Consider the following 52,888-nt stretch of genomic DNA (forward strand, 5'->3'; position numbering starts at 1 on the left):
TGTCTGTAACGAATATCCGTATCTTTCAGTCCATGGAACTTTTCAGGAAGAATTTGGAGGCTTTTGGATAAAAGAACAACTTCTGTAGCTTTTACAGATACTTCGCCTGTATGAGTCCTAAACACCTGACCTTTAACGCCTACAATGTCACCTACATCGAACTTTTTAAAGTCAGCGTAAACCTCATCCCCTACTTCATCTCTTTTTACATAAATCTGAATTCTGCCTTTTTTATCCTGAACATTACAAAAAGAAGCTTTTCCCATTACTCTTTTTGACATAAGACGTCCGGCAATGGATACTTCCTTGCCTTCCAATGTTTCAAACTGTTCTGCAATTTTTGCAGAATGATGGGTTACATCATATTTCATAATCTGAAACGGGTCTTTTCCATTCTCTTTTAAATCAGCTAGCTTTTCTCTTCTAACTTTTAAAAGCTCATTCAAATCCTGTCCATCTTGTTGCATTTTTTCTTCCGCCACAATATCCTTCCTTTCTGTCCATTACCAAGTAACTCTTCCTTGAAACAACGCTGTCTTATGTAGACAGCAAACATTTTTACTTATATTCACATATAACAAGTTACATTTCAAAGAATTAATTGGATCTTTGAATTTCTAAAATCTTGTATTGTATCGTACCTGAATGTGTCTCAACATTAACAATATCGCCAATTCTTGCACCGAGAAGTGCCTGACCAACTGGCGATTCATTAGAAATTTTACCTTTTAAACTGTTTGCCTCTGTGGAACCAACGATCTTGTATTCCATCTCTTCGTTGTATTCCAAATCCAAAATTTTAACTTTACATCCTATATTAATAACGTCTACATCGACTTCGTCTTCTACAACTACTTCTGCATTCTTTAGAATTCTTTCTATTTCTTCAATTCTTGCTTCAATATCCCTTTGTTCATCTTTTGCTGCATCGTATTCAGCATTCTCCGATAAATCTCCCTGTTCTCTAGCTTCTTTGATTTTCTCAGCTACTGCTTTTCTTCTGTTCACCTTCAAATCCTGAAGCTCTTCCTCTAATTGTCTTAAACCCTCATAGGTCAATATGTTCTTTTTGTCTACCATATTATAAACACCCTTCCTCCGTTTAATCAGTATTACGATACATTCAAAGTATTATAACTTATGAAATGTTCCTTGTCAACAACTTAACTAAGATTTCCTATTATAAGCAATACCGCTTATAATTTATATTTAATGCAGTTTAATTATATAAAATATAGAATTATAATGTTATATGTTATATGCTAAATAAAATATAACGTTACATATTTTAAAGGTAGAAAAGAAGGCAAGATTTTACCTTTGTTTTCGTAGCAAAAATTATAAACTTCTTTTTATGAACCTCCTTTAAACTATTGTATATAATATCATGCATTAGACAAAAATATACCATAAAAATAGTATAAATAATTACTAATTTCTTTATAAACTCAAAATTTTAATCAAATTCTAATACTTTTTTTACTTTTAATTTCTAAGAAAGACTTTACACAACACCGCTTTAGTGGTACTCTATAAATGGATATTTTATTAAATATTTTAACTGTGATTGAGGCGCAAAAGGTGACTCTTTTCTTTTGTTGTCTTTTTACTTTGTAACTCAATTACTTATTTTTACAAGGAGGATAATATAACATGGCTAGAAAAATGAAAACCATGGATGGAAATAACGCTGCTGCTCACGTGTCTTACGCATTTACTGATGTTGCAGCAATCTATCCAATCACACCTTCTTCCGTTATGGCTGAGGTAACAGATGCTTGGGCTGTTCAAGGAAGAAAAAACATCTTCGGTCACGAAGTTCATGTAACTGAAATGCAATCAGAGGCCGGTGCTGCTGGTGCTGTACACGGTTCTTTATCTGCGGGTGCATTAACCACAACATTTACTGCTTCCCAAGGTTTATTATTAATGATTCCTAATATGTACAAAATGGCTGGTGAATTATTACCATGTGTTATTGACGTTTCTGCACGTACTGTTGCAAGTCACGCATTATCAATTTTTGGTGATCATTCCGATATTTATGCTTGTCGTCAAACCGGTTTCGCTTTCCTTTGCTCCGGCAATGTTCAGGAAGTTATGGACTTAGGCGCAGTAGCTCATCTTGCTACAATCAAAGGACGTGTTCCATTTGTACATTTCTTTGATGGTTTTAGAACTTCTCATGAAATTCAAAAAGTCGAAACTTGGGATTATGAAGATTTAAAAGAATTAGCAGATCTGGATGCTGTAAATGCTTTCCGTCGTAATGCTAATAATCCAGAACATCCAGTAACTCGTGGTACTGCTCAAAACGCTGACGTTTTCTTCCAGGCAAGAGAAGCAAGCAACAAATACTATGATGCAGTTCCTGGCTTAGTGGAAGACTATATGAATAAAGTAAATGCCAAAATTGGCACTGACTATAAATTATTTAACTATTACGGTGCAGCAGATGCTGAACATGTAATCGTTGCAATGGGTTCAGTATGTGATACCATTGAAGAAACCATTGATTACTTATTAGCTGCTGGTAAAAAAGTTGGTCTTGTAAAAGTTAGATTGTACAGACCATTCAGTGCAAAACATTTAATTGATGCGATTCCTGAATCTGCAAAACAAATCAGTGTATTAGACAGAACAAAAGAACCAGGTGCACTTGGTGAACCTCTATATCTTGATGTTGTTGCAGCATTAAGAGATTCTAAGTTCCATAATACACCTATATTCACAGGACGTTATGGTTTAGCTTCCAAAGATACCACTCCTGCACAAATCATTGCAGTATACAAGAATACCGAGAAGAAACAATTTACAGTTGGTATTGTTGATGATGTAACAAATCTTTCTCTTGATATTACAGAGAATCCTAATACAACTCCGGAACACACAATTAGCTGTAAATTCTGGGGACTTGGTGCTGACGGTACTGTTGGTGCTAACAAGAACTCTATCAAAATCATCGGTGATCATACAGATATGTATGCACAAGCTTATTTCTCATATGATTCAAAGAAATCCGGCGGTGTAACTATCTCTCACTTACGTTTTGGTAAAGATCCAATTAAAGCAACTTATTTAATTAACAAAGCTAACTTTGTTGCTTGCCATAATCCTTCTTACATAAGAAAATACAACATGGTTCAAGACTTAAAGGATAATGGTACTTTCTTACTTAACTGCAGTTGGAATATGGATGAAATCGAAGAACATCTTCCAGGACAGGTAAAACGCTACATAGCAAAACATAATATTAAGTTCTATACTATTGATGGTATTCAGATAGGTAAAGATGTAGGTCTTGGAACTCGTATTAACACAGTACTTCAAGCTGCATTCTTTAAATTAGCTAATATTATTCCTGTTGATGATGCTGTTAAATATATGAAAGACGCTGCAACTGCTACTTATGGCAGAAAAGGTGAAGCAATTGTTAAAATGAATCACGATGCTATTGATCGTGGTATTGCTGGCTTAGTAGAAATTAAAGTTCCTGCTTCCTGGGCAGATGGCTCAGATGAAAGCTTAACTGTAACTGCAACAGGTTCCAGAAAAGGACTTGTAGATTATGTAAATAATGTTCAGAATGCTATTAATGCACAAGACGGTGACAACCTTCCTGTATCCGCATTCGTAGATTATGTAGATGGTACTGCTCCTGCAGGCTCCTCCGCATATGAAAAACGTGGTGTAGCAGTTGATGTATCTACTTGGAATCCAGATAACTGTATCCAATGTAACTTCTGTTCTTACGTTTGTCCTCACGCAGTTATTCGTCCGATTGCTGCAACAGAAGAACAAGCTGCAAACGCTCCTGAAGGTTCAAGATTCCTTGACTTAACAGGTATGCCTGGTTATAAATTTGCAATATCCATATCCACACTTGACTGTACTGGTTGCGGTTCTTGCGTAAATGTATGCCCTGGTAAGAAGGGTGAAAAAGCATTATCCATGCAGCTATTAGAAGAACAGTTAGAAGCTCAGAAACTATTCGATTATGGTGTAGAAATTGGAAATCCTGATGAGGTTGTTGAGAAATTTAAACCTACAACTGTAAAGGGAAGTCAGTTCAAGAAACCATTACTTGAATTCTCCGGTGCTTGTGCTGGATGTGGTGAAACTCCATATGCTAAACTTGCAACACAATTATTCGGTGATAGAATGTACATTGCTAATGCTACAGGATGCTCTTCTATCTGGGGTGGTTCATCACCATCTACACCATATACAGTAGACAAAAACGGACGTGGTCCAGCTTGGTCTAACTCCTTATTCGAGGATAACGCTGAGTATGGCTATGGTATGTCACTTGCTCAAGGAGCTTTAAGAGGACGTTTACTATCTTCCGTTGAAGCACTTTCCAAAGTTGTTGATAATGCAGATGTAAAAGCAGCTTGTGAAAAATACCTTGAAACAAAAGATTCCAGCACATTAAATGCTCCAGCTTCCAGAGAATTAATCTCTGCATTAGAAGCATGTAATTGTGATAATGATTTAAGAGCTGACATCTTAACTAACAAAGATTTCTTATCCAAGAAATCCCAATGGATCTTTGGTGGTGACGGATGGGCTTACGATATCGGATTTGGTGGTTTAGACCATGTAATTGCAAGTGGTCAGGACGTTAACATCCTTGTATTCGATACAGAAATTTACTCCAATACAGGTGGTCAATCTTCTAAATCAACTCCTACCGGTGCTATTGCTCAATTCGCTGCTGGTGGTAAAGAAGTTAAGAAGAAAGACTTAGCAGCAATTGCTATGAGCTATGGTTATGTATACGTTGCTCAAATCGCACAAGGTGCTGACTACAATCAATGCGTAAAAGCATTTGTTGAAGCTGAAAGTTATCCAGGACCATCCATTATCATCGCTTATGCTCCATGTATCAGCCATGGTATCAAAGGTGGTATGAAGGGTGCACAGACTGAAGAAAAACGTGCAGTTCAAGCTGGATACTGGCATTTATTCAGATTCGATCCACGCCTTGCAGAAGAAGGAAAGAATCCATTCCAGTTAGACTCAAAAGCTCCAACTGCTGATTACCAGGAATTCTTACAAAATGAAGTTCGTTATAGTTCACTTGCTCGTTCTAATCCTGAAAAAGCAGCTGAGTTATTTGCTAAGGCTGAACGTGATGCAAAAGCTAAGTACGATAAATTAGTTAAATTAGCAGAATAATATACATTAAAATTAAAGTTTAATACACATATGAATTTGTCATTCTGAGCCTAAAAGGCGAAAAATCTCATTTAGAAAGTGAGTTTCTTCGAGCATAGAATTCAGCTATCCTGAATTTGCTCTCAGAATGACAAAATTCATTTACAAGCTAAATCTATTACAATATAATATTGACTCTTATCAAAATCCTTTTTTTAAAGTTCTAAATAGAAAATAGTGTGAAAAACTTTACACTAACCAATTAAAGAGGAGGAATAATAAATGAAATATGATAATACTATGCTGATTGTTGTAGCAATTGGATTATTCGTTCAGATATTTGCTTCACTACGGAAAAGCTGGTTTTGGGGGCTAATACTTATAGCATTGTCAATTACTCAAGTTATCTATTGGCTAGGCAATCCAATACCAGAAGGTCTTCCTCCAACTATGACTGCACTTAATTCTTTTCCTTGGATGTTAGTTACTATAGTATATTTGGTAATTTATTTTATTTGCCGACATATAAAAAGTAACCGATAATTAGCATTTGGAGTTAATACGCAAGAGGGTAGACCAAATATACGGCCCTCTTGTTAAATGTAGCCTTGCTTTATTTTTGGTTACACTTGTAAATAGTTAATATATAAACCAGTATATCTATAAAGAATTAATCTTATATATGAGGGAGGTATTACCAATGAAAAAATTAAGTAGAGTTATAAGTTTTTTATTATTACTTGTTTTATTATTTCCAATGAGCGTGAAAGTATTTGCAGAATATGACAATGATTCCGCTTATCCTGAGACCAAGCTACAGGGTAAATCCACGTTGACGGAACCTGTAATGGATACGATAACGCTTGTAAAATTAACCGATGGTATGACTCTGCTTGGTAGCAAACTTACTTTTGATGTAATTGCCAGAGACTCGACCGGCGCAAAAATTTGGAGTACCGTAACCATAAATGGCCGGCCGGTAAGAGTTGGGGAGATAGGGTCAAAGACAGTTATACTCTAAACTTTTCAGAGACTGGCGCATATACGGTCGTGGTTACGGCAGGCTCTGCCACGGAGACCTGCACGGTAAATTACGTGAAATCCAATGACGGAGATGTAATTGGTCACGCAGTGGTCTGTGTGGAGATGTTCACAGTAGGCAGTGGGTATCTTATAGAGCCTGTTTTTGTTGAAATCAAAGAAGGAGAAAATGCCGCTAAGGTGCTTGACCGTTTGCTTACAAGTAACAACTTTGATTATGGTAAAACAGGAACGCTTGACTCAAATTTTTATCTTGAAAATATAAGGGGAGATTCGATTTCGTCGATACCAACAGATACTTCATCGATACCCGAAGTATTATTAGAACACATTCCTGAGTTTTACGAACGGAGTACACCAGATTCTCTCGGCGAGTTTGACTACACGTCCGGATCCGGATGGATGTATTGCGTAAATTCTGTTTTTCCTAATGTTGGTTTTGCGGATTATTATCTTGCCGACGGAGACGTGATGCGCGTGCAGTTCACGCTATCGTACGGAATGGATATCGGAGGCAGTAGTTCCATGGGCGGTGGATTTGATGATTTTTACAAGACGCCCGATAAGGATGATATAACAGTATTTCTAGCTAAGTTTAAGCAAGAATACGGATATATCCCAAGCGAATATCTTGACGTCGTAAGTAGACTTAACATACAGGAAATCGAATTTGACGGTGATTATTTTACAGAAGACGAAATATTTAAGCTTGCCAATTATTATATACAGATGTATGAGGATGGTAACTATACAATCCTAGACGAACGAGTTCCATTGTTCGACGCCGCCAATAAATTGTTTGCGTACGCTGTTCCATTTGTAAACAGTTCTAATAAACATGCAGGCCATATTAACATTGGCGCGCTTAAAAATGGCTTGCCATTCTACTTGATAGACTCCGTGGAGTTAAATTATGGTAATATTAAGAACTGTGACAGCAATGGCAATCGTGTCAAATACGCAGTTCCATTTACATATTATTATGAACCTAACAATACCGGAGCATCTGTTGCACAGAATTATTCCCTTAACAATGATAAAAACGCTCTACAAACGGAGTTGACGTCTGAAGAAGAAACTTTTACCAAACAGGAAGAGTTTTTCAATCAGGAAAACGTCATAAAAAATGAAATATTGCTTAAAGAAATAAATCAGCAGGAGGCGGGCATAAACTCCATGATGGCCGCCCCCCATACCCTCGCGGGTCTTTCCAGCGATATTGCGTCCAAAGAGTATGTTAGAATTAAAGAGGGAAATACAATTTATTACGGAGGAGATCAGTCTTGGTGGAATGACAAGAATAACTCTTTCACAAGTCGCTCCGGCAAATCGGGGGCGTGGCTTGAATACCGCGGCTGCGGCGCAGTAGCCTTTGCCGACAATATTCTCTACCATATTCAAAAGGATTACAAGACATACTATAAGCTATTAAAGCATAATGATCATCAAAAATATAATTATGACTTCTGGGTAGGTCAGGTGCCGAACCCAGATTACAAAAATTTTGACGACTGGTTTGCCTATAGCAATGACGCTATAGAAAAAACAGAATATTTGGACTTCCTTGATTTTTACGCGCACCTGGGGAATATACCTCAAATCTATGGCACCTTATCCATTGATATGGAAGCAGCATATTACTGGCTGGCGCAATATACCGACTATACATATATACTCCATAAACCGAAAAGCCAAAAAATAAATGATGTAGAAATGTTTTTGGTCGAGCAACTTAGAAACGATACCCCGGTTTATCTCCAGAATCTGCTCGAAAGAGGGGTGGAAACTCGGTATTTACTAAACGATCCGGTCCAGTCTTCAGCGTTAGGAATTTCAGAAGACGCAAATTTTTGGCTCCACTGGATGACCGTTACGAAGTATTTTAAAAATGGTACCACCGGTAACACTCATGTCGCTTTTTCATCGTGGGGCAGTAGGTTTTCCATTAATGCTGATTTACTGAAGAAAAAAGGAAAATATTATTCAGACTTTTATGCTTACGAAATTTTACAAAAACAATAGAAGACTTGTTAAACGAGCAGATGCGATTAGAAGAACTATTGGAAATACATCATAAGAAATAAAGACGGAAGTAATAGTCTAGCATGGACATAGCTCCAAGTTAGGCTATTATTTTATTTGTTAGGGCACTACTTATGCCAATCTTCAGTATTTTTTTATATTTTTGGCTAATTCAAGTACTTTCTACTCCGATAGTTTCAAGGCTTTTAGGTTCCGATACCTTCTTTTGACCTTCTTCCATTGTTTCCAGCAAATTGCTCGAATTTTATTCGCAATCATTCATATGGCTTTGTGGTGTGACTGCTGTTCTAGATACATAAATTATTCCCACTTCCATCTGGAAGGTGCTTTTAGCCATCTTTTAATGCAAAGAAGCAATCACTTCTATCCCGTGTGATTCCCGACCATTTCCATAAGAGGAATATATCTACTTTAATCCACAACGATTCAATTTCGCTTATAAGTCAAAAATTGCCTTAATAAATCCATGGCTGAAACCAATTATATAACTTAACTTACCAGTAAATATACTTCCACATAAAATAATTGTGCCAATACTAATAAGACTAAGACTTAATCTTCTACTATTTTCTTTTTTGAAGAACATTTTAGCACCAATTATTATTATTGCAATACTAATTATCAAAACAACAGAACCTATTATAAAAGTTAATAAACCCATATCAATTCCCTCCCATTAATTTACATGATTCTCATACAGATTAAACCACGGATTTTTCTTGTCGTCAAGTACCTCATTCTTTCATTATAGCAGTACCTCATATTTTCATTATAGCAGTATATGATTCCTCTATAATTAATAATAAATATCCTCGTCATTTCTCTTGGCAATATACATAGCTTTATCCGCTTTTACAATGAGCTTGTCTATATTGTCACCATCATTAGGATAAATACTGATTCCCATACTAAATGAAAGTTTTATTTCTTCTCCATCAATATAAATAACATTTTCATTTAAGTTAATTATTTTAGAAGCTACAATTTTATAATCGGATATATCTTTCATATTAGGCAGGATAACCACAAATTCATCTCCACCATATCTTACCACAATATCACTTTCTCTTGTAGCTTTTTTTAGAATATTAGCTGCTTTGATAATGATTTTATCTCCAGCTTGATGTCCATAAGTGTCATTGATGCTTTTAAACTTATCTATATCTATAAAAATAATACCTAATAAGCTATTATTTCTCTTTGCATTTTGAATATATTTTTCAGCAAGAATGTAAAATAATGTTCTGTTTGCAACACCTGTCAGCTGATCGTAATAAGCCAGATATTCAATCTCTTTTTCTTTCTCTTTTAACTCTCTATTTACATGATACAATTCTTTGATATATTTTTTAAGCTGTTTGATTTGAGTCATCTGCCCGGTAACATTATGGAATTCCAGAAGCAGGGATGTCTTGTTTTCATCCTGAATTCTGCTGATTTTTATATTAAACCTTTCTTCCGTATGCATTAGATCCTGATGCATAGCAGCAGAAAAAAACATAGCATATCCATCATTTAGTATGTTTTTAACTACGTTTTTAAAATAATTCTTATTCAGGCTTGGTACCACTGTATATAGATTATTCCCCATTGCATTTGAACTTTTTATATTGGTAATAGCCTCCATATAATTATTCCAAAAAAAAATTTCAAAATTCTCTTTTACTATAATAATACCTTCGTTAACATTATTTAATACTTCATAACAATAGTTATTCATAAATATCAGCCTCTATCTGATCAATTTTTCTAATTAACTCGTTTAAAGATTGTAATGCTAAATCAACTATGATAGTACCTTCAATTTCTGTACTATCTATAATAAAAGTTATGTATAAGACTAAAATATGCTGATATTCGTTTTCATCAATATCTTCTCTGAAATTAATATGATTGTATATTTTAACTTCCGGCAGAGAATATTGGAGTTTGATATTAAGTAAATTACCGGTCTCTCCCAAAATGCAATTTAAAATAATGTTTCCGATTTCTTTAATTATGTCAAAATCTATATCTGTAAAACTCAAATTATCTTCATCATGAATATCTTCATTCAGACACAGATGTATAAAAGCTTTCATTTTTTCAGCCGGGAAAATCAAATTCGCTTTTCCAGTTAAATTTTCTTTAAATGAAATAGTGGAAACCATTAATGCCCCGGCAAATTTAATAGGAAGATATTCTGATATTTCTATGTCGTTTTTTGTTCTGTCTAAAATTGTTACATCCGGAATCTTTAACAATATTTTTTTACCGGTAATTTCTGAAAGCAAATCAGCAGCCTTACCTACGCTTATATTAAATACCTCTTTTAATATATCATATCTGAAACTGGACCTATCCATCTATCTTCTCCCTCATTAAATTACAAATTAACTGAGCTTTTTCATCTTGTAACGGTTTATTGAGAAAAGCCAATATATTATAAGCTTCTACCTCTTCCCGAATGTTTTTTTGAACATCTGCAGATATTACAATTATCTTTGCGAATTCATCCTGTGCTTTTATTAATCTTATCAGTTCCTGTCCGCTTAATTTGGGCATTAACAAATCAGTAATAACAAAATCCGGTTTTAATTTTTCATATAGTTCAATTCCCTCTTCTCCATCATTTGCAAAGCTAAGTTCTACATCATCCATGTTTTTTTTAATTAAATTAGCAGCAATTTTTTGTGAAAAAACAGAATCATCAACGATTAACACTTTTATCATTCATAACACTCCTTCTAATGCATTTTTATTCCATCTAATAATAAACCTAATTAAAAATAAAAAAACAACTAAGTAAAATCATACTGATTCTACCTTAGTTGCAACTGAACGACCATAGGAAATGCATATTATTTTCCGACAGGCTTCTAGCTTTGCGTCCCTATCTTTCAATAGGTTTGCCAATCTAATATATGTAATGTTTTTATAATTTTCTAAACTCTATTATATTTCATATCTTAATAATAATATATATCTTATTAATTATGAACTAATTTTCAACAATTTTCAATCCATATCTTGCTTTTTTTATGACTATTTTTTGTTAACCTACATTTTCTTGGAATATTCTCTGATTAGAAACCTGCTAAAGTGTATTGAAAGAGATAATAAAATGGTCATTCTGAGCTTGAAAGGTATGCCGCCCATGAATAAGGGTCCTTCCAGTATGAGCTTTAGTTTTGCTAAATTACTCCCAGAATGACTATATTATTAAAATTCCTTTTATATTGGCCCGTGCTCCACATATAAAGACTCCCCTGAAATCCAGAATCATTATTTTCTGCTGTGGCTTTCAAATTCAAGTGTAATTGAAACCGTAACATTTAAACAAAATCTGTAATTATAAGTTGCTTTTTTTTGTAAAAAATGCTAATATTTACTACAGACCCTGTAAATAATAATAGATTGCAAGGCTATTATTTCAGACCTCCAGATCTTCTTGCAAATACTGTTGTATAAGGAGAATAACATTGGATAAGAGGAAAACACTGATTATTAAAGTAGCAGCTGCGGTAATATTTATTGCATTTTTTTCAATTCTGTTATATTTTGCTAATCAAGGCAATCCGGAAAATTATAAAACCGGTGCCAATTCACCGATCAAATATGTGAAAGCAAAAGTAATTAAAGTTTTAGAAGATAATACACAAATAGATGAGAATTCCGAAGGACTAAAGCGTGGACACCAGCTGCTTGAAATCAAGATATTAAGCGGCGAACATAAAGGTGAGACACAAATCATAGATAACTATCTGGGACTGCTGTACAATGTTTATGCAAAAGAAGGAACCAGGATTATCGCCAGAATAGATACTCACGACGGAGAATTTAGTGCTTCCATCTATAATTATGACCGCTCCTTTTTAATATATGGGATAATTATTCTCTTTTCTGCTCTCTTATGTATCATTGGCGGAAAGAAAGGGTTTATGGCTTTGGTGGGATTAATTTTTACAATCCTTTGTGTATTGAATATTCTGGTACCATTGATTTCAAAAGGAGTTCCGGTACTTCCCCTAACCATATTAATTGTTGTAGTAACTACCATAGTATGCCTGATATTACTGGACGGAATCAATCCCAAGACATTCTCTGCTATAACAGGTACAATATTAGGAGTCTTGGTGGCAGGAATACTTGCATACATAGTAGGTAAATTAGCACATATCAGCGGATTAAATATGGAAGAAGCTGAATCAATGCTGTTAATAGCTACGGATAACGGTTTGAAAGTAAGAGATTTACTGGTTGCCGGAATACTGATATCCGCTCTGGGAGCAGTTATGGATACGGGAATGAGTATATCCTCTGCAATTTACGAATTACACTCAGTGAACCCAACAATGAAATCTATTGAATTGTTTCAATCCGGAATGAATATCGGTAAAGATGCTATGGGCACAATGGCAAATACATTAATCTTAGCATTTGCAGGTTCCTCTTTAAATCTTGTACTTATGATATTTGCTTATGGAATTCCATTTTCGCAGATCATTAATACGGATTTAATTGCCCTTGAAATAATAAGAGCCATAACGGCAAGTATAGGTATTATTCTGAGCGTACCAATTGTGGCATTTATCGGTTCCCGGGTTATGGCTGGAAAAGATAGCAAAAACAGAATTTAAGTCTTTTAAATATATAGTGATTTAACCCAATGACATGAAGCAAAGTCTTATATTATTGCACATATCGAGCCAGTTTAAGTGGTCTTCCTCCCACTAGGCTGGCCATGAATTCAGTCAATAAGCGAAGAATCTCACCTTAAAATGAGATTCTTCGCTTAAATTCTGCTTTGTTTAATTTGCTCTTACAATTGTTTCTACCGCTGCGACCGCTTTATTTCCTTCGGCTTTTATATTCCATATACCTCCACAAAGCGCCACCAAGAAGAATTAACATACATCCTATTGCAATAATAGTTGTAATAATTGAATTATCCTTTATTACCTCTTTTACAACTTGGAAAACTGTAATACTCTTGTCTTCATCTGCTTCTTCTTTTTCATCCTCTATCGCCTCTTCTATCTTGGCTTCTATTTCCTCTTCTTTTTTAGTATCATAAGTATGTTGTTCTGGTTTTACTTCAACAATTTTCGCTTCTTGCCCATTACTGTCACCACTTAAAGATGAATTAGATTCATCAGAAGATGTGGGTTCGTCCTTTTTGGATTGATTTCCACTAGCTTTACCTTCGCTAGCCTTGCCTCCACTAACTTTACCTCCTCTACTTGAATCCTCAGGTAATATAATGACCTTGGCATCACCTGCATCCTCTTTATCTGATACTTTAGGAACTACTCTTTCGGAACCATCTGAATCATTTGAGTCATCCGATACTACTGCATTTCCTTCTTGATTATTCTGAGCAGTACCATCCGTACTATTGCTACCTTCTGTTCCATCCTTACCGGTTCCAGTTCCTTCTGCTCCTTCACCTTCGGTTCCATTACCACCAGTTCCTTCACCTTCAGCCCCATTTCCTCCGGTTCCGTTTCCTCCTGTTTCTTCGCCACCATTTCCAGTACCACCGTTTCCTTCTCCACCGTTTCCTTCTCCACCGTTTCCTGGGCTCTCGGGGTTCTCGGGGTTCTCGGGATTTTCTGGATTTTCTTCTGATAATTCTTTCTTTACAATTTCAATTACTGCTTTAATGATACTTATATTATCGTTTGTTATAATTAAGGTTCCATCATCAATTATTTTTTCGACTCCGTCCTGGATTAACATCATATCTTTTAATACATATTTCAGTTCAAAGCCCTCTGGCACTTCACCTTTATACTCATTTAATGTTACATTAACAACAAATCTAGTGTCTTCTGGTACGAAACGAATTTGTCCATCACTAATGCTGCCTGTCTCAGATGTCAACAAAATATTGCCACCTTCTTCAATAATTTCACTTCCATCTACCTCTACCATCCCATAATGCGGTTGGCCCAAAATAGGAATTTGATCAATCGTATCCATTGTCCAGGTTTTATCTGTATTATAATAGTCCAGATAATAAGCCAAAGAGCCATCTGAAAAATCAATCTTACCTTTTGCAGTTGCTCCTTCATTTATATCTATTACAGCAGGAAGTAGAGATGTAGTATTAATATAAAAGCAATTGCTAATATTACTTTTTAAATTAGTAGTACAGATTCCAGCAATTCCGTCTTTTCCCTGTAACATATTTCCATACCAATAGCAACTTTTAATTTCTGTTGCAGTACTAGCTGCTCCTGCAATTCCGCCGACCGTTCCCGAAAGAGCAATTACATCTCCTGTCACATAACAATTGCGAATAATTCCTTGTTCAAAATCATTTCTAAGAGTACCTATAATTCCTCCTGCTGTGGTGTTACCTGTTATAGTTCCTGTACTCATGCATCTCTCTATATTAGCAGATCTTGCCGTACCAATAATACCGCCTGTAACTCCATTTATTGAAACTATGTTACCCATATTACTACATTGAACAATCTGTAATGAATCCATTCCCTGGTCACCCACAATACCACCTACTTGGTTATTAGCCGTTACCGTTGCATTATTGATACAAGAAATAATATCGTAAGTGGAAAGTCCGACAATTCCTCCAATTTGTGAAGATGTACTGGTAATTGCTGTGTTTTCTTCCGTAACACAGTCACGAATGGTACCATAAGTATCCTCACTGGTTGCTAAGCAACCTACAATACCACCGGACATACCTGAAGTACATTCAATATTACTTCCTGCGAGAAGTTTACACCCTGATACTTCACTATACTTAAAGACACCAACAATTCCACCTGTATATTGACCGCCCTTTACTACTAATTTGGAATTACAGTCTGTAATATAGCCTGTACTAACTCCTGCAATACCGCCAGCGCACATTTTAAACGTAGCATTTGTTAGATCCATACTACTTATATCACTAGAACAATTCGTAATTAAGCCAAAATTAAAACCGGTTATTCCCCCAAAACACATTCTGCTATTTGGTTCTAGTACACCCACAATGCTAAGATTGGCTACTTCTCCTTGCATACCAATACAACCGAATAACGGATATATTTGATTGCTTTCAAGCGTGATCGTATAACCTGTTCCATCAAAGTTTCCTTCAAAAGGTCTAGAGCTATCTTGTGGATTCCTTGACTTAAGTTGTGCTGGTGATGATATATTATTATGAAATCCAATTGACTCCCAAGCCTTGCCATAGTCACTTAAATCAATATTGTTTCCTAATCGAAAATAGCATCCGGTATAAGACTTTGAAGAATTCACATTTTGTGCCAACCTTGCTAATTCCTCCACGGTTTTTATAACAACAGCAGTTTCCTTAGTTTTTCCCTTTTCCAATCCGTCGATTTCCTTCCAATGAGCATATAAAGTCATATCCTCCTCTACAGGGATACTAAAATCATATTTTATTCCGCCTTGTTTTGATGTATACCAGCCGATAAATTCATATTCAATAACAACCGTACCGCTTTCCCATACAGGATCCGCTGGTAAAGGAATGTAATCCCTACGATTCAATTTTATTGGTTCCGGTTCTTCACTACCTATACTGTCCTCCGGTCTGTTGTTCTTAAATATAACTGTAACTTCTTCCCCATCTCCCCATTTTGCTTCTAATACTAAGTCGCTTTTTACAAGGGAAGAGAACTCATATAATTCTCCATTGATATACCAGCCCATAAATTTCTTATTTTTCAAAGCTGGGTCAATTGGTTTTCTAACACGTCCCCCACCCAGAACAATTTGTTCCTCCGGTTCGGGAATTCCACCTTTCGTGTCAAATACAACCTTATATTCTCCTTCCGGTGGTTCTATCTCAAATTCAACTGCCACTGTAATATCATCTTCCGGCATAATAAAGTAAATAAATTCATCTTCAATGATTACATCAATCTTTCTTCCTTCCGTATCCTTAACAATCACTTTTCCAACTACATATCCGGAATCGGGGATCGCTGTTAACGTTATATATCTTCCCCCCACTCCAAATGTTTGATCTATCATTGTTCCACCTAAGGATGCTGTAGTCATGATTTTATAAACAAGTTGATTCCCATCTTTTGACAAAACAGGGCACCTCTCACTTTGGCTCCATACCCCAAGTCTTGGGTTTGATTCTCCATGGTCTAATAAGTACGCAACCATGCCGCTGGAAAATTGTTCCTCACTCATCGCTTTTGCGTTCTCTTTATCAAACAAATTCACAATATGATTCGTAGCAGCATCAAGATAGTAACAATCTCTATTTTTATTAACAAATCCCAGATATCTATTCGTATCAATCCACCCGGTTATAGCGCCTACTTTACTGGTTGCAACTGCTGATATCCTGCCATAATTATAGCAATTCTCAACGTAGCTGGAAGGGATTTCAATTGTCGATGATGTATGTACATAATTAAATCCAGTAATTCCTCCTATTCCAGAAACTGTATTTGAAGTTGAATTAATGTTTCCAATATTATAACACATAGAAATACGTGAGCCTTTTGGTAAATAGGATGTAATTCCACCTGTATAAGCTCCGCTAGATTCAATATCTCCAGTATTATAGCAATATGATATTCTGTCTCCTGTTGGAGATTTTGAATCAATCTGTCCTATTATACCACCGGTATAATTGCCCCCATATATACTTCCTTCGTTGGAACAATTTAAAACCTTGCCAGCTTCCGAAATAGAACCTGCAATCTTTCCTATTACACCGGCTGTAGCCGTATTTCCAGAGATTGCACCTGTATTAATACATTGTATTATGCGATTATCCTTACCAATTTCTCCAACAATCCCACCGCTTGCAGTTCCGGCTGCCGTAATGTTAGCATGATTGATACAATTATTAATTAATACATTGGTTTTTGCACAACCTGCAATTCCACCAACATATCCTTTTCCATTTATCACACCATCAATAGTAAGATTTTTTATTATTGCATAATCCAAATATCCAAATAAACCTCTGTAATTTTCATTACCACTTATAATAAGATTTAATGTATATCCATTACCATCAAAGTTTCCTTTGAAAGGATACATCTCATTTCCAATAGGGATCCATTCTCCTACATCCATGGACTGTGATAATTGAAAATAACAGCCTTTATAACCCGCTTCTGTACCATTTGCAGAACCCAAGCCATTATTCACTCTTTCAGCTAACGCTCTTAGTAATTCCGGAGTATCAATTAAAAATGGTTTTTCTGCTGTTCCCGTAGTAAATAAATCTATCAGATTCCATTTTGCGTAAAATGTTATTGCATCTCCAGCTTTTAATTCTGGTAGTAATTTATGAAGCGATTTACTAAAATCTAATCTAACTCCTGTTTCACTATACCAGCCTTGGAATTGATAACCATCCCCACCTTCATTTTCACGAACCGGCTCTATAATTTTAGGAAAAACTGCAGATAAAGAAACTTGTCTTACTCTTGGAGTTACATTTACCTTTGATGCATTACAATCAAAATATACTGTAACGCTATCACTTGCTATCCATTCGGCATACAAAGTAATGGGCTCTGTAACTGCTGTATTCATATCATAAAGATATTCCAGCCATTCATCTGTATACCATCCACCAAACTGGTATGTCACATCGCCATTTGGTTCTTTTACTAAGTTCAGATCTTCTACAACCTCTCCATAGGGGACCTTTATAACACTTATAACTCCGTCATTAACTAAAGTAACATCAACTATTTTATTTAATTTCTTGACAAATTGTGCCTGAACTTCAACATCTTTATAAGGCATGATAAAATGCAGCTCATTATCTTTTATATGTGTCTGACTGGCGCTAAATATTTTGGTTCCATCTACTCTGGTTACAGTCAATAATTTCAAGATAGAATCCTTATTCGGGAAAACAGAAATTGTTATCTCCTTATCCCCCGTCACATATCTATTAAATGTAGAAACGGTGCCATTTCCTATGACGGATTCGGCTCTGACGCGATATATTACCTGATCAGGTGATTTTGCAAATACAGGTATTCCACTTCCCTGCCCCCATATTTCACTATGTGTTCCATCTGACTTAATATTTAGAAAATAAGCCGTCTCCCCATTTGCAAACTCCTCTGCCGTTTTACCGGTCACATAAGCTCGATCTGATGGATTATCCAATGCATCTTCCTGATAATAGCAGCCTGTATTATTTTCAAAACTTTGTGACGAAATTGCCCCGACTACTCCAATTGCACTTCCTGATACAGTTCCAGCAAAAAAACAATTTTCCTGTCTGGCATTTCCTTCATTTACACCTGATATTCCTCCAATATTCAAGCCTGAACCAAGCATTGCCGTTGAACCGCAATTTCTGATTATAGTGTTACCACTTGCATATCCTGTAATAGATCCGGCTGCTTCATCACCTTCTATTGTACCCTCAACCATAAGGTTTTCAATGGTGGCATCGGAAACGTACCCAAAGAGACCACTATACCTTTCTGTATTTTTTACAGATAATCCATAAACTGTATAACCTTTTCCGTTAAAATGACCGCAAAAAGGTACCTGCTCTGTGCCAATAGGTAGCCAGTCTCCCATAAGTTCTATATCATTGGCAAGTTCAAAATATATATTAGTATAGTTAATGCCTGTACTTACTTTATAGGACAAGACCTCTAAATCTTGTTGATTACTTAACATAACAGGGTTTTCTTTCGTTCCCCTGCCATAAAGATCATTCACATTCCACTGGGCATATAGTATCATAGTTGGGCCGGTATAGTGATTACTTATTGTATCTTCAGCAAAATTCCAATACAAATCACCACTTAATAGACTTTGCTGTAAGGACCAGCCGAGAAATCCATGGGTATCATATTTGGTATCCGGCCATATTGGTGATGGTACTGGATTAATTTTATCCTGACTATAAGAAATAGTTTGATGATCTGGCTGTCCTGTCACTGCCGGGTCTGATGTGTTAAGATCAAAGATGACTGTCACTTCTGTCACTGGCTTCCAACCTGCATATAAATTAATATCCGCAGTTACCGGTTGATTAAAATCAAACTCCGTTATACATTCTTCCTCCTTAAACCAACCAAGAAATTGATAAGCGAACATCCCAGTATCTGCTTTTCTCACAGGTATATCCGGTTCTTTTATAAGTCCGCCTTCTGGTACCAGTACTATAGTTTCACCGTTTAATAACCCACCCTTTGCATTAAAATTAATTGTATAGGCTGGAGCATTCTCAAATTCAGAGATAACAACCACATCACAAGCAGGCATAATAAAACTATTATCATGTACATCTACCGTAATTGCTCCGCCTGAAACTGCAAGGCTGGAAAGTCTATAACCTTCCTCTGGCAATACATTTAATTGGACTATGTCATTTTCCTCCGCACTTGTTTTATCTGCGGTTACCTCTCCATGCTCAGACGGCTGTATCTGAATGGTAAACATATCTGTTGAACTGTCTTCTCCCGAATTGTCTTCTGCTAAGATGTCTTCTGTTGCATCATCTTCTGTTGCATCATCTTCTAAGAAGTTATCCTCCGTTGCAATGTCTTCTGTTGTATTGACCTCTGAGGAATCTACCTCTGTAGAATTAACTTCCATTGCATATGTAACCGGCACTATTTGATTTACTAAAAATATTATTATAAAAGCAAAGCTAATAATTTTATAACGATAGAGCTTCATTGTGTTCCTCCCTAAAATAATAGTTTATTCTTCATTTTTTCCTTTTATTACATATAACTTTCCGGTCTTAGGGTCTTGCACTGCCACTCCCATTGATTCATAAGTTCCTATGATTTCACCATCCTGGGTCACTATCTCTGCATTTTCAATTTGCTTCAGCTGGCTTTTATCTATTACAGCATTCACCTTTTTTATGTCCACATTCCAATGAAGGATAATAGATACCATAAGTCCACAGGCAAATACCAACATAATATCAATAAGATTTGCAACTCCATCCATTGGATTAACATCTTCCTCTGATTTTTTTCTCCTATAGACACTTGAATCTCTAATCATTTTCCAGTACCTCCTGTATTATGCATTCCATTATGGCCTCCATTGAATCTATATATGTGTCGTACCATCTCTTACGGATTTTAGAAACCACAAAACAAACCGCCCCTGTAATAACGCCTGCGATAGTAGTGTCAAATGCAGTAGACATAGATATAGAAAGCGTCCCAGTATCCCCCTGTCCAAGTGCAACAATTCCAGGTCCTAAAGGAATAAGTGTCCCCAAAAGTCCAAACATAGGACCAAGCTTAATTATATAATCTGTAAGTCTTGTATTTCTCATATAGTTGCCTTCAAGATTTCCTAATAGAGTTCGGGCAAGGGCTACAAGGGATTCTTTGGGCATATCCGCATTCTTAATCAATTCCAGCGCCGCACTTTTTTGACTTTGCAGCAATTTACTATTCTCAATTAAACTGCCCAGTTCCTCCTTTCCATGATTATGAATGTTTTGCAGAAGTAAAGGCACATCTTCCTGCATTTTTCTATGCTCCACTAAAAATTCAACAATAACGGTACCTACTTCCCAAATGGAAGCTATTATAAAAAACACCAATATCGCAAGACAGGGGATTAAAAGTATTTGCCCCGTCTCATGTAATATTTCATTTAATGTAAAACTCATCTTTATACCCATGCATATCACAAAGCTGTTTGTAATACCACCCTGATTAATAGGTTAAAATAAGGGCAGTTGCATTTTCCTTTCACTATTTAATATAACCTTTTAACCTATTGCATTTTCTTACTGTAATTGTTCTTTGTTCATTTCTTTACGGTTCTAAAAGTCCGTATTTCTGTTTTATTCGTTCGATTTTCTCTATCATTGGCCGGGAAAGCACAAATAAAAAGACAATTGTCGATAATGTATGTATTAAATCAAATGGAATAGCTGAAATATAGGCTGCAGCCAACACTTTCCAAGAGAAAACCTGACTAAACATAAATACGGAACAAATGTTAATCAGTCCGCCATATATAAAATAAGTGGCCAGCCCTCCATAAATACATAGTGGAAGTCTCTTTTTGGGTAAAAGCCTTTTTTTAACTAAAATTCCTGCTAAAAAACCAATAATTCCACCGGAAAACATCTGCCAGGGAGTCCATGGTCCCTGTCCAAAAAAGAAGTTGGAAACAAAGAACGACAGAGCACCCGTTAAAAACCCGGCTTCTGGTCCTAAACACACACCTGCAATTATTACAATCGCTACTACTGGCTTAAACTGTGGTAGCCAGAAGAATGCTGACCTGCCGGCTACCGCTATAGCAGAAATCGACGCTAATAAAACCAATTCCCTTGCCTGAGGCTTTCTACCCTCAAAAATTAGAAAAAAAGGGATCATTGTTTGGATAATTAACATGACACTGATAAAATAATATCTCCTGTCATTAAAAAGATATATTCCTATGAGTATTGTTGCAGGTATGGTAATTAAAATCATAAATGCAGAAATTATAGTTCGTTTATTCAAGCGTTCTCTTTTTGGCATAACGAAATCACATCCTCTATGGTGACTACATCCGGATATAAATGTCTTGACATCCTGTTAGCAGCCGTAGTATAAAAACTATTCCCAGAAAAAAACTCTTTTGTAGTATTTTCTGTAACTACGCTACCTTGAAAAAACAAGGCGCAATAGTCAGCAAACTCCGCACAAAATTCAATATCATGTGAAACTGTTATTACAGTTTTTCCTTCTGTATTTAAATTTTTAATAATAGTGGCAAATATATTTTTCATATATTTGTCCATTCCTTTTGTAGGCTCATCTAATATTAAGATTTCAGGTTCTAGTAATAGCACTTTGGCCAAAGCGGTTCTTTGCTGCTCTCCTCCACTCAGGTCATAAGGATGCCTATGTAATAAGTGGGCAATATCTGTTTTATTAGCAATATTGTTTACCATCTCTTCCTTTTCCTGCTTGTTCAGTTTCTTACCAGATAAAATTTCTAACAAATCAAACTCTACTGTTTTTTTAACGAAAAGCGCCTGGGGATTCTGGGGAAGAACAACCATCTTATTATAAGAAAGTATATTTTTTTGCTTTCTTGTGTCCATACCATTTATTAAAATCTTACCTCGATAAGGTTTATTAATACCACTGATCAGAGTTAGTGCTGTGGTTTTTCCGGCACCATTTCCTCCCAGGATACAATAATGACTTCCCTTGGGTATCTTTAGTGATAAATCTTTTACAATATCTTCACCATTCTTCTCATAGCGAAACCACACTTCTTTGGTTTCTACCGCAATGTATTTGCATACTTCAGGCTCCTTTTCTTTCTTACCACTCTTATGAAAGTAGTCCATATCATGTAATTGGCTCATCCACCTTCTTCCATCTCTTATAGTCAAAGGACATTCTAAATCATTATTAATTCCTGCGTAGATCTGGATAGGTGTCGGCATGGATAAGAACATCCGGTGTGAACACTCTTTTAGCTTTCTTCCTACATTGGAGGGAGTATCATCTATCATAATTTTTCCCTCATCCATTACCAGAACACGATCCGACATAGGAAATGTTTCTTCCATCCTATGTTCTGTTAAAATAATAGTAGTCCCTATTTCCCTGTTGATTTTATAAACTGTCTTAAGGAAATCCGAGGCTGCTATTGGATCTAACTGAGAAGTTGGCTCATCTAAAATAAGTACTTCTGGCTGCATTGCCATGATTGATGCTAAATTAAGCAACTGCTTCTGACCACCGGAGAGCTCCGAAACCTTTTTATAAAACCAATCTTCTATGCCGAAAAAGCTCGCCATTTCTGCAGTACGTAAGCGAATCCTATTGCTTGAAATACCTAAGCTTTCCAGGCCAAATGCCAGTTCATGCCATACTTTATCCGTAACAATTTGATTGTCAGGATTTTGCAATACATATCCTATGGCTTGGGCTTGTTCTCTTTCATTAAGACTAAGAATATCTTTATGTTTAAAAAATATCTTTCCTTCTTTCGTTCCATAGGGTGTTAATACAGGTTTTAAATGTCGAAGTAACGTACTCTTTCCACAACCTGAGCGACCACATATGGATACAAATTCTCCAGCTTCTAAGGAGAAACTGATGTTCTCCAATGCCTTTTTTTCCTGCAATGGATATGAAAAGCTTAAATCCTGGATATTAAATAGTTCCATTTCATATCCTCCCATATATTAATAATAACCGGTATAAAACAAAGGACCAGATAACATAAATAAACAATTATGCTTTCCATATTGGCAGCATTAATCAGAATTCGGGGTATATACATAGAGTAAATTGTTTTACTGCCGAATCCGATTGCTATAATAAAAACCATCCCGCATATTATCAAAAATACGATGCGATCTCTTTTACTAAAGCGATAGATAGAAAATGCAGTTCTACCTCGCAAGCCATAGCCTCTGGCCTTCATAGAATCCGCTGTATCGATAGAATTTTCTAAAACCCATGTTGTCATTATTGATATAATGAGCAAACCGTTGTTTAGTCTTTCCCATAAGTTTCCTTGTGAAATATCTCTTCCTACACATTTTTGTGCATTGGATATAACTTTAATTTGCGCCTTAAATCGGGGCACAAAACGAAGTGCCATGGAAAGCATCAGAGATAAGGATGGTATAATTGAACCAAATAAATAAATGAATTTATCCGATGTCATGACGGAATTATAACAGGAAAACCATAAAATCATTGCAACAAGCATAGCTGCTGTCACCAATCCATAAACTATAGATTCTAAAGTTAATGGGTTATCATTTACATAAAGTAGTATGGTCTCTCCTCTATGGTTAAACGTTGGATTAACCAAAGCCATTAATAATAAAGCCGGTACAGTCATAAAAAAATTGAAACGAAATGCCCGCCTGCCGTTTAAATATATGGAATAAGCAATCGCTCCCAATAATGAGACAATCAGGAAAATAGGGTGCATAATAAACATGCTGATTCCTATAACACTTACAAAATAGCTAAAATTAATCCATGGATGAAACCCGGAAAACGCATCTTTCATTCTTTTGTTCCTCCCAGCCAATCACAGCCCACATCACGCCCTAAATCGCATGTATAAACCCATTCCACCTTATCTCCGTCTTTTAACTGATACCGGCTGCAGCCATAATTAGGAAACCAATCATTTACCTTGTACATCCATCCGCTTAATTCGCCGCAGCTAAATTCATAAAAATTATTAATTCCTTCTATGTAATGACTGTTATACATAGGCGTAAAAGTAAATTCCATATGAATACCCTCTGCCTTTGTTTCTCTTAATAAAATATCGAAAACTGACTCGCCTTCATAAAACTGGACTTTTCTTTCTTCATAAATAACCCCGTCTTTTATGCCATCCTTATCTAATAAATAAAGAAGCTCCTCATCCAAGTTCTCTCTGTTTTCCAATATTGTGTCGCAGCGAATGGATAGTGTGCAATAATTTAGTTTATCCTTATCTATTATTGTATCCTGCGCTTCTACAGGGTGTGGTTTTCCCTCCGGTATTGGGTCAGTTAAATACTTGTCAAGTCCGGTGGTATCATCTCTGCCATCCTGGTCTAAATCATTAAATTTTAGATTTGCTCTGTCGTTATCATGATTCCACGTTGATTTCTTGTTCTCATTCTCTTCTACAGTTTCCTTGTGAACAAGGTCTTTATTCTTCTCATATTTTGAAAATTCTTCGGTATCAGATGCTATACCATACTTAGAATAATCCTCAACTGTGGATGCAATATCATTTACATCTAAATAATTATCCTGAATGAGGTTTTCCCTATTCCCACTCACATCTTCTGAATTTACTGCCTCATCATTGATACCATCTAAATCCTGCTCTATTGCACCAACATTTTCTCTTCGAACATCCTGAGGTTTTTCAATCTTACATCCCATCAAAAGAAAAGATAAAGCCACCAAACATAGCAGTACACTCTTTTTAAGTAATAATCCAATATTAAATTTATTACTCATTATTAATTTTTCCTTTCTTTATCTTCATTTTTCTTCTTTGTTTTTATTAGAATAGATGAACCGATGAAGCCACTTCCAATAAGTACAGATAAAGATAATATCAAAGTATTCTTTTGGCTATTTTTCTCCAGTTCCTTCTGCTGCTGTTTATATTCCTTAGATAGTTCCAAGATAGTATCTAATTTAGTATCTAATCTAGTCTCATATTTCTTAAGGAACTCTATTTCTTTATTAAGGGACTCTATTTCTTTGTTGTAATCAAAAATTGGATCTTCCTCTAATAAAGATGACATATTGGCCCCCTTTGCAATAAAATATTCCTCATTTTCTTTTATAATAAATCGGGCTCTTTTGTCCTCTATCCGAATTTTACTATGATAATTTGCTTTCTTCATCTGTGCATCATAAGTAAAGACAAGATACTCTCCCTGTTCCAAATCAGTAGAGAATTCTATAAGTGCTTCTCCCGGTAGTTCCCCTTCATGTATTAACTGTACTCCCAAAGCATCCTTGGAGAGATGCAAGATTTCATCCAAATGCTTCGTTTGATTTCTAATTCCAACTTTAAAATCCATTGGCTTATTGATATCCGTCCCGCAAAATGAAATGGTACAATCGGTTAAGCCCTCTTTCTCTTTGCTAGTCCCACTTATTATCTTGTCAGTACCCTTCCCTTCCTCGAATGCTATTTGAGGAATTATATCTTCATAGATCTGGGCACTACTTGCTTTTTTCTCATTCTGTGTTAGGGTGGTTGTCTTGATACCATCCGATTTATCACTTCTTTGGCTATCGATATTCTCTTTTTGGCTTGGCGCTTTATTTTTACCTGATTCTATATTTTTACTTGCTTCTGTTTGTTTACTTGATTCTGTCTTTTTCCCTGGTTCTGCCTTTTTACTTGATTCTGTCTTTTTAATATCTTCATTTTTATTATTGCTATTTTTTTTCTCTTCTGCTTTTGTTTTCTTATCTTCTGCTTTCTTATCTTCTGTTTTTTTCTCGTCTGCTTTCTTCTCTTCTGTTTTTTTCTCTTCTGTTACTTTTTCTTCTAATCTTTTCTCAGGGCGAAAGTCATACAAACTTCTCATCCCATTTTTTAAACGATAATAAGATACCAGACCATATAGTGTCTGTTCCGTCGCCATTCCATTTGAAATACCTGCTTGGGCATATGGATTATCCTTATCTGTTTGGTAAGAATGGGCAAATCCACCATCATCACATCGATATTTCAGAATACCATCAATTAATGTATTATTATACTTAATAAAACGACTATCTTTATACGGATCAATTCCAAGGGAACAAAGCGCTGTTAGGACTTGTACCGTACTTTCCACATTTACGGTACCCCAGCTTGTAAAATCTCCATCCTTTTCCTGTAATTGTGATAATATATTTAATGATTCTTCCACTATTTGAGAAATGGTCTTTTCTTCTTGATAAGCAAGATACTTTTTATTTGAGTTAACATAAGGTGCCAGGGCTTGAAGTGCCATGCCTGTTATATCCGGATCTGACTTTATTCCTGCTAAAGCAAAACCACCATCTTTAAGCTGACGTTTCGTAATTAAAGTAATGATGTCATCCCGTTGGTATCTTGCATTATCCGGTATAGGATAATCTAAGCTGTCCACACAAATCAGCGCCCATATAGCACCATTGATTCCTTGTCCGTCTATCCCCTTGCGGCCAGCAAAATTATAGCTTCCATCTGCAATTAAATTTATCCGATTTCCTTCCGTATCTAATCCAATATTCGTAGGATCTCCTCCCATAGCTAATACTGCCAAAGAAATACGATGCCATTCTGTTGCTTTTACAGCATGAAGTTTATTTGGCTGCTTATATCGCTCTGTGACAACTTCTGTAATTTGCTTTAGATAAGGTTCATAGGGTTCTTCCTTATACCCATACCTTCCTATTCCGATAGGGAACCAATCTCCGCTTGTTTGACCTGCACTTTCTAAGAAAATTGAATTTAGTAATGCATCATTTCCTTGTTTGGCCCATGTAATAATATCTTGAATGATTTCCTCTAACCTCTCATTCGTAACCGGAACGCTTTCTTTTTTTTGAGCGTAAACATTAACAGGATACAAAAGAAAACTAATCATAAGTAGGAAACAAATTAACCTGGTTATTACTTTTTTAATCAATGCTATCCTCCCTTTCTAATTTAAATACACAATTTTTATCATAAGCAATTTTACACTTTCCGTACTTTATAATTGACTAGTCTCCACTCAAGAGAATGAACGTTTATTCAGTGTTTTTACATGATTAGACATAAAATCCCCTCTCAAAATAAAAACGCCCGTAAGATAGAGTACCTTCCGGGCGGGATATACAAAATCAAATCGCATAGGATAACTATTTTGAAATTAACCCCATAAAAAAGCGATTTGTATTGCAAAAAAAATACTGCCAAGAAGGCAGTATTTGGACATTCTTTTAAAACCTTATAATTTTCTACATCAATTATAAGAATTAAAGTACTTTCCTTCCACACCGTCGGATTGTATAATCTATAGGCATGTCTCCTGGCTTAAAGCTTCAAACCTACTTTGTGGCCTTCCCAGACTTAACCAGTGGCTTATTCACATTTCGTAGCTTTTTACAGTAGAGTGAGCTGCTAAGTTTCTAAACTTATTCCATTTTAAGAGGCAGATGTTCTTATAACATACCTTCTCACCTATAGAACACTTATTTAATTGTAAACTGTTTCTACATAATTATTTAACTTCATAGTAAAATATACCATAAATTAATGTAAAATACTAATTTAATTTCTTTTTTGGTAAGCATGCAGTATTTCTCTGATAATATATCCATTATCAGTAATTAAATGGGAAGAAAACAGTACTCATTTTTTAACATAAATAAAAGCTTGGAAATGCCCATCTTCCAATGAGTCCCAAGCTTTTTGTCTAAAGCCTAAATTCACCTAGACCTTATTGCTTTTTTTCCATATTTTCATCTTCTCTGCTTCCGCAATTAATTGCTCCCTAAAGTCAGGATGTGCAACAGAAATAATTGCTTCGCATTTTTGCCATGTAGACAATCCTTTTAGATTCACCTTGCCATACTCCGTAACAAAATAGTGTATGGCCGGTCTGGTATCGGTCACAATAGAACCGGTATTTAATATAGGCAGAATACGTGATTTTACTTCTCCTGTTTTTGTTTTATAGGTAGAGGAACAACAGATAAAACTCTTGCCGCCTTTAGATAAATAGGCTCCTAATACAAAATCCAGTTGTCCTCCTGCACCGCTTATATGTTTAATTCCAGAGGATTCTGAATTTACCTGACCAAATAAATCCACATCTACGGCATTATTAATTGAGATAAAGTTATCAATAGCAGAAATTGTTCTAATATCATTTACATAGTCCACTGGTGCACTCATAAGTTCTGGGTTATTGTCAATGTAGTCATATAATTTTTTAGTTCCGGTACCAAATGAATAGGTTTGGCGATAGGTATCAATGGCTTTTTTAGAGCCATTGATTTTACCGGCCTTCGAGATATCAACAAAGGAATCAACATACATCTCCGTATGTACTCCCAGATCTTTTAAGTCGGAAGCAGCAATAAGTGTCCCAACCGCATCAGGCATACTGCCAATGCCTAACTGAAGACATGCTCCATTTGGAATTTCCTCCAAAATTAACTTTGCTACTTCTTCATCTATTGCATCAGGAACAGAAGGTGCCATTTCAGCAATTGGAGGATTGTCCCCTTCTACAATCATATCTACTTTTGAAATATGAATACCATTTTCGAATCCTCCAAGGCACTTGGGCATGTTCTCGTTTACTTCTACAATTATCTTTTTTGAAGTCTCACAGACTGCCATCATATGTGACGCATTTGGTCCAAAGTTAAAGTACCCGTGCTTATCCATAGGGGCTGCCTGGAACATGGCTACATCATCAGGATGGGCAGATTCCCTATAATATCTTGGCAGTTCGGAATACCTCATAGGATTGTAATATCCAAATCCCTGACTGATTGCTTTCCGCTCGATCCCGGATGTATGCCAGGAATTCCATGTAAAATGTTCGGCTACATTTTCCACCTTAAATACTTCCGGTGCCCATAATAATACTCCGCCTCTTAACTTTACATCTGACAGTTCTTCACTGCGGGCTGCCAAAGCCTTATCTAATGCCACCGGAGTACCTGTTGCCCACCCATAATCGACCCAGTCACCGGATTTAATTACTTTTACCGCTTCCCCAGCTGAAACTAATTTCTGTTCATATTCTTCATTAAATCTCATTTTGATCCTCCCAATTTATAGTTCTGCTCTTTCCATAAGTTTGTGATACTTTGTTTATTTTCCGGACATTTCAAGTTTCAATTTTTCAGTAAGTACTGGGAGAATTTTTATTGCATCCCCCACTATTCCAAAATCAGCAACATCAAATATAGGTGCTGATTCATCTTTATTTATTGCAATGATTAGGTCGGATTCCTCCATTCCTGCCAGATGCTGAATTGCTCCGGATATACCACATGCAATATACAAATTGGGCCTTACTGTCTTTCCTGTCTGACCAACCTGTATATCTTTTTCTACCCAGTTAGCATCAACACATGCTCTGGAAGCGCTGACTTCTCCCCCTAGAACCTCAGCTAAATCATTTAAGAGTTTAAAATTCTCAGGACCTCCCATTCCCCGTCCCCCTGAAACCAGAATTTTAGCATCCTGTATATCTATTTTGTTACTTTGCCTTTTGATTACATCCAGTATTTCCACATATCGGTGGTTTGGTATAAATCCCGGATTATATTTTTCAATAGCAACTTCTGCATAAAAGTTTGGTGTAGCTTTCTGCATTACCCCTGGACGAACGGTAGCCATCTGGGGACGAAAATCAGGACATAGGATGGTAGCCATTATGTTTCCGCCAAATGCTGGTCTTGTCATTCTTAAGTTTTTATTGCCTGCATCTATTTCCAGTTTCATACAGTCTGCAGTTAAGCCCGTATGTACCCTTGCAGATACGCGAGGTGCAAGATCACGGCCAATTGCGGTTGCACCATAAAGTACAATTTCGGGTTTATATTTTTCAATTACGCTATACATTGCATGGGCATAAGGCTCCGTTGTATAAATTTCTAAAGCAGGATCATCTATAAGTATTACCTTGTCTGCACCATACCCTGCTAATTCATCTACTAAATCGCCTACTCCGAATCCTAATAATACTGCTGTGACTTCTGTACCCAAGTCTTCTGCAAGTTCTTTTCCTCTTCCAAGGAGTTCAAAAGAAACTCCGGATATTTTATTATCGATTTGTTGTACGAAGATAAATATCCCTTTATAATTTTCAAAGTCCATTCTACTCACCACTTTCTATTGATATAAGCAAAGGGAATATTCCCATTTTCCTGATAAAGTTACAATATAAATTTTTCTTTAAGCTTTTCAATAATATATTCCGCAGATTCCTCCGGATTCAAAGTAACTTTCTGTCCGCTTCCCTTTACATTCTTAGGGAAAGACCGTGCAACCTTTGTAGGTGAACCTTTTAAGCCAAGATTACTGTCATCAATGGTTATATCTCCCCGTCCCCATATGATGACCTCTTTCTCCCGATATGCATCAAAGATTCCCCCCGGTGTCATATAACGGGGCTTATTCAATTCTGAAAGTGCTGTGATTAGGCAGGGCATTTTAGCTTTTACAATATGATAGGTATCTTCGTATTGGCGCTTTACAATAACATTGTTACCTTCTACTTTGATTTCTTCTGCATAGCTAACATTAGCAATGCCAAGGTGCTCTGCAATCTGAGGCCCAACTTGTGCAGTATCCCCATCAATTGCCTGGCGTCCTGTAATAATTAAGTCATATTCTAAGTTTTTAATCGCTGCTGCAAGCGTGGAAGAAGTTGCCCAGGTATCAGCTCCTCCAAATGCTCTATCTGTTACTAAATAAGCATTATCAGCACCCATAGCCAGTGCTTCCCTTAATACAGCATCTGCTTGTGGAGGCCCCATGGATATAACGGAAACTTCTGCTCCCTGTTCATCTTTTATTCCTAATGCTGCTTCTAATCCAGCTTTATCATCTGGATTCATGATACTTGGTACTCCTTCTCGAATCAAAGTACCAGTGGCCGGATCTAATCTTACTTCATTGGTGTCCGGAACTTGCTTAATACAAACTATGATCTTCACTTGACTCACTCCCTTTTATGAATATATTTATAATAAGTTTCCGGATATAACCATGCGCTGTACTTCCGAGGTACCTTCGTAAATTTCCGTAATCTTAGCATCACGCATCATTCGTTCCACATCATATTCTCTTGTATATCCATATCCCCCATGAAGCTGAACCGCCTTACTTGTAACCTCACTTGCTACTTCTGATGCATATAATTTAGCCATGGCTGCTTCTAATGAAAATGTCTTCTGTGTATCTTTGGCCATAGCCGCTTTATAAACCAGCATTCTGGCTGCTTCTACTTTGGTGGCCATATCTGCAATTTGGAACTGGGTATTCTGAAATTTAGAAATTGGTTTACCGAATTGTTTTCTTTCCTTAACATAAGCTATGGTAGTTTCCAAAGCTCCAGCTGCAAGTCCAAGGGCTTGTGCAGCAATACCAATTCTTCCTCCATCCAGCGTCTGCATGGCAATAACAAATCCTTTACCCTCTTCTCCAAGCAAGTTGTCTTTTGGAATTCTACAATCTGTGAAAGTTAATTCATAGGTGGCTGAGCCACGAATTCCCATTTTCTTCTCCTTTGTACCAAAAGCAAATCCAGGCGTACCCTTTTCAACGATAAAGGCGGATATCCCCCTGGTTCCCTTAGATTTATCTGTCATTGCAAAGATAATATAGGTATCCGCTTCTTTACCGTTGGTAATAAATATTTTAGAACCATTCAGAATATATTCATCTCCAGCTAAAACTGCCTTTGTCTGCTGTCCTGCCGCATCGGTTCCGGCATTGGGTTCTGTTAATCCAAATGCTCCTAATTTTTCACCTCTAGCAAGTGGTTTTAAAAATTTTTCCTTCTGTTCTTTCGTACCAAATTTTCTAAGTGGATCAGAACATAGTGAGGTATGAGCGGAAACAATTACACTTGTAGTGCCACAGACTTTTGCTAATTCTTCAACGCATAATACATAAGTTAATGTATCGCACCCCTGTCCACCGTCTTCTTTGGAAATTGGAATTCCTAGAAACCCGAATTTTTTCATTTTCTCCACTGTTTCTTTTGGAAAAGCTTCGGTTTCATCTATTTCTCTGGCAAGAGGTTTTACTTCCTTCTGGGCAAATTCTCTGAATAGATTTCTAGCCATCTCATGCTCTTTACTTAAGGTAAAATCCATATCCATTCCTCCAAACTATATTTTTATGCATGTTAATAAGTTAGTCTGTATTCACTCATTTTCTTTTTAAACACAGCTAACTTATTAATCTGCCCGGTACTTATTTGCCGTAATTATAAAATCCTTCTCCGGTTTTTACCCCTAACTTACCTCCCCGGACCATTTTCTTTAATAATGGATTTGGACGGTATTTGGGATCTCCTGTTTCTCTTTGAAGAACTTCCATAATGGAAAGTACAATATCCAGTCCAATTAGATCTCCTAAAGCTAAAGGTCCCATGGGATGATTAGCACCCAGTTTCATAGCCGTATCAATATCTTCTGCAGAAGCCAGACCTTCTGCATAAATTCCAACTGCCTCATTAATCATTGGAATTAATATTCGGTTTACAACAAATCCCGGACCCTCTTTTATTTGAACCGGTGTTTTACCAAGGTCTTCTGCGATGGTCTTAATTTTCTCTGCCAGTTCATCCGGAGTATTTAAACCGGCAATTACTTCAACAAGCTTCATAACAGGAGCCGGATTGAAGAAGTGCATGCCTACAACCGGTCTGTCCAGTCCCTTTCCAATTTCAGTGATTGAAAGGGAGGAGGTATTGGTTGCAAATATAGTGTCAGGCCTGCATATTTCCTGTAACTCTTTAAAGGTTTGTTTTTTCACATTTATATCTTCTAATGCCACTTCTATAATTAAATCACAATCTGTGCACAAGTCTTTTGTACCTGTAGTAATTTTATTTAAAACTGCATCCGCTGCACTTTGCTCCATTTTTCCTTTTAGAACCCGTCCCTGTAATGATTTTGCAATTTTTTGTTTTCCATTCTCAGCAAATTCATTATTGATATCACATAAAACAACGGAATAGCCTTCTGTGCCTGCAAATGCCTGTGCAATACCGGAACCCATCGTTCCTGCACCGATAACACCTATTTTCATAATAAACCTCTATTCCGGCGTATTAGCGCCTTTTTAATAAGATAACAATTTTTCATTGTACAAATATTGGTTGAAAAAATATTATATTAACCCGGATCAACTCCGGCTCTATAGCTTCTTTTAAAATTATTTGTTTATAAAAGCCGTTGCCTTTCTTTTTTCCAAAAAAGCAGCCATACCTTCTTTTTGATCTTCCGTTTCGAAACAACTTCCAAATAATGCTTCTTCTATTTTGATTCCGCCGTCCATATCCGTCTGCAACCCATTATTTATTGCTTTTTTTGCTGCTCGGACAGCGATGGGGGCATTTTTAGCAATTTTAGAAGCCATTTTTAAAGCCTGTTCCATAAGTTCCTCTTGAGGATATACTCCATTTATTAAACCTATTCTATAGGCCTCCGCTGATTTTATATTGCCTGCTGTATAAATCATTTCCTTGGCTTTTCCCACACTTATCAAGCGTGCCAATCTTTGGGTTCCTCCAAATCCGGGAATAATTCCAAGTCCTGTTTCCGGCTGCCCAAATACAGCATTTTCTGAGCATATTCTAATGTCACAGCTCATTGCAAGTTCACATCCGCCCCCAAGGGCATATCCGTTTACAGCCGCTATTACAGGGCTTGGAAAAGTCTCTATTTTTCTGAATACCTCATTACCGGTTCTACCAAAAGTTTCACCTTCTGCTTTTGTAAGTTTATGCATTTCACTAATGTCAGCCCCTGCTACAAAAGCTTTATCACCTGAACCGGTAATAATAACGGCTCTGATCCTATCCTGATCTATTTCGTCAAGTACTTTATCCAATTCTTTTAAAACAGCTGTATTTAGCGCATTTAATGCTTTGGTACGATTGATAGTGATAATAGATATATTATTTTGCTCCCCATATGTAACAAATTCCATAAAGCACTTCCTTTCACTTACTTTTTTAATTCTCTATTCTTCTTTCTTTACGATTGCAGAAACGCCCATTCCTCCACCAACGCATAAAGTAGCAAGACCCAGTCTGGCATCTTTTCTTCTTTGCATTTCATAGAGTAAGGTAACTAAAATCCTGCATCCGGAAGCTCCCACCGGATGACCAAGAGCAATTGCTCCACCATTTACATTCAGTTTATTATGATCAAAATGAAGTTCTTTATCTACTGCTAAAGCTTGTGCAGCAAAGGCTTCATTTGCCTCTACCAGGTCTATTTGCTCCATTTTTAAATTGGATTTATTCAAAGCTTTTCTTGTGGATTCGATAGGGCCTATACCCATAATTGAGGGATCCACTCCCGCTGATGTACCAACTACCCATGTTGCCATTGGTTTGATTCCAAGTTCTTTTGCTTTTTCCTGGCTCATAACTACTATTGCTGCTGCGCCGTCATTAATTCCTGAAGCATTACCGGCTGTAACGGTTCCCCCTGCTTTAAATGCCGGTTTCAGTTTTCCAAGGCTTTCTGCCGTAACTCCATTTCTGGGGCCTTCGTCTGTATCAAAGATAATGGTTTCTTTTTTAGTCTTTATTTCTACCGGCACAATTTCATCTTTAAATACACCTTGAATCATTGCCTTTTCACACTTTTGCTGGGACCAGGCTGCAAATTCATCCTGTGCTTCACGGCTTATATTATATTTTTCAGCAACATTTTCTGCCGTAATACCCATATGATAATCATGCATTACATCCCACAATCCATCATTAACCATGGTGTCTATCATGGCTGCATTATTCATACGGTAGCCGTAACGGGCTTTTGTCAGAGCATAAGGAGCCATGGACATATTCTCCATTCCCCCTGCTACTACGATATCTGCTTCTCCTGCCATAATCATTGCTGCTGCCATGTTTACACATTTTAAACCGGAGCCGCATACATTATTTACTGTTAAAGCTGGTTTTTCTATGGGTATCCCGGCCTTAAGTGCTGCCTGTCGTGCTATATTCTGCCCTTGTGCTGCCTGAAGTACGCAGCCCATAAGAATTTCGTCCACTTGCTCCGGGTCTACTCCTGATCTTTTAAGCGCTTCTTTTATAACAACAGCTCCCAAATCTGCTGCCGGTATATCTGATAGAGCACCTCCCATTTTACCAACAGCTGTACGGCATGCTCCTGCCAATACTACTTTTTTAGTCATATTCTCCTCCATTTCCCACTGTTTCGTGGCTTTTAATCATAGAACTTTGATATACGTTTATTAAAAGGAGCTGTTTCACCTGATTAAAACTAATCATTTGTAACAGCCCCGGGTGTATGTTTGTGTTGTTATGGGTAGTCTATTTATAATTTATTTATGGAAGTAATAATGCTGTCAACAAGGGCATCCATTTCCGGAAGATTATCCTCGTTCATAGATGAGTTTAATGTAATCTTTTCATCCAGGATATTAATTTCTTTCATTTCATTGTCTAAAAAGTCATGAATTAAAGTTCCTGATTTGCAGGCCCAGGAACCATTCTCCAGTATGGCAAAGGTACGTTTTTGAAGATTCAATGCCTTCATGTCCATAAGATAATTATGAATCAGTGGATACATCCCAAGATTGTATGTAACGGAAGCAAGTACTACGTGGCTGAGACGGAAAGTTTCCGAAATCAGGGTAGACACATGAGTATTGGATACATCATACATTACAACGTTTGTTATGCCTTTTTCCACAAGACTGGAGGCTAGCGCACCGGCAGCACTTTCTGTATTGCCATACATGGAAGCATATACAATCATGACGCCCTTTTCTTCCGGCTCATATCTGCTCCATTTGTCATATTTATCTAAGAAATATCCTAAATCAGAGCGCCAAACAGGTCCGTGCAACGGACAAATGATTTTAATATCAATTGTACCTGCCTTTTTAAGAAGAGCCTGAACATGAGTCCCGTATTTTCCAACAATATTTGTAAAGTAACGTCTTGCATCGTCAATCCAGTCACGATCAAAGTTTACCTCGTCATTAAAAAGCTTGCCATCTAAAGCGCCGAAAGAGCCAAAGGCGTCTGCGGAGAATAAAACACCGTTTGTAGTATCAAAAGTTACCATAGCCTCCGGCCAGTGAACCATAGGTGCGGATACGAAGACTACCTCATGCTTCCCAAAGGACATGGTGTCTCCTTCTTTCACCTCAAGCATACGTCCGTCAACCTGGAAACCGAACTGGTGCATAAGCATAAAAGCTTTTTCTGTACTAACGACTTTAGCCTTAGGATAGCGTAAGAGAATTTCTTCTATCGACGCTCCGTGATCTGGTTCCATGTGGTTAATAACAAGATAATCCAATTGTCTCCCATCTAAAAGCTTTTCAATGTTTTCTAAAAATTGTCTGCAAACAGACCAGTCTACTGTATCAAACAGCACTGTTTTTTTGTCTAATAGTAAATATGAATTATAGGAAACTCCTCTGGGGATAGGATGAATATTTTCAAATAAGGCAAGGCGGTGATCATTTGCTCCCACCCAATAGAGATCTTCCGTTACATTTCTTACACAATACATGTTCAATCCTCCTTAACAATGTTTTTCTTTCTTATTTATACCTCTATAAATTGGTCTTTTTCTTCACCACATTCCGGACAGATCCATTCTTCCGGAAGTTTATCGAATAAGGTTCCCGGATATATTTCATTTTCAACATCACCTATACCAGGGTCATACTCGTATCCACATCCATTGCAGACATAATGTTTCCAAGAAGGTGCCACTTTCTTTGGAACTGCACGTTTCATCTTCTTCATAGGTGGAGCAGGTTTCTTTGGTTCTCCATTATCCAGGGCCTGAGTCAGCAATGGAACAATTTCCATTAAGTCTCCAACAATACCGTAATCACAATTCTTAAAGATAGGTGCATTGGGATTATTGTTAATTGCAACTATAGTAGACGCATCCTTAATTCCTTTCAAATGCTGGCCTGCACCGGAGATACCACATGCAATATAAAGATTGCCATTAAATTTCTGCCCGGACATACCCACATATCGATTTAGAGGTAGATAATGCAGGGTTTCTGCTACCGGGCGAGAAGATCCAAGGGCTGCACCAGCCTGAACAGCAAGAGCCTTTATCAAGTCCATGTTCTCTTTTTCACCAATTCCTTTACCTGCACTAACCACTCTTTCTGCTTTGACAATAGGGGTATCCATATCAATACCTACTGTAAAGTCATATCCATCTTTAACGAGGGATTCTACTAATGCGGCTACACGTTCTGCAGGAGTACCGTCTTTGATAATCATCTTTTTTCGGACACCGGTTGCCGGACCTGGTTTTGCTCCCCTAAGAGTCTGATTTTTCGGCATTTTACCAATAATATGGGAGGCAATAACTACTCTCTGAATCTCGTTAGTACCTTCATAAATGGTACAGATTTTAGCATCACGGTAAGCTCTTTCCACTTCCATACCTTTCAGATAACCATTGCCGCCAAATATTTGAAGGGCATCATTTACAATTTCTAAGCATACATCGGAGGCATATTGTTTTGCCATAGCAGCCTCCATACTATATGGTTCATGGTATTCTTTCAGTTCGGCGGCACTGTAGATTAATAGCCTTGCAGCACGAAGCTTCGTAGCCATATCTGCTAATTTAAAAGCAATAATCTGCTGCTGGCAAATAGGTTTACCAAACTGTACACGTTCTTTCGAATACTCCAGGGCATTCTCATAAGCTCCTTGTGCAATACCTAAAGCTTGTGCTGCAATTCCAATACGTCCACCGTCAAGGGTGCTCATAGCAATCTTAAATCCTTCTCCCTCTTTGCCCAGCAGATTTTCTTTTGGAACTTTTACATTATTAAAGATTAATTCTGCAGTGGAGGAAGAACGAATTCCAAGTTTGTCGTAATGGTCACCAAAAGTGAATCCCTCCCAACCTTTTTCAACGATGAAAGCGCTGATACCATGTATTCCATAATCCGGATCCGTCATGGCAAAAACTACATAGGTATCTGCTTTGTCGGCATTAGTAATAAAGATCTTTCCACCATTTAAGATATAGTAATCACCTTCCAGTTCCGCAGTTGTTTCTGTTCCGCCGGCATCGCTTCCAGCATTGGGTTCTGTAAGTCCGAATGCACCTATCTTCTCTCCTTTGGCTAGTGGTACAAGATATTTCTGCTTTTGTTCTTCTGTACCGTAAGCAAATATTGGCCAACTGCCAAGGGAAGTATGGGCAGAAAGGATAACACCAGTGCCGCCGTCTACACGGGAAAGTTCCTCAACAGCAATGGCATAGCTGATGATATCTAAGCCCATGCCGCCATATTCCTTCGAATAGGGGATACCCATGTATCCCATTTCACCCAGCTTCTGGATAGCATCTGTGGGAAATTCACTTTCTTTGTCCAGCAAAAAAGCTAAAGGTTTCACTTCCGCTTCTGCAAACTCCCGGATTTTTGCTCGCAAATCTTCATGATCTGCCGTGGTTTTAAATAACATACTACTTCCTCCTTGTTTTACTTTTAAATTTTATATTTTATGTTTACAAACTCCTCGTATGGAATTTATAAACAGAATATATTAATTGGCAGGATGTTATTGATATAAAAGAGAATAGTTTTTTAATACTTGATAAAATTCATCCACTTTATATGTAAAAAATTATTCCTCTTCCAAAACTTCCGCACTTTCAGGCTGCCTCGGAATAATCAGCCTGATTTTAAAACTATTTAAATGCTTAATAATATCTTTGTTGTATTCATAATAGAATACATTTTAATGGGATTACTTATGAATAAATAGATTAGTCTTAATAAAAATAGATTAGCCTTAGTAAAACTGATTAGCCTTAATAAAAATAGATTAGTCTTAGTAAAATGATTAGCTTTAGTAATATTGATTAGCCTTAATAAAATAGTTAGTCTTAGTAAAATGATTAGCTTTAGTAATATTGATTAGCCTCAGTAATATTGATTAGCTTGGTAATATTGATTAGCCTTAATATAATAGATTACTCTTTATAGATAGATTAGTTTAATACTTGACAATTTTCATCCACTTTACGCGCAAAAAAAATTAGCACATATAAAGTGGTGCATATTACAATATTGTTAGTATTTTAACAGATTTGTTGTAGATATGTTTCCGTAGCTCTATACCCACTTTATGTGTATAAAATTATATACAAATAAAGTGGTACGCATTACGTTATCCTTCGTCTTTTGATAAGATTTGATGTAAACTGTGTTTTTGTAATTCTAAATCAACTACATCTTGAATCTGGATCAGATGTTTATGAATCGTACATTTAAAAGTACGGTTCTGGTGTAAGGAACACTGATATTCAGGATTCAGACAGGAACTGATAAGCTTTTTAGATTCCACAATTTCTATTAAGTCGTACAAGCTTACGTTTTTAAGATCCGCAATTAGCCGACTGCCTCCATCTACCCCCCGGGTAATCTGGACAAGTCCGGCCCGCTCCAACTTCTTTAATATTTTATAAGCAAATTGTTTCGGAATGGATTCTTTTTCACACAAATCCCCTGTTGTAACCAGTTCCCCATTCAAAAGTGCACGAAAGATTCGAAGAGCATAATCGGTTTCTCGTGTAATTATCAGAACTTTATCCTCCGTTCCATAATTTTCTTTATGCAATATCTACAACGTCACTTTAACATACTGGATAATAATAGTCAAGTATAACAATGAAAATAATTATATTTTTTTATATCTTCATAAATACCTTTAAAATGGGTTAAAATAGTATGGTCAATAATATTAATAATTTTAAAAATAATGCTTGAAAAGTGGAACAGCATTTGTTATAATATCATTCGTGGCTATGAAGTAGCCGCCAATCGAATCAAATAATGGGCTATCGCCAAACGGTAAGGCACTGGACTCTGACTCCAGCATTTCAAGGTTCGAATCCTTGTAGCCCAGTTAAAACCCTTGATTTTCAAGGGTTTTTTATTTTGAATTTATAAGAAAGTTCTATATAAGTTAATCTGATTCTCATAATTTCAAATTCGCTTTTAACGAATTTGACTTTCAAAACAATATTTGATAGTATCAGATATTAGATTTGGTAAATATTAGAGCCTTTAACTGTTAATAAAGAGTAATTAAAGTGTCAGGAGTAATTAAATCATGTCTGTTAGTAGTATTTCATTAAATCAAATTGTAATCATGTTTATCATCGTCTTAATTGGCTTTATCTGTTATAAAATTAAGCTGATTGACTCAGAAACCAACAAACAGTTGTCAAATCTTTTATTAATGTTAGTAAATCCCCTTGTTATTTTTATTTCATATCAAAGAGAGTTTACCAAAGAATTACTCCATGGATTACTTATTTCTTTACTTTTAGCAGCTATTACCCATGCCGTAGCTATCTTAGTTTCTTATGTATTATTAAGAAAAAGGCCTTTATTCTTTAAGGGGAGAAATTCAGATAGAGAAAATGAAAATCCAATGAATTCAGATGTGGCAATTGAACGTTTTTCTGCAATATATTCTAACTGTGGATTTATGGGCATTCCCTTGGTAAATGGTATTTATGGAAGTGAAGGAGTCTTTTATCTAACAGCTTATATGACTATTTTTAATATTCTTATCTGGACCCATGGAATTGTTATGATTGCCGGAAAACAAGATAAAAAAACAACCATTAAGATGTTAATGTCACCTACTATTTTTGCTACGATCTTAGGTTTCGTATTATTTATGATTCAAATTCAATTTCCTGCTGCTATATTAGAAGCTTTTACATATGTTGCCGGTCTTAATACACCTTTAGCTATGCTTGTAGCAGGTGTGACGATTGGGCAGACTCAGATTACAAAAGCCTTTACTAAGTTTAGAGTGTATTATACAACTTTGATTAAATTATTAATAATACCTCTATTGTTGCTGCTGCTCTATAGTAGATTTTCTATTGATAAGCCTTTACTAATTACCGCCATACTTGCAGCTGCTTGTCCTGCTGCTGCAACAGGTACTTTATTTGCCCTTAGATTTGATAAAAATGCTTTATATGCATCGGAATTATTCGCCATAACAACTATATTTTCCTTAGGCTCTATTCCATTGCTTATGACCATAGCAGAGTTATTAACTTAAAAAAATATCGCACAAAGAGACTGTCTCTAAAATGAAACAGTCTCTTTTTTATAAAATATACCTAACCCTCATAAAAATCTACAGTGCCTATATTAATCTTTTGTTCTAAAAGCCTATATCTATTATCTATTCCAACATAAAGTTACGAACACCAACGTTTTTCAAAGTAACGATTGGCTTACATTTATCTGATTTTTTATAATGAGCTGCCGGACATATCTCTAATATATAGCTTCCATCATATGGAACCTCGAATTCAAAGCATCCGCAATATGCTATAGTATCACAGTAGAGCAGCGTTTTCGTGTTATCATATAATTCAAATAATTTAATTTCCCATTCATGGCATTTACAGCAATTGCATCCCCAGATACATCCATATATAATTCCCGGTTCAATCAGGCATTCCTCACATGGCGGGCATGGCGGACATGTCGGGCATGGTGGACATGGGCGTGGTGCCGGGCATGGTGGGCATGGCGGACACGGCTGCGGTTCCGGACATTCCGGACATACTCTTGGAACAGGGAATGGAATAAACTCTATTTCTCTCGTTGGTTCAGGGCATACCGGGCATTCCGGACATGGTGGGCATGGGCGCGGTTCCGGGCATGCTGGACATGGTGGACACGGGCGAGGTACCGGACACTCAGGACATGGCAGTGGTTCCGGACATGGACGTGGCTCCGGACATGCTGGACATGGCGGTGGTTCTGGACATGGGCGTGGTGCCGGACATGTTGGACATGGCGGTGGTTCCGGACATGGACGGGGTGCTGGGCACTCTGGACATGGTGGTGGTTCCGGACATGGACGGGGTGCCGGGCATGGCGGTGGTTCCGGACATGACTGTGGTTGTGGACATGGCTGCGGTTGTGGACATGGTGCTGGTGTAGGACATTCCGGACAGGCTGGTGCAGGTGCAGGGGCCGGTGCGGGAGCTGGTGCAGGTGCGGGGGCGGGCGCTGGTGCTGGTGCTAATTCTCTACATATAACTCTTCCTCTAAATGGCAGGGCATGGAATTCAAATCCGCTTCCTGCGCTTACTGCAAAAGAGTTAAATGCTGCATTACCATTTACATTACCACCTGTAGGATGTGCATGAAATGTAGCTTGTGGTGCTAATATGCTTCCCCATATTGCCGCTGGTACTTCCATATGAATATCTGTTGCATCTTCAAATACATACAAAGTACGATCAGCCCGTCTTTCTTCTCCAACTAATCCATATTGAAGGTGAGCTTGATTACCGGTTCTTATTTTTACAATTACTGTACTGCCTTCCGGCACTTCAGCTCGTATTCCCTTGTTTAACACTCCATTTGGCCTTGCGTCAATGAGAAATACGTTTTGTTGTGGATCTGTTCCACGAAGGACCCATTCATGGAAGTTATCTACAACGGTACCATTTACAGGCAGGTTGGCTATACAATTCTTACTGTTCATAAGACTTTCTCTTGCATCTTGGAAGAATGCCTGCACATTTGCATTCACTCTTCTTGAAGGAATAAAACGAGGAACATCATAACTGGAAATTAAATAATGATTTCCCTTATCTGTCGGTGCCCAATAAGGGCTTCCCCCTGCTGCTTCATATAAAAACTTTAATTCTTCAAGCTGATTAGGTGTACCATCTTTTCCTATTAAATAAGTACTTCCTTTGGCGACATTAAAGTTTCCGCCTCCCATAACATGGCCGCCTACTACTAAAGGGCCTCTTATTGCTGTATTTCCACCAACTAAAAATCTTACCCCATCCGGTGTATATTCACCCTGGGTAAGTCTTCCGTCTTTTCCAAAACCGACGGTCAATCCTCTTGGGCTGGAAAAGTTTCTTCCTACTGCCATATTACCTGTAATGTCTACAATGTTATTGGCATCTTGAAGCACAATAACATTATATTGAGAAGCCGCCCCGAATGGCTGCCCCTCTATATCAAACCAGCTAATATCATCGTAAGGTAAACCAACATTTGTTTGACTATTTATTCTATTAACGTTATCCATTTGGTCTCCTGAATTTACCTGGATTAAATAATCCTTATTCTTAATTCAGTTTATTCATATAGGTATAAAATAGTGCAAGTTTTTCCTTCGAATTATTTAAAAATATATCATTGACAAATTTGAATCTCCGTATTACAATAACTTTAATTAATAAGTGAAACCTTTGAGAAAGAAGAGTAAGCTTTAATACAACATTACAGAGAGTCGCAGTTGGTGGAATGCGATATGGAGTTTTTAGCTGAATGGACTTTTGAGGGCAACCCGAACTAATAGTAGGCGTTGACGGAAACCATAACCGTTATTATATGGCATATATGTTTGTATATGATAAAGTGGACTTATGTCAAATTGAGTGGTACCGCGGATTTTATTCGTCTCAAGTATATTTTATACTTGGGGCTTTTTTTATGAATAAAAATCACTGAATTGACTAATACAAATTAAGCGAAATCAAACATATTCACTTATTAAGTATTAATCCGAAAGATGAGAGAAAAACTTAATAATGAAAGGAAATGATAGTATGAAAAAAAGTATTTCTTTAGTAATTGTATTAGTATTAGCACTTAGTTTGTTTGCAGGATGCAGCAAAAAAGAAGATGGAAAAGTAACAATTGGAATCGCCCAGTTTGCGGAACATGGCTCCCTGGATAACTGCCGTGAAGGTTTCTTGGCCGGATTAGCAGAAGAAGGTTTTGTAGAAAAAGAAAATTTAACCGTGCTATATGAAAATGCACAGGCAAATGGTGGTACTGCTAACCAAATCTCCACCAACTTTATAGCTAAAAAGGCAGACCTGATTGCAGCCATTGCTACACCTATGGCACAAAGCGCTTATGGAGCTGCCAAGAAGGCAAATACTCCAGTTATATTTACGGCAGTAACAGACCCCATTTTAGCTGAGTTAGCAAAGGAAGACGGTACACCTGTCGGGGAAATTACCGGAACCAGTGATAAACTTCCCGTTGAACAACAACTTGAAATGATTCGTTCCATTTTACCAGAAGCGAAAAAAATCGGTATTTTATACAGTACCAGTGAAGTTAACTCCATATCGGCAATTAAGGAATATAAAGAAAAAGCTGCGGACTATGGTTTTGAAATCATAGAAAGCGGAATATCCGCCCCTGCTGATATTCCACTTGCAACCGATAATTTATTGGGCAAAGTTGATTGCCTCACTAATTTAACGGATAACACTGTTGTAAGTTCTCTTCCAACCATATTAAATAAAGCCGGTAAAAAAGGTATTCCGGTGTTCGGAAGTGAAATAGAACAAGTAAAAATCGGCTGTCTGGCTGCTATGGGACTTAACTATTATGAGCTGGGAGTTAAAACCGGCAAAATGGCAGCTAAAATTTTAAAAGGTGAAAGCAAAGCAAGTGATATGAATTTTGAAGTATTTAAAGAAGCATCTTTTTATGGTAATACTTCTGTTGCAGAGAATCTTGGAATCACTTTACCACAGGACTTAATAAGTTCTGCCGCCGAAATGTTTAGCACCATAGCGGAATAATAAGGTAAACAGGATAACTGCAGCAAGTTTATGTTTGAGCTACGATACAAATTGGAGATGGCAAAAACAGCGCAGAAATGAGGTAAACATGATAGAACTTTTATTTAACTTAATTCTAGGTGTGTTAGAAGAAGGCTTGGCTTATGCAATAATGGCACTTGGTGTATACATTACCTATAAAATATTAGATTTTCCGGATTTGTCGGTAGACGGGACTTTCCCGTTAGGAGGTGCAGTAGCCGTAGTGCTGATTATTGCAGGTGTAAACCCTGTATTAACCCTGTTTATCTCCTTCTTAGCTGGTGCCTTGGCAGGAACCATTTCCGGATTGATTCACGTAAAACTAAGAGTAAGGGACTTATTTTCCGGTATCATTATGATGACAGCATTGTATTCCATTAATTTAAGAATTGCAGGTACATCCAACGTACCTATCTTTTCAAAAGAAACCATCTTTGAAAATAGCTTTTTAGAAAAATACATGCCTGAAAATTTAAAACCTTATATTACGGTTATTATTTTATTTATTATAGTACTGATTATGAAATTAATTTTGGACTTTTATTTGAATACCAAATCCGGCTATTTATTAAGAGCCGTTGGTGATAATTCAACCTTGGTTACTTCCCTTGCCATTGATAAAGGAAAAGTAAAAATTATTGGTCTGGCTTTGGCTAATGGTTTTGTTGCCCTGGCCGGTGCTGTGTATTCTCAAAAGTCCGGCTACTTTGAAATCTCTACGGGAACCGGTACAATGACCATTGGACTTGCAAGCGTAATCATTGGAACCAATTTATTTAGAAGAGCTTCTTTTATCAAAACAACAACTGCTGTAATTATTGGTTCTTTGTTATATAAACTTTGCGTTTCCTTTGCTATTTCCTTTGGAATGGAAGCTTCCGATTTAAAGCTTATTACCGCTATCCTATTCTTAGGTATTCTGGTAGTAAGTAACGAGCGAAAAAGGAAGGTGAAATCAAATGCTTGAATTACGTAATATAAATAAATACTATAATCCCGGAACGATTAATGAAATGTGTTTGTTTGACAAGTTTAATCTAATTATTAAAGACAAAGAATTTGTTTCTGTTGTCGGAAGTAATGGTTCTGGAAAAACATCTTTGCTTAATATTATTTGCGGCAGCATACCCATTGACAGCGGTAGAATTATCATAAACGACAAAGATATCAGTAATATTCCAGAGTTCAAACGTGGCCGTCACATTGGTCGTGTTTATCAGAATCCTTCCATGGGCACCTGCCCCCATATGACCATTTTAGAAAATATGTCTTTGGCAGATAATAAAGGAAAGCCTTTTAATTTACGTAAGGGTACTACTAAAAGCAGAATTGATTATTACCGTGAATTATTACATTCTCTAAATCTTGGGCTTGAGGATAAATTAAGTATACCGGTAGGCTCCCTATCCGGCGGGCAAAGGCAGGCCATGTCTCTTCTCATGTCTACTATGGCACCCATCGAATTCTTAATTCTGGATGAACATACTGCTGCTCTGGATCCAAAAACAGCTGAGCTTATTATGGAATTAACTGATAAAATTGTAAAAGACAAAAAGTTAACTACTATTATGATAACTCACAATCTCCGTTATGCTGTTGAATATGGCAATCGCCTTATTATGATGCATCAGGGAAATGTAATTATGGATAAATCCGGTGAAGAAAAAACAAATTTAAAAGTAGATGATATTCTTGATAAATTTACAGAAATTAGTATTGAGCTTGGAAATTAACATATCAATTCTTTATGGTTATTCACTTCACTATGCTGTACTTTCCATCATTGAATTACACTCCTCGAATACAGTTAAAGAAAATGCTGTAGAATATTTTGTTAAAACCTACAAGGGCAGGACAAAATATTTTACAGCATTTATTATTTGTTCTCTTTCATTTTTTCTCTTTATTGCTATACAAGAAATATACCGATAAAGACGTTAATGAAGCCATCGATACTTGCGGATTAAGGGAATTTGTTAATAATCTCTCAGATGGTTTAAATGCCATACTCTATGATAATGGTAAAAATGTATCAGGTGGTGAGCGAAGCAGATTGGTAATTGTCAGAGATTTATATGACCGCGTTTTAACAGTTAAAAAGAATATTTTTTAATAATGCAAAATTAGTATTATGGTTTTTATTAAAGCCTTCCATGGGATTTCTTCATTACATATTATGTAAAAAAATGAATGGTTATTAATTAAAATGTTATTTTTTTAACTACAGATTATTGACCTGAATGTAAAATATGGTATAATGTACTTGCTAGTTTGTTAATTACTTGACGTTTTAACATTATATTTACAGTTCTTTACCCAGAGGCTGTAAAAATCTTAGGAGGGCTTATGAAAAAAGTATTATTATCTTTACTATGCTTAGTTGCACTAACTAGTATGGTTGCATGTTCCAAAGGCAAGAAGGGCACTGAAGAGGGTAAAACACCTGAAACTTCTAATGACGAAGTTGTAACGTTAACAGGAACAGGAAAAGGTTTTGGAGGACCAATCACAGTTACTGTTAAGAAACAAGGAGATAAGATTATCTCTGTTGATGCTGTTGGCGAAAAAGAAACACAAGGAATCGGTACCAATGCACTTGATCAACTTCCTAATAAAATTGTAGATGCAAACTCTACTGAAGTTGACGTTGTTACATCTGCTACTATTACCAGCCAAGGTATTATTGATGCAGTTAATAATGCCTTAGATCCTGAAAAATATCCGGCTCCACAGGAAGAATCCAAAGAACCGGAAAAACCAGAAGAAGTTACCGCTGCAAAAGTTTTCCAAGGGTTTGGTGTTTCTAATATGGGTAGATTAGGCCCTGGTAAAGACGATACAGATACTCAAGTTTACAGTATCAACCAGGTATTTGCTCATACTTTATTTGATGAAGAGGGTAAAATCCTTTCTCTTCAGGTAGATGTTCTAGAAGTTGCAACACCTAACTATGATGGAGATGGAATGCCTCATTTTAGTGGTTTCCCAGGTCAAGGTGGATATAATTATGATGAAAATCATGATGGCAAAGTTGAGGGTAAGACAAAAGATACAGATGACAACTTCTTAGCAGAAGTAAACGGCTGGGTAACAAAGAGAGAACGCGGAGATGCTTATCGTATGAATTCCGGAACATGGGCTTCTGAAATGGATACATACGAAAAAGTATTCGTAGGAATGACAGTTGAAGAAGTGGAACAATGGTTTACAAAATATACTTCCGACCTTAATGGAAGACCTTTAGTAGCTGATTCTGATAAACCAGAAGATCAGACTAAATATGAAAAATTAACAGATGATGAAAAAGCAATGCTAGTTGATGTTGTTTCCGGCGCAACTATGAGTCTTAACGATGGACATGGTAATATCATTGAAGCGATTAAAGATTCTTATGAAAACCGCGTTGGTATAGATATCACTGCTGCTGCTTCCCAAGGATTTGCAGTTGTAAGTGCACCTAGAGTAGGTCCTGGAAAAGATGACACAGATACACAAGTTTATAGTGTAAGTCAGGTATTAGCAAATACACTATTTGATAAAGATGGTAAAATCGTTGCTTTATATGTAGATACTTTAGAATATGCAACACCTAACTATGATGGTGCAAGCATGCCTCACTTTACCGGATTCCCAGGTCAGGCTTATAATAATGATGAGAATCATGACGGCAAAGTTGATGGTCAAATTACAGCTACTGATGATACATTCTTAGCTGAAATTAATAGCTGGGTAACAAAGAGAGACCGTGGAGAAGAATATAGAATGGGTACCGGAACATGGGCTTCCCAAATGGATGCTTTCCAAAAACTTTTCATTGGAAAGACTGCAGCAGAAGTTGAAGAATGGTTTGCAAAATACACTTCTGATTTAAACGGCAGACCATTAAAAGCTGACTCTGACCAAGCAGAAGACAAGGCTAAGTACGATAAATTAACAGATGATGAAAAAGCAATGTTAGTTGATGTAGTATCCGGCGCTACTATGAGTCTAAACGACAGTCATGGTAATATTATCGGAGCAATTAAGAAATCCTTCGAAAATCGTGCTAATATTGATTTAACAATTAAATAATTAATAATAATGTCATTCTGAGCCTATATGGGAAAGAATCTCTTGAAAAAGCAGATTCTTTGAGCATAATTAAGTGATATAAGCTGCTCTCAGAATGACTTTTTTATGTCCTGAGCTGATGATATACTTTATATATTTCCATATATTTTGATTTTCTTATGCTTCTTTGAGTTCTTACCCTTTATTTCTATTGTTCAGATCATGTAAAAGGTTATTTTTTTACTATACATTATTGACCTATATGCAGAATATGGTATAATATAGTATCAAGTTTGTTAATTACTTGACGCTTAAAACATTATATTTACAGTTTTTTCAAAAACTGTAGGAACCTTTAGGAGGGCTTATGAAAAAAGTATTATTATCACTACTATGTTTAGTGGCAGTTACCAGTATGGTTGCGTGTTCAAAGGGCGAGAAAGGAACTGAAGGTGGTAAAACATCTGAAACTTCTAATGAAGCAGTAACATTAACAGGAACCGGTAAAGGGTTTGGTGGACCAATCACAGTTACTGTTAAGAAAGAAGGAGATAAGATCATCTCTGTTGAAGCTGTTGGTGAAAAAGAAACCGAAGGTATTGGTACCAATGCAATTGATCAGCTTCCTGATAAAATCGTAGAAGCTAATTCAACTGATGTTGACGTTATTGCATCTGCTACAGTTTCAAGTCAAGGTATTATTGATGCAGTTAATAATGCCTTAGATCCGGAAAAATATCCAGCTCCACAAGAATAAATAGAACTGGAAACAGCACAAAAAACAGGGGATACATTGTGATTAATGAAACATATAAAAAATCCTCTAACACCGAGCTAATATTAACTTAACAATTTAATAATTAATACTTATAATGTCATTCTGGTCCTGTAAGACGAAGAATCTATTAAAAAGTAGATTCTTTGAGCATAATTAAACAAGATAAGCCGCTCACAGAATGACATCTTTCTGTCCTGAGGGCTGTAGTGTACATTACATATTCCCGAATCCTATACTTCTATATCTCTTCTGCCTTTTAAGTTTTTCTCATTCCCCATAATCATTTAATTCATGTAAAGATTATCCTTACCCATTGTTTGTGCATGAAAGAAGTGATATAATTATGTCATAAAAATTTAATAAGGAGGAGTACCTTTGAAAGCTACGAGACTTAATTATGTACGTACTTTTTTTATTGGTTTTGCATTTTTATCAATCTGTGCTTTTTGGCAGCTCTACGATAATATTATTCCTTTGATATTATCCAACACTTTTCACCTGGATGAAATATTAACCGGTGTAATTATGGCCCTGGATAATGTTCTGGCATTATTTTTATTACCCCTATTTGGTGCATTTTCCGACAGAATCAACACAAAATTAGGCAAACGGACTCCATTTATTATTGTGGGTACTCTTTTTGCGGTCTTATTTATGATGTTTATTCCATATGCAAATAAGACGCACAATTTTATGCTATTCTTCATATCATTAGGAGTAGTACTAATAGCTATGGGATCTTACCGCTCCCCTGCCGTAGCCCTTATGCCGGATGTAACTCCAAAGCCTCTAAGGAGTAAAGCAAATGCTGTTATAAATCTTATGGGTACTTTGGGTGCTATCTACACTTTAATTATGGTTAAGTTAACAATTCCTAAAGTAGAGCATCCTGATTATACTTTGGCTTTCTTAGCAATTGCTATCGTTATGGTAGTGGCCATTATTATACTGGTTGCTAATATTCGAGAGAATGCATTAGCAAAAGAAATGGCTGAACCCAATACCAATGAGGAAGCAAATGAGGAAGTAGAAACTGTCTCTTCTATCAATGAAGATTCAAAAACCCTTCCGCCGGAGGTAAAGAAAAGCTTATTCTTTATACTTGCTTCCATATTCTTATGGTTTACAGCATATAACGCGGTAATTACAGCTTTCTCACGATATACTATGAAAGTGTGGAATTTACAAGGCGGTGGTTTTGCAGATCCATTGATAGTAGCTACTGGCGCTGCTACAATTAGTTACATACCCATTGGTTTTCTTTCCAGCAAATTTGGCAGAAAGAAAACCATACTTGGTGGTATTATATTAGTTACCGTTTCTTATTTATGCGGTACTTTATTCATAACCTACTCACCCCTTATTAATGTTGTATTTGCCGTAACAGGAATAGGCTGGGCAGCCATTAATGTAAATTCTTATCCAATGGTTGTAGAAATGGTCAGTGGCTCCGATGTAGGAAAATACACCGGATTATATTATATATTTTCCATGCTGGCACAAACATTAACACCGATTATGTCCGGTGCTTTTCTTAAAATTTCATACCGTACACTATTTCCATACGCATTTGTATTCTCCGTACTGTCATTTTGTACTATGCTATTTGTAAAGCATGGAGATTCAAAGCCTATAAGAAAGGCAAGTACATTAGAAGAATTTGACTAAAATATTAGTTTTATTTACTCAGGAGGAATTATGTTTATTTATATTTTACTTGTTATCCTTATTATCTTATCTATACTGTATCTGATAGCTATTGCACCTAAGTTAATTCACCGACATGATTTTACGCCTTGGCAAGGCTGGCTTTACGCACATAGAGGTCTTCATCAAGATAATAGCAAATCACCGGAGAACTCCCTGGAAGCTTTTAGGCTAGCTATTAAACATGGATATGGTATCGAAATAGATATTCAACTTACAAAAGATAACATTCCGGTAGTATTTCATGACTATTCCTTAACCAGAGTATGTGGTATTAATAAGAATGTAAACGAACTTACTTTTGAAGAATTACAAAAAATAAAGCTTTGCCAATCCCAAGAAACCATTCCTTCTCTACAAGAGGTATTAGATATGGTGAATGGGCAAGTTCCATTGATTATCGAATTTAAAGTAGAAACCATTAATACTACTTTATGTAATATTGCAGCGCCGATACTGGATAACTATAAAGGGCAATATTGTATTCAATCTTTTAACCCATTAGTACTGCAATGGTACCGTAAAAACCGTCCTGACGTTATGAGGGGACAATTGGCCAGTAATCTAATTAAAGATAAAGAAAAAGGAAGTTCTGTTCTGCAATTTATATTGCAAAATTTATTATTTAATTTTATTACAAAACCGGATTTTATTTCTTATAATCACATTCATCATTATATGCTATCACTGGTTATATGCCGCAAATTATACAGCACTCCAACCTTTGCGTGGACCATTAATTCTCAGAATGAATTAAATAAGAGCAAGAAATGCTTCGATTTCTTCATATTTGAACAATTTATACCGGAGCAATAAATAAGGATTAAAAACCCCTTTCTATTAGCAGATTGATAAAAGTTGCTAGTAGAAAGGGGTTTATAAAATATTAATGCAATATATAATATTAATGCAATATATAATATTAATGCAATATAAAGCGCTAATATAATATAGAACTCAAATGATTTCGCTTAAAAATCTGGTTGTAAGAAAGTTTTTCTTTAACATGTTCTTCAATTTTACAAGTCTTTTAAAATAACAAAAAGACTATACAACTGATCTCTTGTTTCAGCTATATAGTCTTTACCCTTATACATTCAAAACTGCACATTCAATTATTATAGACTCACATCTTATTTAATCCATATACCATAAACAACTTCAAATTTATATCATATGAAACTTGTTTTTAGGTCAAGCCCTCGACCTATTAGTATTAGTCAGCTGCGTACATTACTGCACTTCCACCTCTAACCTATCTACCTCGTCGTCTTCGAGGGGT

The 52,888-nt window shown here is 36.5% G+C and carries 39 protein-coding genes, 1 tRNA gene, 1 rRNA gene, 2 riboswitches and 1 other annotated feature (1 of these 44 cut by a window edge); of the genes, 15 read left to right on the forward strand and 26 right to left on the reverse strand.

What is annotated here, in order from left to right; translation table 11 throughout:
* Together lysS and greA are read right to left on the reverse strand one after the other, a co-directional pair.
* On the reverse strand, nt 1-467 hold the beginning of the coding sequence (gene lysS, locus RT261_RS12690) for a lysine--tRNA ligase (RefSeq protein ID WP_313133045.1). It extends 1,012 nt beyond the left edge of the window; the window shows 467 of its 1,479 coding nt (coding positions 1-467); the start codon lies at nt 465-467; its stop codon lies beyond the left edge, outside the window.
* 130 nt (nt 468-597) lie between these two features.
* Entirely contained in the window at nt 598-1,080 is a 483-nt protein-coding gene (gene greA, locus RT261_RS12695) for a transcription elongation factor GreA (protein ID WP_313132990.1), read from the reverse strand.
* Between the two features lie 573 nt (nt 1,081-1,653).
* On the opposite strand from greA, the gene nifJ reads away from it, so the two are divergent.
* The 4 genes from nifJ to RT261_RS12715 all read left to right on the forward strand — a co-directional run bounded on the left by nifJ (nt 1,654) and on the right by RT261_RS12715 (nt 8,223).
* On the forward strand, nt 1,654-5,181 hold the full coding sequence (gene nifJ / locus RT261_RS12700) for a pyruvate:ferredoxin (flavodoxin) oxidoreductase (RefSeq protein ID WP_313132991.1): 3,528 nt from the start codon (nt 1,654-1,656) through the stop codon (nt 5,179-5,181).
* Between the two features lie 261 nt (nt 5,182-5,442).
* The gene (locus tag RT261_RS12705) at nt 5,443-5,703 is read left to right on the forward strand and encodes a hypothetical protein (protein ID WP_313132992.1); all 261 of its coding nucleotides are present in this window, start codon (nt 5,443-5,445) and stop codon (nt 5,701-5,703) included.
* A gap of 157 nt (nt 5,704-5,860) precedes the next feature.
* On the forward strand, nt 5,861-6,181 hold the full coding sequence (locus RT261_RS12710) for a hypothetical protein (protein ID WP_313132994.1): 321 nt from the start codon (nt 5,861-5,863) through the stop codon (nt 6,179-6,181).
* A gap of 74 nt (nt 6,182-6,255) precedes the next feature.
* Nucleotides 6,256-8,223: a DUF4430 domain-containing protein gene (locus RT261_RS12715; protein ID WP_313132995.1), complete on the forward strand. Its 1,968-nt coding sequence runs from the start codon at nt 6,256-6,258 to the stop codon at nt 8,221-8,223.
* 457 nt (nt 8,224-8,680) lie between these two features.
* Here the strand turns inward: RT261_RS12715 and RT261_RS12720 are convergent, their stop codons facing one another.
* The 4 genes from RT261_RS12720 to RT261_RS12735 form a co-directional block, all read right to left on the reverse strand.
* Nucleotides 8,681-8,905, reverse strand: a complete 225-nt coding sequence (locus RT261_RS12720; protein WP_313132996.1) for a hypothetical protein — start codon at nt 8,903-8,905, stop codon at nt 8,681-8,683.
* 135 nt (nt 8,906-9,040) lie between these two features.
* Nucleotides 9,041-9,964, reverse strand: a complete 924-nt coding sequence (locus RT261_RS12725; RefSeq protein WP_313132998.1) for a diguanylate cyclase domain-containing protein — start codon at nt 9,962-9,964, stop codon at nt 9,041-9,043.
* Nucleotides 9,957-10,589 carry a chemotaxis protein CheC gene (locus RT261_RS12730; RefSeq protein ID WP_313132999.1) on the reverse strand — a complete coding sequence of 211 codons (633 nt, stop codon included), beginning with the start codon at nt 10,587-10,589 and terminating at the stop codon, nt 9,957-9,959. Before RT261_RS12730 ends, RT261_RS12725 begins: the two co-directional genes overlap by 8 nt.
* Complete coding sequence (locus RT261_RS12735; protein ID WP_313133001.1) at nt 10,582-10,956, reverse strand: response regulator transcription factor; 375 nt, start codon at nt 10,954-10,956, stop codon at nt 10,582-10,584. The genes RT261_RS12730 and RT261_RS12735 overlap by 8 nt, the downstream gene beginning before the upstream one ends.
* A gap of 96 nt (nt 10,957-11,052) precedes the next feature.
* A riboswitch (cyclic di-GMP riboswitch) is annotated at nt 11,053-11,147 on the reverse strand.
* A 558-nt stretch (nt 11,148-11,705) separates the two neighbouring features.
* Here RT261_RS12735 and RT261_RS12740 point away from each other — a divergent pair.
* A complete protein-coding gene (locus RT261_RS12740) occupies nt 11,706-12,863 on the forward strand; it encodes a YibE/F family protein (RefSeq protein WP_313133003.1) in 1,158 nt (385 codons plus the stop codon).
* A 211-nt stretch (nt 12,864-13,074) separates the two neighbouring features.
* Here RT261_RS12740 and RT261_RS12745 read toward each other — a convergent pair whose 3' ends face one another.
* From RT261_RS12745 to RT261_RS12830, 18 genes are all read right to left on the reverse strand, one after another.
* Nucleotides 13,075-19,893: an InlB B-repeat-containing protein gene (locus tag RT261_RS12745; protein ID WP_313133004.1), complete on the reverse strand. Its 6,819-nt coding sequence runs from the start codon at nt 19,891-19,893 to the stop codon at nt 13,075-13,077.
* Between the two features lie 24 nt (nt 19,894-19,917).
* Nucleotides 19,918-20,232: a DUF2149 domain-containing protein gene (locus RT261_RS12750; protein WP_313133005.1), complete on the reverse strand. Its 315-nt coding sequence runs from the start codon at nt 20,230-20,232 to the stop codon at nt 19,918-19,920.
* Nucleotides 20,225-20,854: a MotA/TolQ/ExbB proton channel family protein gene (locus RT261_RS12755; protein ID WP_313133006.1), complete on the reverse strand. Its 630-nt coding sequence runs from the start codon at nt 20,852-20,854 to the stop codon at nt 20,225-20,227. Before RT261_RS12755 ends, RT261_RS12750 begins: the two co-directional genes overlap by 8 nt.
* Before the next feature lie 148 nt (nt 20,855-21,002).
* On the reverse strand, nt 21,003-21,719 hold the full coding sequence (locus tag RT261_RS12760; protein ID WP_313133008.1) for an ECF transporter S component: 717 nt from the start codon (nt 21,717-21,719) through the stop codon (nt 21,003-21,005).
* Nucleotides 21,698-23,368 (reverse strand): ABC transporter ATP-binding protein, encoded by a 1,671-nt coding sequence (locus RT261_RS12765; protein ID WP_313133010.1) that lies wholly within the window; start codon nt 23,366-23,368, stop codon nt 21,698-21,700. The genes RT261_RS12760 and RT261_RS12765 overlap by 22 nt, the downstream gene beginning before the upstream one ends.
* Nucleotides 23,341-24,228, reverse strand: coding sequence for an energy-coupling factor transporter transmembrane component T (locus tag RT261_RS12770; protein ID WP_313133011.1), 888 nt, complete (start codon nt 24,226-24,228; stop codon nt 23,341-23,343). Before RT261_RS12770 ends, RT261_RS12765 begins: the two co-directional genes overlap by 28 nt.
* A complete protein-coding gene (locus RT261_RS12775; protein WP_313133012.1) occupies nt 24,225-25,184 on the reverse strand; it encodes a DUF4430 domain-containing protein in 960 nt (319 codons plus the stop codon). The genes RT261_RS12770 and RT261_RS12775 overlap by 4 nt, the downstream gene beginning before the upstream one ends.
* A gap of 2 nt (nt 25,185-25,186) precedes the next feature.
* Complete coding sequence (locus RT261_RS12780) at nt 25,187-27,346, reverse strand: prenyltransferase/squalene oxidase repeat-containing protein (protein ID WP_313133014.1); 2,160 nt, start codon at nt 27,344-27,346, stop codon at nt 25,187-25,189.
* Nucleotides 27,347-27,703: 357 nt separating this feature from the next.
* Nucleotides 27,704-27,901, reverse strand: a riboswitch (cobalamin riboswitch).
* A gap of 233 nt (nt 27,902-28,134) precedes the next feature.
* Nucleotides 28,135-29,475 carry a butyryl-CoA:acetate CoA-transferase gene (locus tag RT261_RS12785; RefSeq protein ID WP_313133015.1) on the reverse strand — a complete coding sequence of 447 codons (1,341 nt, stop codon included), beginning with the start codon at nt 29,473-29,475 and terminating at the stop codon, nt 28,135-28,137.
* A gap of 54 nt (nt 29,476-29,529) precedes the next feature.
* Nucleotides 29,530-30,540, reverse strand: coding sequence for an electron transfer flavoprotein subunit alpha/FixB family protein (locus RT261_RS12790; protein ID WP_313133016.1), 1,011 nt, complete (start codon nt 30,538-30,540; stop codon nt 29,530-29,532).
* A gap of 59 nt (nt 30,541-30,599) precedes the next feature.
* Nucleotides 30,600-31,382: an electron transfer flavoprotein subunit beta/FixA family protein gene (locus tag RT261_RS12795; RefSeq protein ID WP_313133017.1), complete on the reverse strand. Its 783-nt coding sequence runs from the start codon at nt 31,380-31,382 to the stop codon at nt 30,600-30,602.
* A gap of 27 nt (nt 31,383-31,409) precedes the next feature.
* Nucleotides 31,410-32,546 carry an acyl-CoA dehydrogenase gene (locus RT261_RS12800; RefSeq protein ID WP_313133019.1) on the reverse strand — a complete coding sequence of 379 codons (1,137 nt, stop codon included), beginning with the start codon at nt 32,544-32,546 and terminating at the stop codon, nt 31,410-31,412.
* A gap of 100 nt (nt 32,547-32,646) precedes the next feature.
* A complete protein-coding gene (locus RT261_RS12805; RefSeq protein WP_313133021.1) occupies nt 32,647-33,486 on the reverse strand; it encodes a 3-hydroxyacyl-CoA dehydrogenase family protein in 840 nt (279 codons plus the stop codon).
* A gap of 126 nt (nt 33,487-33,612) precedes the next feature.
* Complete coding sequence (locus tag RT261_RS12810) at nt 33,613-34,389, reverse strand: enoyl-CoA hydratase-related protein (RefSeq protein WP_313133022.1); 777 nt, start codon at nt 34,387-34,389, stop codon at nt 33,613-33,615.
* Between the two features lie 33 nt (nt 34,390-34,422).
* The gene (locus RT261_RS12815) at nt 34,423-35,610 is read right to left on the reverse strand and encodes an acetyl-CoA C-acetyltransferase (protein ID WP_313133024.1); all 1,188 of its coding nucleotides are present in this window, start codon (nt 35,608-35,610) and stop codon (nt 34,423-34,425) included.
* A 143-nt stretch (nt 35,611-35,753) separates the two neighbouring features.
* Nucleotides 35,754-36,962, reverse strand: coding sequence for an FprA family A-type flavoprotein (locus tag RT261_RS12820; protein WP_313133025.1), 1,209 nt, complete (start codon nt 36,960-36,962; stop codon nt 35,754-35,756).
* Nucleotides 36,963-36,997: 35 nt separating this feature from the next.
* Nucleotides 36,998-38,902, reverse strand: coding sequence for an acyl-CoA dehydrogenase family protein (locus RT261_RS12825; protein WP_313133027.1), 1,905 nt, complete (start codon nt 38,900-38,902; stop codon nt 36,998-37,000).
* Between the two features lie 708 nt (nt 38,903-39,610).
* Nucleotides 39,611-40,060 carry an RrF2 family transcriptional regulator gene (locus tag RT261_RS12830; protein WP_313133028.1) on the reverse strand — a complete coding sequence of 150 codons (450 nt, stop codon included), beginning with the start codon at nt 40,058-40,060 and terminating at the stop codon, nt 39,611-39,613.
* A gap of 216 nt (nt 40,061-40,276) precedes the next feature.
* Here RT261_RS12830 and RT261_RS12835 point away from each other — a divergent pair.
* Together RT261_RS12835 and RT261_RS12840 are read left to right on the forward strand one after the other, a co-directional pair.
* Nucleotides 40,277-40,348: transfer RNA gene (locus tag RT261_RS12835), tRNA-Gln, on the forward strand.
* Between the two features lie 207 nt (nt 40,349-40,555).
* Nucleotides 40,556-41,527, forward strand: a complete 972-nt coding sequence (locus tag RT261_RS12840; RefSeq protein WP_313133029.1) for an AEC family transporter — start codon at nt 40,556-40,558, stop codon at nt 41,525-41,527.
* 126 nt (nt 41,528-41,653) lie between these two features.
* Here RT261_RS12840 and RT261_RS12845 read toward each other — a convergent pair whose 3' ends face one another.
* Nucleotides 41,654-43,534 (reverse strand): collagen-binding domain-containing protein, encoded by a 1,881-nt coding sequence (locus RT261_RS12845; RefSeq protein ID WP_313133030.1) that lies wholly within the window; start codon nt 43,532-43,534, stop codon nt 41,654-41,656.
* A gap of 154 nt (nt 43,535-43,688) precedes the next feature.
* Nucleotides 43,689-43,916 (forward strand) — a binding site (T-box leader).
* A gap of 141 nt (nt 43,917-44,057) precedes the next feature.
* On the opposite strand from RT261_RS12845, the gene RT261_RS12850 reads away from it, so the two are divergent.
* From RT261_RS12850 to RT261_RS12885, 8 genes are all read left to right on the forward strand, one after another.
* Complete coding sequence (locus RT261_RS12850; RefSeq protein ID WP_313133031.1) at nt 44,058-45,050, forward strand: ABC transporter substrate-binding protein; 993 nt, start codon at nt 44,058-44,060, stop codon at nt 45,048-45,050.
* 88 nt (nt 45,051-45,138) lie between these two features.
* Complete coding sequence (locus tag RT261_RS12855; protein ID WP_313133033.1) at nt 45,139-46,038, forward strand: ABC transporter permease; 900 nt, start codon at nt 45,139-45,141, stop codon at nt 46,036-46,038.
* Nucleotides 46,031-46,804 (forward strand): ABC transporter ATP-binding protein, encoded by a 774-nt coding sequence (locus RT261_RS12860; RefSeq protein WP_313133034.1) that lies wholly within the window; start codon nt 46,031-46,033, stop codon nt 46,802-46,804. Before RT261_RS12855 ends, RT261_RS12860 begins: the two co-directional genes overlap by 8 nt.
* 98 nt (nt 46,805-46,902) lie before the next feature.
* Nucleotides 46,903-47,184 carry a hypothetical protein gene (locus RT261_RS12865; protein ID WP_313133036.1) on the forward strand — a complete coding sequence of 94 codons (282 nt, stop codon included), beginning with the start codon at nt 46,903-46,905 and terminating at the stop codon, nt 47,182-47,184.
* 233 nt (nt 47,185-47,417) lie between these two features.
* Nucleotides 47,418-49,142 carry an FMN-binding protein gene (locus RT261_RS12870; RefSeq protein ID WP_313133037.1) on the forward strand — a complete coding sequence of 575 codons (1,725 nt, stop codon included), beginning with the start codon at nt 47,418-47,420 and terminating at the stop codon, nt 49,140-49,142.
* Nucleotides 49,143-49,488: 346 nt separating this feature from the next.
* Entirely contained in the window at nt 49,489-49,878 is a 390-nt protein-coding gene (locus RT261_RS12875; protein ID WP_313133039.1) for an FMN-binding protein, read from the forward strand.
* Nucleotides 49,879-50,274: 396 nt separating this feature from the next.
* The gene (locus tag RT261_RS12880) at nt 50,275-51,567 is read left to right on the forward strand and encodes an MFS transporter (RefSeq protein ID WP_313133041.1); all 1,293 of its coding nucleotides are present in this window, start codon (nt 50,275-50,277) and stop codon (nt 51,565-51,567) included.
* A 30-nt stretch (nt 51,568-51,597) separates the two neighbouring features.
* The gene (locus RT261_RS12885; RefSeq protein WP_313133042.1) at nt 51,598-52,422 is read left to right on the forward strand and encodes a glycerophosphodiester phosphodiesterase family protein; all 825 of its coding nucleotides are present in this window, start codon (nt 51,598-51,600) and stop codon (nt 52,420-52,422) included.
* Between the two features lie 374 nt (nt 52,423-52,796).
* On the opposite strand, the gene RT261_RS12890 is transcribed toward RT261_RS12885, so the two are convergent.
* A 23S ribosomal RNA gene (locus tag RT261_RS12890) occupies nt 52,797-52,888 on the reverse strand; the annotation flags it as partial.

Origin of the sequence: Anaerocolumna sp. (assembly GCF_032079385.1) — a bacterium.
GTDB lineage: Bacteria > Bacillota > Clostridia > Lachnospirales > Lachnospiraceae > Anaerocolumna.

Coding starts and splice junctions, on each gene's coding strand:
- RT261_RS12770 (WP_313133011.1), bottom strand. CDS start 24,228: ATGAAAGATGCGTTTTCCGGGTTTCATCCATGGATTAATTTTAGCTAT.
- RT261_RS12875 (WP_313133039.1), top strand. CDS start 49,489: ATGAAAAAAGTATTATTATCACTACTATGTTTAGTGGCAGTTACCAGT.
- RT261_RS12800 (WP_313133019.1), bottom strand. CDS start 32,546: ATGGATTTTACCTTAAGTAAAGAGCATGAGATGGCTAGAAATCTATTC.
- RT261_RS12855 (WP_313133033.1), top strand. CDS start 45,139: ATGATAGAACTTTTATTTAACTTAATTCTAGGTGTGTTAGAAGAAGGC.
- greA (WP_313132990.1), bottom strand. CDS start 1,080: ATGGTAGACAAAAAGAACATATTGACCTATGAGGGTTTAAGACAATTA.
- RT261_RS12775 (WP_313133012.1), bottom strand. CDS start 25,184: ATGAGTAATAAATTTAATATTGGATTATTACTTAAAAAGAGTGTACTG.
- RT261_RS12815 (WP_313133024.1), bottom strand. CDS start 35,610: ATGACTAAAAAAGTAGTATTGGCAGGAGCATGCCGTACAGCTGTTGGT.
- RT261_RS12720 (WP_313132996.1), bottom strand. CDS start 8,905: ATGGGTTTATTAACTTTTATAATAGGTTCTGTTGTTTTGATAATTAGT.
- RT261_RS12825 (WP_313133027.1), bottom strand. CDS start 38,902: ATGTTATTTAAAACCACGGCAGATCATGAAGATTTGCGAGCAAAAATC.
- RT261_RS12765 (WP_313133010.1), bottom strand. CDS start 23,368: ATGGAACTATTTAATATCCAGGATTTAAGCTTTTCATATCCATTGCAG.
- RT261_RS12710 (WP_313132994.1), top strand. CDS start 5,861: ATGAAAAAATTAAGTAGAGTTATAAGTTTTTTATTATTACTTGTTTTA.
- RT261_RS12705 (WP_313132992.1), top strand. CDS start 5,443: ATGAAATATGATAATACTATGCTGATTGTTGTAGCAATTGGATTATTC.
- RT261_RS12725 (WP_313132998.1), bottom strand. CDS start 9,964: ATGAATAACTATTGTTATGAAGTATTAAATAATGTTAACGAAGGTATT.
- RT261_RS12845 (WP_313133030.1), bottom strand. CDS start 43,534: ATGGATAACGTTAATAGAATAAATAGTCAAACAAATGTTGGTTTACCT.
- RT261_RS12840 (WP_313133029.1), top strand. CDS start 40,556: ATGTCTGTTAGTAGTATTTCATTAAATCAAATTGTAATCATGTTTATC.
- RT261_RS12730 (WP_313132999.1), bottom strand. CDS start 10,589: ATGGATAGGTCCAGTTTCAGATATGATATATTAAAAGAGGTATTTAAT.
- RT261_RS12860 (WP_313133034.1), top strand. CDS start 46,031: ATGCTTGAATTACGTAATATAAATAAATACTATAATCCCGGAACGATT.
- RT261_RS12755 (WP_313133006.1), bottom strand. CDS start 20,854: ATGAGTTTTACATTAAATGAAATATTACATGAGACGGGGCAAATACTT.
- RT261_RS12785 (WP_313133015.1), bottom strand. CDS start 29,475: ATGAGATTTAATGAAGAATATGAACAGAAATTAGTTTCAGCTGGGGAA.
- RT261_RS12885 (WP_313133042.1), top strand. CDS start 51,598: ATGTTTATTTATATTTTACTTGTTATCCTTATTATCTTATCTATACTG.
- RT261_RS12810 (WP_313133022.1), bottom strand. CDS start 34,389: ATGGAATTTGTTACATATGGGGAGCAAAATAATATATCTATTATCACT.
- RT261_RS12820 (WP_313133025.1), bottom strand. CDS start 36,962: ATGTATTGTGTAAGAAATGTAACGGAAGATCTCTATTGGGTGGGAGCA.
- RT261_RS12735 (WP_313133001.1), bottom strand. CDS start 10,956: ATGATAAAAGTGTTAATCGTTGATGATTCTGTTTTTTCACAAAAAATT.
- RT261_RS12750 (WP_313133005.1), bottom strand. CDS start 20,232: ATGATTAGAGATTCAAGTGTCTATAGGAGAAAAAAATCAGAGGAAGAT.
- RT261_RS12850 (WP_313133031.1), top strand. CDS start 44,058: ATGAAAAAAAGTATTTCTTTAGTAATTGTATTAGTATTAGCACTTAGT.
- RT261_RS12790 (WP_313133016.1), bottom strand. CDS start 30,540: ATGGACTTTGAAAATTATAAAGGGATATTTATCTTCGTACAACAAATC.
- RT261_RS12870 (WP_313133037.1), top strand. CDS start 47,418: ATGAAAAAAGTATTATTATCTTTACTATGCTTAGTTGCACTAACTAGT.
- RT261_RS12805 (WP_313133021.1), bottom strand. CDS start 33,486: ATGAAAATAGGTGTTATCGGTGCAGGAACGATGGGTTCCGGTATTGCA.
- RT261_RS12760 (WP_313133008.1), bottom strand. CDS start 21,719: ATGCCAAAAAGAGAACGCTTGAATAAACGAACTATAATTTCTGCATTT.
- RT261_RS12745 (WP_313133004.1), bottom strand. CDS start 19,893: ATGAAGCTCTATCGTTATAAAATTATTAGCTTTGCTTTTATAATAATA.
- nifJ (WP_313132991.1), top strand. CDS start 1,654: ATGGCTAGAAAAATGAAAACCATGGATGGAAATAACGCTGCTGCTCAC.